This is a genomic window from Streptomyces sp. NPDC005263 (genome assembly GCF_042872365.1).
In the GTDB taxonomy this organism is placed as follows: Bacteria; Actinomycetota; Actinomycetes; order Streptomycetales; family Streptomycetaceae; genus Streptomyces.
The window spans coordinates 630,342-686,349 of the sequence record NZ_JBIAKJ010000004.1 but is presented as its reverse complement, the minus strand read 5'-3'; the positions used below and the strand labels follow the sequence as shown (position 1 = coordinate 686,349).

At 70.2% G+C, this 56,008-nt stretch carries 52 protein-coding genes and 4 pseudogenes (2 of these 56 only partly in view); 31 read left to right on the top strand and 25 right to left on the bottom strand.

Annotated elements, in window-relative coordinates:
• A protein-coding gene (locus tag ACFYRY_RS21635; protein ID WP_389147796.1) for a DUF3027 domain-containing protein crosses the window boundary here: on the top strand, positions 1-737 show its 3' portion. 190 nt of this gene lie to the left of the window's left edge; the window shows 737 of its 927 coding nt (coding positions 191-927); its start codon lies off the left edge, out of view; it ends in the stop codon at positions 735-737.
• Positions 738-1,038: 301 nt separating this feature from the next.
• Here ACFYRY_RS21635 and ACFYRY_RS21630 read toward each other — a convergent pair whose 3' ends face one another.
• The gene (locus ACFYRY_RS21630) at positions 1,039-1,818 is read right to left on the bottom strand and encodes an alpha/beta hydrolase (RefSeq protein ID WP_389147794.1); all 780 of its coding nucleotides are present in this window, start codon (positions 1,816-1,818) and stop codon (positions 1,039-1,041) included.
• A 251-nt stretch (positions 1,819-2,069) separates the two neighbouring features.
• On the opposite strand from ACFYRY_RS21630, the gene ACFYRY_RS21625 reads away from it, so the two are divergent.
• From ACFYRY_RS21625 to ACFYRY_RS21595, 7 genes are all read left to right on the top strand, one after another.
• On the top strand, positions 2,070-2,945 hold the full coding sequence (locus tag ACFYRY_RS21625) for a helix-turn-helix transcriptional regulator (protein ID WP_389147791.1): 876 nt from the start codon (positions 2,070-2,072) through the stop codon (positions 2,943-2,945).
• A 204-nt stretch (positions 2,946-3,149) separates the two neighbouring features.
• Entirely contained in the window at positions 3,150-4,028 is an 879-nt protein-coding gene (locus tag ACFYRY_RS21620) for a helix-turn-helix transcriptional regulator (RefSeq protein WP_389147788.1), read from the top strand.
• 151 nt (positions 4,029-4,179) lie between these two features.
• Positions 4,180-4,947, top strand: a complete 768-nt coding sequence (locus tag ACFYRY_RS21615) for an SDR family NAD(P)-dependent oxidoreductase (RefSeq protein WP_389147785.1) — start codon at positions 4,180-4,182, stop codon at positions 4,945-4,947.
• Positions 4,948-5,080: 133 nt separating this feature from the next.
• The gene (locus ACFYRY_RS21610) at positions 5,081-6,325 is read left to right on the top strand and encodes an MFS transporter (protein WP_389147782.1); all 1,245 of its coding nucleotides are present in this window, start codon (positions 5,081-5,083) and stop codon (positions 6,323-6,325) included.
• 43 nt (positions 6,326-6,368) lie between these two features.
• Entirely contained in the window at positions 6,369-7,367 is a 999-nt protein-coding gene (locus tag ACFYRY_RS21605) for an aldo/keto reductase family protein (RefSeq protein WP_389147780.1), read from the top strand.
• 249 nt (positions 7,368-7,616) lie between these two features.
• The gene (locus ACFYRY_RS21600; protein ID WP_389147777.1) at positions 7,617-7,796 is read left to right on the top strand and encodes a DUF397 domain-containing protein; all 180 of its coding nucleotides are present in this window, start codon (positions 7,617-7,619) and stop codon (positions 7,794-7,796) included.
• A gap of 76 nt (positions 7,797-7,872) precedes the next feature.
• Positions 7,873-11,007: a sacsin N-terminal ATP-binding-like domain-containing protein gene (locus ACFYRY_RS21595; RefSeq protein ID WP_389147774.1), complete on the top strand. Its 3,135-nt coding sequence runs from the start codon at positions 7,873-7,875 to the stop codon at positions 11,005-11,007.
• 154 nt (positions 11,008-11,161) lie between these two features.
• Here ACFYRY_RS21595 and ACFYRY_RS21590 read toward each other — a convergent pair whose 3' ends face one another.
• The 4 genes and pseudogenes from ACFYRY_RS21590 to ACFYRY_RS21575 form a co-directional block, all read right to left on the bottom strand.
• Positions 11,162-11,452 (bottom strand): hypothetical protein, encoded by a 291-nt coding sequence (locus tag ACFYRY_RS21590; RefSeq protein ID WP_389147771.1) that lies wholly within the window; start codon positions 11,450-11,452, stop codon positions 11,162-11,164.
• Positions 11,453-11,483: 31 nt separating this feature from the next.
• A complete protein-coding gene (locus ACFYRY_RS21585; RefSeq protein ID WP_389147768.1) occupies positions 11,484-12,785 on the bottom strand; it encodes an ATP-binding protein in 1,302 nt (433 codons plus the stop codon).
• A 733-nt stretch (positions 12,786-13,518) separates the two neighbouring features.
• Positions 13,519-13,926, bottom strand: coding sequence for a hypothetical protein (locus ACFYRY_RS21580; protein ID WP_389147766.1), 408 nt, complete (start codon positions 13,924-13,926; stop codon positions 13,519-13,521).
• 34 nt (positions 13,927-13,960) lie between these two features.
• Positions 13,961-14,273 (bottom strand): annotated as a pseudogene (locus ACFYRY_RS21575) (polymorphic toxin type 27 domain-containing protein).
• A 35-nt stretch (positions 14,274-14,308) separates the two neighbouring features.
• Here ACFYRY_RS21575 and ACFYRY_RS21570 point away from each other — a divergent pair.
• The 6 genes and pseudogenes from ACFYRY_RS21570 to ACFYRY_RS21545 all read left to right on the top strand — a co-directional run.
• A pseudogene (locus ACFYRY_RS21570) lies at positions 14,309-14,575 on the top strand (hypothetical protein); the annotation flags it as partial.
• A gap of 259 nt (positions 14,576-14,834) precedes the next feature.
• Positions 14,835-15,614, top strand: a complete 780-nt coding sequence (locus ACFYRY_RS21565) for a DUF5707 domain-containing protein (RefSeq protein WP_389147763.1) — start codon at positions 14,835-14,837, stop codon at positions 15,612-15,614.
• A 60-nt stretch (positions 15,615-15,674) separates the two neighbouring features.
• Positions 15,675-16,547 (top strand): calcium-binding protein, encoded by an 873-nt coding sequence (locus tag ACFYRY_RS21560; protein ID WP_389147761.1) that lies wholly within the window; start codon positions 15,675-15,677, stop codon positions 16,545-16,547.
• Positions 16,548-16,722: 175 nt separating this feature from the next.
• The gene (locus ACFYRY_RS21555; RefSeq protein ID WP_389147758.1) at positions 16,723-17,649 is read left to right on the top strand and encodes a hypothetical protein; all 927 of its coding nucleotides are present in this window, start codon (positions 16,723-16,725) and stop codon (positions 17,647-17,649) included.
• Between the two features lie 193 nt (positions 17,650-17,842).
• Positions 17,843-18,685 carry a hypothetical protein gene (locus ACFYRY_RS21550; RefSeq protein WP_389147756.1) on the top strand — a complete coding sequence of 281 codons (843 nt, stop codon included), beginning with the start codon at positions 17,843-17,845 and terminating at the stop codon, positions 18,683-18,685.
• Between the two features lie 186 nt (positions 18,686-18,871).
• Positions 18,872-19,683: pseudogene (locus ACFYRY_RS21545) on the top strand (IS5 family transposase).
• Here the strand turns inward: ACFYRY_RS21545 and ACFYRY_RS21540 are convergent.
• The 3 genes from ACFYRY_RS21540 to ACFYRY_RS21530 all read right to left on the bottom strand — a co-directional run bounded on the left by ACFYRY_RS21540 (position 19,680) and on the right by ACFYRY_RS21530 (position 22,900).
• A complete protein-coding gene (locus tag ACFYRY_RS21540; RefSeq protein ID WP_389147753.1) occupies positions 19,680-20,015 on the bottom strand; it encodes a hypothetical protein in 336 nt (111 codons plus the stop codon). The pseudogene ACFYRY_RS21545 and the gene ACFYRY_RS21540 overlap by 4 nt on opposite strands.
• Positions 20,016-20,076: 61 nt before the next feature.
• Positions 20,077-22,464, bottom strand: a complete 2,388-nt coding sequence (locus ACFYRY_RS21535; RefSeq protein ID WP_389147749.1) for a cation-translocating P-type ATPase — start codon at positions 22,462-22,464, stop codon at positions 20,077-20,079.
• 154 nt (positions 22,465-22,618) lie between these two features.
• Complete coding sequence (locus ACFYRY_RS21530; protein WP_389147746.1) at positions 22,619-22,900, bottom strand: DUF2530 domain-containing protein; 282 nt, start codon at positions 22,898-22,900, stop codon at positions 22,619-22,621.
• A gap of 168 nt (positions 22,901-23,068) precedes the next feature.
• Between ACFYRY_RS21530 and ACFYRY_RS21525 the strand changes: the two genes are divergently transcribed.
• Entirely contained in the window at positions 23,069-24,520 is a 1,452-nt protein-coding gene (locus ACFYRY_RS21525) for an NCS2 family permease (RefSeq protein ID WP_389147743.1), read from the top strand.
• Between the two features lie 48 nt (positions 24,521-24,568).
• Here the strand turns inward: ACFYRY_RS21525 and ACFYRY_RS21520 are convergent, their stop codons facing one another.
• Positions 24,569-24,751 (bottom strand): ribbon-helix-helix protein, CopG family, encoded by a 183-nt coding sequence (locus tag ACFYRY_RS21520; protein ID WP_356777854.1) that lies wholly within the window; start codon positions 24,749-24,751, stop codon positions 24,569-24,571.
• A 149-nt stretch (positions 24,752-24,900) separates the two neighbouring features.
• Here ACFYRY_RS21520 and ACFYRY_RS21515 point away from each other — a divergent pair, with 149 nt between their 5' ends.
• Positions 24,901-25,338 carry a MarR family transcriptional regulator gene (locus ACFYRY_RS21515; RefSeq protein ID WP_362449553.1) on the top strand — a complete coding sequence of 146 codons (438 nt, stop codon included), beginning with the start codon at positions 24,901-24,903 and terminating at the stop codon, positions 25,336-25,338.
• A gap of 27 nt (positions 25,339-25,365) precedes the next feature.
• The gene (locus tag ACFYRY_RS21510) at positions 25,366-26,787 is read left to right on the top strand and encodes an MFS transporter (protein ID WP_389147739.1); all 1,422 of its coding nucleotides are present in this window, start codon (positions 25,366-25,368) and stop codon (positions 26,785-26,787) included.
• Positions 26,788-26,799: 12 nt separating this feature from the next.
• Here ACFYRY_RS21510 and ACFYRY_RS21505 read toward each other — a convergent pair whose 3' ends face one another.
• Positions 26,800-27,387, bottom strand: a complete 588-nt coding sequence (locus tag ACFYRY_RS21505; RefSeq protein WP_389147736.1) for a Uma2 family endonuclease — start codon at positions 27,385-27,387, stop codon at positions 26,800-26,802.
• 112 nt (positions 27,388-27,499) lie between these two features.
• On the opposite strand from ACFYRY_RS21505, the pseudogene thpR reads away from it, so the two are divergent.
• A pseudogene (thpR, locus tag ACFYRY_RS21500) lies at positions 27,500-28,059 on the top strand (RNA 2',3'-cyclic phosphodiesterase).
• A 158-nt stretch (positions 28,060-28,217) separates the two neighbouring features.
• Here thpR and ACFYRY_RS21495 read toward each other — a convergent pair.
• Positions 28,218-29,210: an aldo/keto reductase gene (locus tag ACFYRY_RS21495; protein ID WP_389147734.1), complete on the bottom strand. Its 993-nt coding sequence runs from the start codon at positions 29,208-29,210 to the stop codon at positions 28,218-28,220.
• 569 nt (positions 29,211-29,779) lie between these two features.
• Positions 29,780-30,463 (bottom strand): GDSL-type esterase/lipase family protein, encoded by a 684-nt coding sequence (locus ACFYRY_RS21490; RefSeq protein WP_389147731.1) that lies wholly within the window; start codon positions 30,461-30,463, stop codon positions 29,780-29,782.
• Between the two features lie 98 nt (positions 30,464-30,561).
• Between ACFYRY_RS21490 and ACFYRY_RS21485 the strand changes: the two genes are divergently transcribed.
• The 4 genes from ACFYRY_RS21485 (at position 30,562) to ACFYRY_RS21470 (ending at position 34,646) form a co-directional block, all read left to right on the top strand.
• Positions 30,562-31,527: a WD40 repeat domain-containing protein gene (locus ACFYRY_RS21485; protein ID WP_389147728.1), complete on the top strand. Its 966-nt coding sequence runs from the start codon at positions 30,562-30,564 to the stop codon at positions 31,525-31,527.
• Between the two features lie 189 nt (positions 31,528-31,716).
• Positions 31,717-33,252 (top strand): cellulase family glycosylhydrolase, encoded by a 1,536-nt coding sequence (locus ACFYRY_RS21480; RefSeq protein WP_389147726.1) that lies wholly within the window; start codon positions 31,717-31,719, stop codon positions 33,250-33,252.
• A 182-nt stretch (positions 33,253-33,434) separates the two neighbouring features.
• Complete coding sequence (locus ACFYRY_RS21475; protein WP_389147723.1) at positions 33,435-34,337, top strand: hypothetical protein; 903 nt, start codon at positions 33,435-33,437, stop codon at positions 34,335-34,337.
• 69 nt (positions 34,338-34,406) lie between these two features.
• Positions 34,407-34,646, top strand: coding sequence for a hypothetical protein (locus ACFYRY_RS21470; protein WP_389147720.1), 240 nt, complete (start codon positions 34,407-34,409; stop codon positions 34,644-34,646).
• Between the two features lie 87 nt (positions 34,647-34,733).
• On the opposite strand, the gene ACFYRY_RS21465 is transcribed toward ACFYRY_RS21470, so the two are convergent.
• From ACFYRY_RS21465 to ACFYRY_RS21420, 10 genes are all read right to left on the bottom strand, one after another.
• The gene (locus ACFYRY_RS21465) at positions 34,734-35,240 is read right to left on the bottom strand and encodes a hypothetical protein (protein ID WP_389147718.1); all 507 of its coding nucleotides are present in this window, start codon (positions 35,238-35,240) and stop codon (positions 34,734-34,736) included.
• A gap of 176 nt (positions 35,241-35,416) precedes the next feature.
• Positions 35,417-36,439, bottom strand: a complete 1,023-nt coding sequence (locus ACFYRY_RS21460; RefSeq protein WP_389147715.1) for a TolB family protein — start codon at positions 36,437-36,439, stop codon at positions 35,417-35,419.
• Complete coding sequence (locus ACFYRY_RS21455; RefSeq protein ID WP_389147713.1) at positions 36,436-37,728, bottom strand: MFS transporter; 1,293 nt, start codon at positions 37,726-37,728, stop codon at positions 36,436-36,438. Before ACFYRY_RS21455 ends, ACFYRY_RS21460 begins: the two co-directional genes overlap by 4 nt.
• 5 nt (positions 37,729-37,733) lie before the next feature.
• Positions 37,734-38,624 (bottom strand): alkaline phosphatase family protein, encoded by an 891-nt coding sequence (locus ACFYRY_RS21450; RefSeq protein WP_389147711.1) that lies wholly within the window; start codon positions 38,622-38,624, stop codon positions 37,734-37,736.
• A gap of 262 nt (positions 38,625-38,886) precedes the next feature.
• Positions 38,887-40,005, bottom strand: coding sequence for a phosphoserine transaminase (gene serC, locus ACFYRY_RS21445; protein WP_389147708.1), 1,119 nt, complete (start codon positions 40,003-40,005; stop codon positions 38,887-38,889).
• A gap of 125 nt (positions 40,006-40,130) precedes the next feature.
• Complete coding sequence (locus ACFYRY_RS21440; RefSeq protein WP_389147706.1) at positions 40,131-41,339, bottom strand: cytochrome P450; 1,209 nt, start codon at positions 41,337-41,339, stop codon at positions 40,131-40,133.
• Positions 41,336-41,980 carry an ATP/GTP-binding protein gene (locus ACFYRY_RS21435; RefSeq protein ID WP_389147703.1) on the bottom strand — a complete coding sequence of 215 codons (645 nt, stop codon included), beginning with the start codon at positions 41,978-41,980 and terminating at the stop codon, positions 41,336-41,338. The genes ACFYRY_RS21440 and ACFYRY_RS21435 overlap by 4 nt, the downstream gene beginning before the upstream one ends.
• Positions 41,961-42,308 (bottom strand): DUF742 domain-containing protein, encoded by a 348-nt coding sequence (locus ACFYRY_RS21430; protein WP_389147701.1) that lies wholly within the window; start codon positions 42,306-42,308, stop codon positions 41,961-41,963. The genes ACFYRY_RS21435 and ACFYRY_RS21430 overlap by 20 nt, the downstream gene beginning before the upstream one ends.
• Positions 42,305-42,712: a roadblock/LC7 domain-containing protein gene (locus ACFYRY_RS21425; RefSeq protein ID WP_389147698.1), complete on the bottom strand. Its 408-nt coding sequence runs from the start codon at positions 42,710-42,712 to the stop codon at positions 42,305-42,307. Before ACFYRY_RS21425 ends, ACFYRY_RS21430 begins: the two co-directional genes overlap by 4 nt.
• Complete coding sequence (locus ACFYRY_RS21420) at positions 42,709-44,646, bottom strand: ATP-binding protein (RefSeq protein WP_389147695.1); 1,938 nt, start codon at positions 44,644-44,646, stop codon at positions 42,709-42,711. Before ACFYRY_RS21420 ends, ACFYRY_RS21425 begins: the two co-directional genes overlap by 4 nt.
• A gap of 313 nt (positions 44,647-44,959) precedes the next feature.
• Here ACFYRY_RS21420 and ACFYRY_RS21415 point away from each other — a divergent pair, with 313 nt between their 5' ends.
• The 9 genes from ACFYRY_RS21415 (at position 44,960) to ACFYRY_RS21375 (ending at position 53,571) form a co-directional block, all read left to right on the top strand.
• Positions 44,960-47,857, top strand: a complete 2,898-nt coding sequence (locus tag ACFYRY_RS21415) for an FAD-binding and (Fe-S)-binding domain-containing protein (protein ID WP_389147692.1) — start codon at positions 44,960-44,962, stop codon at positions 47,855-47,857.
• Positions 47,858-47,892: 35 nt separating this feature from the next.
• On the top strand, positions 47,893-48,657 hold the full coding sequence (locus ACFYRY_RS21410) for a metallophosphoesterase family protein (protein WP_389147689.1): 765 nt from the start codon (positions 47,893-47,895) through the stop codon (positions 48,655-48,657).
• A 183-nt stretch (positions 48,658-48,840) separates the two neighbouring features.
• Complete coding sequence (locus ACFYRY_RS21405; RefSeq protein ID WP_389147687.1) at positions 48,841-49,806, top strand: DMT family transporter; 966 nt, start codon at positions 48,841-48,843, stop codon at positions 49,804-49,806.
• Between the two features lie 191 nt (positions 49,807-49,997).
• Positions 49,998-50,537: an SAV_915 family protein gene (locus ACFYRY_RS21400; protein WP_389147684.1), complete on the top strand. Its 540-nt coding sequence runs from the start codon at positions 49,998-50,000 to the stop codon at positions 50,535-50,537.
• Positions 50,537-50,839, top strand: coding sequence for a DUF6317 family protein (locus ACFYRY_RS21395; RefSeq protein ID WP_389147681.1), 303 nt, complete (start codon positions 50,537-50,539; stop codon positions 50,837-50,839). Before ACFYRY_RS21400 ends, ACFYRY_RS21395 begins: the two co-directional genes overlap by 1 nt.
• Positions 50,839-52,128, top strand: coding sequence for a WXG100 family type VII secretion target (locus ACFYRY_RS21390; protein WP_389147679.1), 1,290 nt, complete (start codon positions 50,839-50,841; stop codon positions 52,126-52,128). The genes ACFYRY_RS21395 and ACFYRY_RS21390 overlap by 1 nt, the downstream gene beginning before the upstream one ends.
• A complete protein-coding gene (locus tag ACFYRY_RS21385) occupies positions 52,106-52,648 on the top strand; it encodes a hypothetical protein (protein WP_389147676.1) in 543 nt (180 codons plus the stop codon). The genes ACFYRY_RS21390 and ACFYRY_RS21385 overlap by 23 nt, the downstream gene beginning before the upstream one ends.
• A gap of 231 nt (positions 52,649-52,879) precedes the next feature.
• Positions 52,880-53,248 (top strand): type II toxin-antitoxin system RelE/ParE family toxin, encoded by a 369-nt coding sequence (locus ACFYRY_RS21380; protein ID WP_389147673.1) that lies wholly within the window; start codon positions 52,880-52,882, stop codon positions 53,246-53,248.
• The gene (locus ACFYRY_RS21375) at positions 53,248-53,571 is read left to right on the top strand and encodes a helix-turn-helix domain-containing protein (protein WP_389147671.1); all 324 of its coding nucleotides are present in this window, start codon (positions 53,248-53,250) and stop codon (positions 53,569-53,571) included. Before ACFYRY_RS21380 ends, ACFYRY_RS21375 begins: the two co-directional genes overlap by 1 nt.
• A 437-nt stretch (positions 53,572-54,008) precedes the next feature.
• On the opposite strand, the gene ACFYRY_RS21370 is transcribed toward ACFYRY_RS21375, so the two are convergent.
• The 3 genes from ACFYRY_RS21370 to ACFYRY_RS21360 form a co-directional block, all read right to left on the bottom strand.
• The gene (locus tag ACFYRY_RS21370) at positions 54,009-54,761 is read right to left on the bottom strand and encodes a class I SAM-dependent DNA methyltransferase (protein ID WP_389147668.1); all 753 of its coding nucleotides are present in this window, start codon (positions 54,759-54,761) and stop codon (positions 54,009-54,011) included.
• A 351-nt stretch (positions 54,762-55,112) separates the two neighbouring features.
• Complete coding sequence (locus ACFYRY_RS21365; protein WP_389147666.1) at positions 55,113-55,310, bottom strand: DUF6300 family protein; 198 nt, start codon at positions 55,308-55,310, stop codon at positions 55,113-55,115.
• A 272-nt stretch (positions 55,311-55,582) separates the two neighbouring features.
• Positions 55,583-56,008, bottom strand: the 3' portion of a protein-coding gene (locus ACFYRY_RS21360; protein WP_389147663.1) for a winged helix-turn-helix transcriptional regulator. The gene runs 132 nt beyond the window's last position; only the last 426 of its 558 coding nucleotides appear in the window; its start codon lies off the right edge, out of view; its stop codon occupies positions 55,583-55,585.

Genomic DNA, 56,008 nt, shown 5'->3' with positions numbered 1-56,008 from the left:
GCTGGGCCGTCACGGTCGCCCGCGCCTCCCGCGCGAAGATCGTCACGCTGGACGAGGTGGTCCTGCTGCCGGGGCCGGACGCCCTGCTGGCGCCGGAGTGGGTGCCGTGGAGCGAGCGTCTGCGGCCGGGCGACATGGGCCCCGGCGACCTGCTCCCGACGGACGCCGAGGACCTGCGTCTGGAGCCCGGCTACTCCGGCGACGACGAGCCGCTGCCCAACGGCCCCGTCTGGGAGGAACTCGCCGAGCTGGCGGAGGCGGAGGACGCGGAGGTCACCGGGAGCACCCCGGCCGGTCTTCCCGCCGTCCCCGCCCGCGGTTCCATCGCCGCGGTCGCCGAGGAACTCGGCATGCGGCGGGCCCGGGTGCTGTCCCGGTACGGCCTGCACATCGCGGCCGACCGCTGGGAGGAGGCGCACGGCGCCAAGACGCCGATGGCGCAGGCGGCGCCCGCGTCGTGCGTCAGCTGCGGGTTCCTCGTCCCGGTCGGAGGGTCCCTGGGGCAGGCCTTCGGAGTCTGCGCCAACGAGTTCTCCCCGGCCGACGGCCGCCTGGTGTCCCTGGCCTACGGCTGCGGAGGACACTCGGAGGCAGCGGTCATGCCGACACCGCCACGGCCCGCCCCGCCGGTGATCGACGAGACGACGGTGGACCCGTTCCCCCTGCGCCCGGCCTCGGACTCGGGTTCCGTGCCGGGGGTCTTCGACGAGGATGCGGCGGAGTTGGGGCACTCGTAGGCGCTGCGGCCGGCTCCGGACTCGGGGTCCGTGCCGGTCGCCTTCGCTACGGCCACGGCTACGGCTACGGCTGCGGGTCCGGCTCGTCCGGCTCGTCCGTGAAGATCTCTTCCCTGGACGGTGCGGTGATGGCTCGGTCGAACCATTGCCTCAGGGTGTCCAGATCGTCGCAGGACGCGATGCGCTCGCGGTCGGCGTCCGAGACGTCCAGGGGCTGGCGCCTGAGCGCGCTAGTTGGCGGCTGAGCGCGGTAGGTGGCCCGCAGGGTAGCGGCCAACCGCCGTTGGGGAGCGGAACGCGCTTACCAGGTGTGGCGGTCGAGCCAGGTGTTGATGCGCTCCGCGGTCTCGCGCCAGCCCGGCTCGAGGAGGACGTTGTGGGAGCGTCCTCGGACGAAGAGGTAGTCGGAGCCGAAGTGGGCGGCGCTGCGGCGGATGGCTTCGGCGGGGACGATCACGTCGTTCTCCGCTGCGATCACCAGCGAGGGTCCGTCGATGCGGGTGCGGTCCACTCGGAGCGAGGTCGACAGCGTTTCCTTGATGGCCATGGCCGACTCCCTGCACAGCAGAGCGTAGTAGCGGCGGGCGTCGTCTTCCGGGCTGCCCTCGAACACCGTCTGCCACGCGGTCTCGAAATCGGGGATGTCGGTCGGCTGCGTGAGGTCGATCGCGGTGTTGGGGTGGAGGCCCACTTCGGCGCTGATGGCAGGGGTGATGTGGACCTGCGCAAGGACGGGGTGCTTCTCTGCGTACTTCAGTCCGACCAGCGCACCCATGCTGTGAGTGATGAGAATCGGCGCGTGCCCGATGTGGTCGACCACGGTCTCCAGCTCTTCCACGGTGTCGGCCATGGAGCGGAGCGTGAACTGGTCTTCCGGCAGGTCCTGGGACCCGCGGTGGTTGAACCAGCTGAACGCGTAAGAGTCGTGGCCGGCGGCGGCGAAGTAGGGCAGGTAGTTCTCCCACGCCCAACTGCCCTGTAGACCGCCATGAACGAAGACGATGGGCGGACCGGACGGGCTGCCTTCCGATGGGACATGCTCGATGAAGACACCATCGATCGTCTTGTTTTCAACCTTCACTGTGATTCCTTCTCGCGGAGTGGGGGCAACGGCGGGGGGAGTGGGGTGCGGTGCCGTGAGCGGAGTTCTCCTGGTTCCGGGGAACCGGAAGAATTTATGGGTGCCCGAGGTCCGCCGAAGGGGCGCTACAGGCTCGAACCCATACGGGGCAATGAAGAGAAAACCGGCTTTAGTCCGCCGGTGGGAGTTCACGCTGTGAGGGGTACTGGCAGGGACCCCCACCCTGCACTTCGGCTTCCTACGCTGGAGCCATGGACAATCGGGCGGAAGTCAGCGCGTTCCTCAAGTCCCGCCGTGGCAAGCTCACCCCCGAGCAGGCGGGCCTGCCGGCGTACGGGCGGCGGCGGGTGCCCGGGCTGCGCCGCGTCGAGGTCGCGATGCTCGCCGGGGTGAGCGTCGAGTACTACACGCGCCTGGAGCGCGGCAACCTCGGCGGTGTCTCCGACAGCGTCCTGGACGCCCTGGCCAAGGCCCTGCGCCTGGACGACACCGAGCGCGACCACCTCCACGCCCTGGCCCGTGCGGCCAATGCCCGGCCGGCGCGCGTGCGCCGCCCGAAGAAGACGGCCGTGCGGCCCAGCGTGCTGCGCATCATCAACGGACTGCACGACCAGCCGGCCTACGTGCGCAACAACCGCATGGACATCCTGGCGGCCAACCCCCTGTCCCGGGCCCTGTACGGGGAGGTGCTGGAGCAGAAGCCGGCCAACACGTGCCGGTACGCCTTCCTCGACCCGCGGGCCACCCGCTTCTTCCCCGAGTGGGAGCGCGTGGCCCGTGACGCGGTGGGGGCGCTGCGGGTCGAGGTCGCCAACAGCCCCTACGACCGCGAGCTGTCCAACCTGATCGGCGAGCTGTCCACCCGCAGTGACGCCTTCCGCACCCTGTGGGGCGCGCACGACGTGCACGCCTTCACCGACGGCATCAAGCGATTCCACCATCCCGTCGTCGGCGAGATGGAACTGGTCCACGAGAGTCTGGACCTGCCCGGTGACGAGGGGCTGTCCATCACCATTCACAGCGCCGCTCCCGGCACCCCGGCCTCGGACGCCCTCCAGTTGCTGGCGGGCTGGGCCGCCAGCCAGGACCGGTCGACGGCCGTCACGCAGGACGACACCGAGAGCTGACCGCTTCCGGCTCGCCGCTCACCCCGATCCCCCTAGTCCACGATGACCGCCGTCACCCGGAGCCTTGCTGAGGGTCGCGGCTGCCTCAGCACGCCTCTGCCGTGCTTCCCCTGCCTGCCGTCGCGGCCCGGCCTGGGGGGTTCTCCCAGTACCCCTCACAGCCGAGACTCCCACCTTCATCCACCTCCTGCCTAGGTTGGACGTATGGACAAGCAGGCCGAAGTCAGCGCATTCCTCAAATCGCGCCGCGCCCGGATCACGCCCGAACAGGCAGGGCTGCCGTCCCACGGAAAGCGCCGGGTACCCGGCCTTCGCCGCGGCGAGGTCGCTCAGCTGGCCAGCATGAGCGTCGAGTACTACACACGCCTGGAACGCGGCAACCTCAGCGGCGTCTCCGAGAGTGTCCTGGACGCCCTGTGCGACGCCCTGCGGCTCGACGACACAGAGCGTGACCACCTGCACGCCCTGGCCCGCGCTGCCAACACCGGCCCCGCGCGTGTCCGACATCGCCCCAAGCGAACGGCTGTGCGGTCCAGCGTGCTGCGGATCATCGAGGGGCTGCACGACCAGCCGGCCTATGTGCGCAACAACCGCCTGGACATCCTCGCGGCCAACCCGCTGGCCCGTGCCCTGCACGCCCCGGTCTTCGAGTCCGAGTCGCCCAACACCTGCCGGTTCGTATTCCTCGACCCGCGCGCCCCGAGCCTCTACCTCGACTGGGAGCGGGTGGCCCGCAACGGGGTCGGTGTTCTACGCGTCGAGGCGGCCAAATACCCCTACGACCGGGAACTGCGCAGCCTGATCGGTGAGCTGTCCATGCGCAGCGACGCCTTCCGCGGAATGTGGGGCGAGCAGGACGTACACACCTACACCAAGGGCACCAAGAGGTTCCTGCACCCGGCGGTGGGCGAGCTGGCACTCACCCACGAAACGCTGGCCCTGCCCGGCGACGACGAACTGTCCATCGCCGTCTACAACGCCGAACCCGGCACCCCAGCCGCCGACGCACTGAAACTCCTGGCCAGCTGGGCCGCCACCCAGAACCAGGAAACGACCGCCGCGCCGGCCGACTCCGAACACTGACACCGGCGCGCCAGGGGCCACGGCCTTTGGCGACGAGGGCGCGCCCGCACATACCCCCCTGCTCCGGCGTCCGCTGCTCCGGCGTCCGCGCACTGTACGACCGACGCCCACCACCCCTGCCCTGTTCACCCCTTCTCAGAAACCCAAGGACATGACGATCAACTTCTCTTTCGACAACAAGGCTGCCCTCGTCACCGGTGCCGGCTCGGGCCTCGGCCTGGCCGCCGCCAAGGCGTTCGCAGAGGCGGGCGCCGCGGTCGCGCTCGCCGACCGTGACCTGGACGCCGTCCAGGCTGCGGCCGAGCAGCTGACGGCGGCCGGACACCGGGCGATCGCCCTCCGCTGCGACGTGGCCGACGAATCCGACGTGGCCCAGGCCGTCGACGAGACGGTGAAGGCGTTCGGCAGTCTGGACGTGGCCTACAACAACGCCGGCATCCAGGCCCCGGTCAGCGAGATGGCGGACGCCGACGGCGACGACTTCGACCGCGTGATCGCGGTCAACCTCCGCGGTGTCTGGAACTGCATGAAGCACGAGCTGCGCCAGATGCGCGAGCAGGGCGACGGAGCGATCGTCAACTGCTCCTCCACGGGCGGCGTCGTCGGTACCGGGGGACTGGGCGCCTACACCGCCTCCAAGCACGCCGTGATCGGCCTGACCCGCAGTGCCGCTCTGGAGTACGCCACCCGCGGCATCCGCGTCAACGCGATCTGCCCGGGCGTCACCGAGACCCCCATGGTCGCCAACGCGATCGCCGAGGCGCCCGAACACATGGCGGCAATCATCAACGAGATCCCCATGAAGCGCTCCGGCAGTGTCGAGGAGATCGCCTCCGCCGTGCTGTGGTTGTCCAGCCCGGGAGCCGCCTTCACCACAGGCCAGGCACTCGTCGTCGACGGCGGCTTCACCGTCAAGTAGTCACCAGCGGCGCGGTACCGCCGGGACACCGGCCGTACCGCCTGAGCCGCTGAGCGCGGCTTCCCGCGCTCACCCCGGGACCCGTTTCCGCAAGACCCGCACCTTGTTCTCGACATCCCCTGAGAGAGGAAGCATGACAACGCGAGGAGGAACCCTCCACGCCCCCGCAGACCACCGGGCCACTGAACACGAGCACCGGCCCGCCCGGCTTCCGCTCGTCGTGTACGTGCTGGCGCTCGGCACGTTCCTGATGGGCACGACCGAGTTCGTGGTGGCCGGTCTGCTGCCCGAGATCGCAAGTGACGTGCATGTCACCGTCGCGCGGGCCGGGCTGCTGATCACCGTCTTCGCCGTCGGAATGATCGTCGGCGCACCCCTGATGGCGATGCTGACGTTGCGCCTTCCCAAGCGGTGGACGCTGCTCCTCGCGCTGGGCATCTTCGCGGCCGGTCACGTCATCGTGGCCCTGGCCTCCGGCTTCGCGCTCATTCTGGCGGCCAGGTTTCTGACCGCTCTGGCGACCGGAGCGTTCTGGGCGGTGGGCAACGTGGTCGCCACCCGTGCCGCGGGACCCGCCGCCAGTTCCCGGGCCCTGGGCACCGTGGGCGCAGGGGCGATGCTCGCCAACGTCGTCGGTGTACCCCTGGGCGCCTTCGCCGGACAGCTGATGGGCTGGCGGGGCCCGTTCTGGGCGCTCGCCGTCCTGGGGGCCGCTGCCATGGTGTTCATCGCCCGGCAGGTTCCGCATGACACCCAGGACGACCAAGCGGTCTCGATCCGTTCCGAGCTGTCGGCTCTGCGCTCAGGACGCCTGTGGCTGGTCCTGGCAGCCTGCATGACCACGACCGGCGGCGTGATGTCGACCTACACCTACATCTTGCCGCTGCTGACCGACCGAGCCCATGTGGCGGGCGCACTGGTGCCGCTGGTCCTGGTCGGGTTCGGGGTCGGCGCCCTGGTGGGCTTCCTCGTGGGAGGCCGACTGGGGGACCGTCGTCCGTACCTGACGGCGATCACCGCCCCCGCGGTGACGACGGTCCTGCTCGCAGGGCTGTGCCTGCTGTCCGGGCAAGCCGCCCCCACGATCGCGCTGGTGGCCCTGCTGGGACTGTTCGGGCTCGGTGCCAATCCCGTACTCATCGCCCTGGGCGTCCGTTTCGCCGGCCGGGCCCCGACCCTGGGGTCGGCGCTGACCGTGTCGGCGTTCAACCTCGGCACCGCCATCGGCTCCTGGATCGCCGGTTTCGCCCTCGAATCCTCCCTCGGAGCTACGGGCCCGGCCGTCGTCGGCACCGTCATCGCCGCCCTGACCCTGATCCCCGCGATCACCATCGCAGTCACCCACCGGACCCGCCCGGGGCAGTCACCACGCACCTGACCACACCAACCACCAGCACCCCCCGGAGAAGCAAGGAGCATCCATGAGGTACCGCACACTCGGCAGCTCGGACCTGGAGGTCTCGGAGATCTCGCTCGGGTCCTGGCTCACCTACTCCGGCGGCATCGAGGCCGACAAGACCCGCGCCTGCACCGAGGCGGCGTTCGACGCGGGCATCAACTTCTTCGACACCGCCAATGTCTATGGCCAAGGAGCCGCGGAGACGGCCTGGGGCGAGATCCTCTCCACCCACCCCCGTGACTCCTACATTCTGGCCACCAAGGTCTGGGGCCGGATGTCCGACGACCCGGCCGACCAGGGCCTGTCGCCGGACCAGATCGCCAAGCAGATCGACGCCTCCCTCACTCGCCTGCAAACCGACCATGTCGACCTGTACCAGGCGCACCGCTTCGACCCCGCCGTGCCGATCGAGGACACGATCGAGGCGTTCCAGAAGGTGGTCGAGCAGGGCAAGGCCCGCTACATCGGCTTCAGCGAGTGGACCCCCGAGCAGATCCGGGCCGCGATCGACATCGCCGGCGCCGAGCTGTTCGTCTCCTCCCAGCCGCAGTACTCCATGCTGTGGCGGGCCCCCGAGGCCGAGGTCTTCGGTCTGTGCGCCGTGAACGGCATCTCCCAGATCGTCTGGTCCCCGCTTGCCCAGGGAGTCCTCACCGGCAAGTACAAGCCCGGACAGCCCGTGCCAGAGGGCAGCAGGTTCGCCTCCGCCGACATGGCCGTCTCCAAGGACCTGGTCTACAGCGACGCCGCCCTCGAAGCAGTCCAGCGTCTCGTCCTGATTGCCGAACAGGCGGGGATGAGCATGCCCACTCTCGCCCTCGCCTGGGTCCTGCGCCGCACCGAGGTCGCCTCCGCCATCACCGGCGCCTCTCGCCCCGAGCAAGTTCACGCCAATGCCGCCGCCTCCGGGGTGAACCTCTCCGACGACCTGCTGGCCGCCGCCGACGAGGCCCTCGGCGGCGTCCCGATCACCAGGCCAACCCTTGCTCCCAACGCCCAACCCGGTATCAAGCACCGCTGACCGACTGCCTGCCGGCCCCACCTGGGTCGGACCCTGAGGTCGGCACATGCACACGGGCAGTGAGCGGGAAAATTCCTCGGTGGTCAGGCCCTCGATCGGGATCGCTAGTCCCGGCCGGGGGCCGTCGCCTGTCTGCGGTCGTCTGGGGTCTGCGGTCGTCTGGGTGATGCCGCGCTGAGCGTAAGGCCGACAACCCGTCCCAAATCCAGCCGAGTTGGCAGCAGCAGCGAGGGCGACTCCTGCGTAGAGGTGGCCCTGGACTGGTCCAAGAGCAGCCACAGCAGCGGCCCGGACGGTGACTCCTGCGTCGAGATCGCCGCCACCCCCCACACCATCCACGTCCGCGACTCCAAGCACACCGACGGCCCCCGGCTCGCGCTCGCGCCACAGGCCTGGTCGGGCTTCGTGGTGTACGCCGCCAGGGGCTGACACCGGACGGTCCGCTTCCTGCTCCTCGGTCGATGGGCGGTACCTTCATCATCACGCCGATGAGGAGAGTGTGACCGTGAGCAAGTTCGTGCGGCCCGCAGCCGAGGGTGCCGATCCGTTCGGGACGGCCCGTCTTCGGCGCGGAGTACTCGACGCCTGGGCCACCAGCCCCGCCCGGTTCCGTGAGGACGCCAACGCCGAGGAGGACCTCGCCCTCGGTGGCTACCGGGACCGGCTCGTCGTGGAGCTCGCTCAGAACGCCGCCGACGCCGCGGCCCGGGCGGGTGTCCCGGGCAGGCTCCGGCTCACCCTCCGCGACGGTGTCCTGGTCGCCGCGAACACCGGCGCCGCCCTGGACGCGGCCGGTGTCGAGTCGCTGGCCACGCTCCGTGCCTCCGCCAAACGCGGCACCGACGAGTCCACCATCGGCCGCTTCGGCGTCGGCTTCGCCGCCGTTCTGTCCGTCACCGACGAGCCCGCGGTCGTGGGCCGGCACGGCGGTGTCCGCTGGTCCCTCGCCGAGGCCCGGGAGCTGGCCGCCGACGTCGCCCGGCACAGCCCGGGGCTGGGGGACGAGGTCCGCCGGCGGGACGGACACGTACCCCTGCTGCGGCTCCCGTTCCCCGCCGAGGGCGCCGCCCCCGACCCGTACGACACCGCCGTCATCCTGCCGCTGCGCGACCCGGCCGCCGCCGACCTCGCCGAACGCCTGCTGAACAGCGTGGACGACGCCCTGCTGCTGGCCCTGCCGGGGCTGGCGGAGGTCGTGATCGAGAGCGGCGACCACGCCCCGCGCACCCTGAGCCGTCACACCGACGGCGCCTTCACCGTCGTAGCGGACTCGCGGGACGGTACGACCCGGTGGCACACGGCCGCCGCGCACGGCCCGCTCACCCCCGACCTGCTCGCCGACCGCCCCGTGGAGGAGCGACTGCGGCCGCACTGGTCGGTCACCTGGGCCGTGCCCGTCGACGAGGACGGCGCCCCGGACCGCCCCCGCACCAGCCCCGTCGTACACGCCCCCACCCCCAGCGACGAGCCCCTCGGGGTGCCCGCCCTGCTCATCGCGTCCTTCCCGCTGGACACCACCCGCCGGCACGCGGCCCCCGGCCCGCTGACCGACTTCCTGGTGCAGCGCGCGGCGGACGCGTACGCCGGACTCCTCGCCGGCTGGCGGCCGGTGACCGCCGGCGTCATCGACCTGGTGCCCGGCCCGCTGGGCAAGGGGGAGCTGGACGGGGCGCTGCGGCAGGCGATCCTGGAGCGGCTGCCGCGTACCGCCTTCCTGCCGCCCGCCGCAGAGCGTTCGGCACAGGACTCCGACGACGACGCGCTGCCGGAGGCGCTGCGGCCCCGCGACGCCGAGGTGGTGGAGGGCGCGGGCGCCGAGACCGTGCGGGTCCTCGCCGAGGTGCTGCCCACCATCCTCCCCGCCGGGCTCGAACGACGCGTAGAGCTGCGGACGTTGGGTGTCGCCCGGGTCCCGCTGACGGACGCCGTGGACCGGCTGGCCGGGCTGGAGAAGGCCCCGGACTGGTGGCGGCGGCTCTACGACAGCCTGGCGGGCGTGGACCCTGACCGGCTGTCCGGGCTGCCCGTGCCGCTCGCCGACGGGAGGACGACGATCGGGCCCCGGCAGGTCCTGCTGCCCACCTCCGACGGCGCCCCCGTCGACCCCGAGATCCTGGCCCGGCTCGGCCTCAAGGTGGCCCACCCGGACGCCGCCCACCCGCTCCTGGAGAAGCTCGGCGCCCTGCCTGCGACGCCGCGCGCGGTGCTGACCACCCCGCAGGTCCGGGCCGCCGTAGCCGCCTCCCTCGACGACGACGGCGGGCTGGACTGGGAGCAGGCCGCACCCGACGCCGAGGAACTGGCCGACACGGTCCTCGCACTCGTACGGGAGGCGGGCCTGGAGCCCGGCGACGAACCCTGGCTCGGCGCCCTCGCGCTGCCCGACGAGGACGGCGAACTCGCTCCCGCGGGCGAGCTCGTACTGCCCGGCAGCCCCTTCCACCAGGTGATGCGCGAGGACGAACTCGCCACCGTGGAAGCGGAGTTGGCCGAGAAGTGGGGCGAGCAGCCGTTGGCCGCCTGCGGGGTGCTCGCCACCTTCGCCCTCGTCCGCGCCACCGACGTCGTCCTGGACCCCGACGAACTGGAGCCCCGCGAAGGGGACTTCGCCGAACCCGACGACCCCGGTCTGCTGGACGCCGTGGACGTGTGGTGCGAGGACATCCTCGACCGGTTCCCGGACACGCCCGTACCGCCGGTCGCCACGGAGCTGGTCGCCGTACGGGATCTGGATCTGGTGGACGAGGACAAGTGGCCCCAGGCGCTGGCCCTGCTGTCGCAGCCCCCGCTGCGTGACGCCCTCGTCCAGCCCGTGCGGATCCTGCTGCCCGACGGCACGCACGAGGTCGTACGGCCCTACACGGCCTGGTGGTTGCGCGGGAACCCCGTCCTCGACGGCCGTCGCCCCGCCGGTCTGCTGGCCGCCGGCGGTGACCCCCTCCTGCGCGGGCTCTACGACGAGGCCGACGCGACCGGCTTTGACGACGAACAGGTACTGCGGGCGCTGGGCGTCCGTACGTCGGTCGCCGCCCTGCTGGAGGAGCCCGGCGGCGCCGCCGAACTGCTGCACCGCCTCGCCGACCCGGACCGTGAGGTCACCGGCGCCCAACTGCACGCCCTCTACAGCGCCCTGGCGGACCTGGACCCCGAACAGGTCACCCTCCCGGACGAGTTGCGGGCCGTGATCGACGGACGGGTCGAGGTCGTGGACGCCGCCGACGCCGTGGTCGTCGACTCACCCGACCTGCTGCCCTTCACGGAGGGCGTCCCGCTCCTGCCCGTACGCCCGGCCCGGGCCGCCGAGTTGGCGGAACTGTTCCAGGTGCGACGCCTGAGCGAGTCCGTCACCGGCGAGGTCGACTCCAAGGGCACCGAGCACGAGGTCCCGGAGCCGGTACGGGTCCTCCTGGGCGCCCGCACCCCCTCGACCTACGTCGAACACGAGGAACTCGTCGTGTCCGGGATCGACTTGGACTGGCGCCTGACGACGGACGGCACTCTGCACGCGGCGACCCTGGAAGGCGTGGCCGCCGGCCTCGCCTGGGCGGCGGGCCAGTGGCCCCGGCGGTTCGAAGTGGCGGCACTGCTGGAGGACCCGTCACGGACGGGGGAGCTGGCGCGGGACCGCTGGTTCGACTGAGCCTGGCCGATTGAGCGGGACGGCCGCTTCGCCGGAAGGCCCTGGTTCCGGCGGAGCGACCTTCTTTCGCGGTCGCGGTTGATGCACTGCTCACAGTGTTGCGCTGCTTGTAGGCCTCCCCGGTCGAAGGCACCGGACGGTCGGAAAGGCGCGGCTATGTGCTGGCCACACCATCAACCGGGTCGATCGATGCCCACCATCCCATCACCCGGTCGGCCATGGCTTCCGGCCGCACGCCCAGAGGGTCGAGACCGAAGTGATCTTCCAGCTGGTGCCGCAGGAATTCACTGATCTCGGTCCGGCCGGCGCCGGAACCGAGCCGCTGGAGGAGAGGGGCGAGTATGCAGTCGTACTCGTCCCGCACGTCGTCAGCGACGCCCACCGGATCCCACTCGTTGAGCAGATGCCGCAGGTGGTCCTCGGTGGAGGTGTTCCAGGGGCTCATCGTCCCAGGCTGCCACCCGGAACGACCGCCGTCAGCCACCTGCTGATCCAAACGAAACTGCCTGGCCGGGCGTATCACCTGACCGTGGTCCGGCACCCGGTGGTCTCTCAGAGCGAAGTTGGTTCGCTGCGGTGTCGCTCGGCAGGGTGAGCACGGCGGTGGTGCCGCCGCCGGGGGTCTCTTCGAGGCGGAGGCTGCCGCCGTGGGCTGTGGCGATCCGATGGCAGGTGGCCAGCCCGATGCCGGAGCCTTCGATGCCGTTGTCCAGACGTGTGAACATGTCCATCACACGCTGCCGGTCCTGCGGCGGGATGCCGCGGCCGTTGTCGATGACGGCGATGTCCCAAGCGTGCGGGTGAGGTTCGGCGGTGAGGGCGATCTGGCATGGTCGTTCGGGTTTGCGGAATTTGAGGGCGTTGCTGACGAGGTTCTGCACCAGCACGCGCAGTTGGGTCGGGTCGGCGCTCAGGATGGGCAGTCTCTCGACTGTCACGCGCGCGCCGTGGGTGCGGATGGGGCTGTCGAGGTCCTCGATGACGGCGTGGACGAGGGCGTTCAGGTCGACGGTTTCGAGGTGGAGTTGTCCGCCCGCGCCGGCCAGGGCGAGCACGTCCTCGATCATGGTGCGCATGCGGTTGGCGGACCTGATGACCCGTTGGGCGCAGAACGAGGCGTCGGGGTCGCCGGCGATCGCCGGGATGTCGATGAGGTTGTCGGCGTGACCGAGGATGCCGGTCAGCGGGTTCCTCAGGTCGTGGCTGACCTGTCCGGCGAACTGCTGCAGGGCGGAGTTGGAGCGTTCGAGTTCCGCGCGTGCTTCGTCGGCGGCTTGCAGGGCTTGGTGCAGCAGCCTCTGGTGACGATGCAGGTCGAGGACGTCGACGACCATGCCGGCCAGCTTGTCCAGCGCGTCGCGTTGCGAGGCGGTGAGGCGGCGGACCTCGGTGTCGAAGACACAGAGGGTGCCCAGGACTGGTCCTTCGGGGGCCCGAAGCTGGGAGGCGGCGTAGAAGCGGATGTCGCCGAGGGCGCCGCTGACGTAGGGGTTGTCCGCGTAGCGAGGGTCCAGTCTGGCGTCCGGGACGAACACCGGCTCCGGCTCGACGATGGTGACCGCGCACATGGAGTCCCTTCGGGCGCACTGCGTCGGTTCGAAGCCGAGGGAGGCGATCAGGTTGGCGTGCTCGGCGGAGATGATGTTGATCACCGCGTGGGGGACCTGGCAGGTGTAGGCGGCGAGTTCGACGAGTGACGCCAGGTCCGGTGGAGCCGATGCCGCCAGGATGCCGTACCGCTCAAGGACACGCAGCCGCTCGGGCTCATCAGCTGTCACCGGGAACGATGCTGCGGCCACGGTGGTCGTCCCTTCCTGCCCGGTCGATGTCGAAAGATCGTTCCCCATGCGACGCCCGCAGCAACGGCGTCACCGTGCGGATCACCCGGGCCGACTAGAGACTCGGTCCCGGCATGGATGACGGCCGCTGTGCCGGGCCGCTGCTGAGCCCGAAGATGTGGAAGACGACTCGACGTCGTACGGGGCCCGACGGGCTCCCATGCCTCTCCGGCGGGGATCACCGGCCGGCCCTGGCCGACACCGACTCGCCCCGGACACTGAGCTGCCGCGGGCTGACGGGCTCGACGATGCGGTCGTCAGCGCCCGCTGCAAGAGCCGGATGTCCAGCAACGACGCGTGGTCGCGGCCGTCCGCGCCGCTCAGCTCCCGCACCGATGTGCAGTCGCGTATTTGTCACGATCACTGGTTTCACGATCGCGTAATTCCCCACCTGTGGCTGAGTCCGTGACAGGCGGCCCGAGAACCCGCCGGTCGTTGGGGATGACGACGCGGCTCTCTCTTCCCTATGGCCATGACGACAGTGAGTCCGCCGTCCCCACGGTCCATTCCATGATCTTAGGCGCGGGGAATTATGCGACTGTCGACAAAGGTCGCGTGGACCTGACGGCAGTCCCGCGCGATGTGCCGCAACGAGGCAGACCCCTTCACCAGCGAAGGGGTCTGCACGGCGCTGAGGGCGCCCCCTGTGGACGCCCTCAGCGTGTCATCCCCCTCAGCTGATGCTGCCGTACTCCACGGGGAAGTCCGGGGGCCAGGGCTGGTTGAAGTCGAACAGGGACGGGTCCTCGAACTCGCGGTCCGCCTCCCGCCAAGAAGGATCGCCGGAGACGACGAAGCTGTCCCCGTCCGGTTCGATCATCCAGGTGAAGGCCGCATCGTCCGCGGGGAGGCCATGGCGCTCCTTCAGCACTGCGAACTCCGCCTCCGATGCCCGGCGGACGTGGATGCCCTTCTCGTAGATGGGCTTGAGCAGCATCAGCTCCACATGACCGAAGTACACCTCGACGCGGGTGTCCGTTGCGTCGATCGCGGTGGCGTCGCTGCGCAGCAGCAGCTGCCGGTGCGACGCCGAGAAGCTGACCACCCGGAACAGACGTCCCTCTCGTACGAAATCCGGCATTCTCTGTTTTCTTCCTGTCCTGGGGGTTTGCGGGTCACTGGGCCCAGTCCGGCTTCGGCATGTCTTTGACGAGGCTCGGCACCTTGTCACCCGGCTTGGTGAAGTACCAGTCGACGGCGTCGAAGTTCCGGCGTCCAAGAAGCACCTTGAGACGCAACGTCGCCACTTCCCATGCGGTGCCGTTGTTGCTTCCTGGCGTGGCCACCGCTCGCCAGTCGCCACCCACACTTCCCGCGCTCGACGAGTTTGTTCAGGGCCTCCGCCGCAGTCTTCGCGTCTGGAACACCGTCCAGTGAAATGCTCAACTTCACCGACTCATCGTCCAGTGCCTTCTCGACGCCAGCCATCCAGATCGGACGCCCGTCACGCGTGAGGTCGACTCCAAGGCACCGAGCACGAGGTCCCGGAGCCGGTACGGGTCCTGCTGGGCGCCCGCACCCCCACGACCTACGTCTAGCACGAGGAACTCGTCGTGTCCGGAGTCGACTTGGAACGGCGTCTGACGGCGGACGGCACCCGGCACGCCGCCACCCTGGAGGGCGTGGCCGCCGGTCTCGCCTGGGCGGCGGGCCAGTGGCCGCGGCGGTTCGAGGTGGCGGTGCTGCTGGAAGCCCCGTCACGGACAGGGGAGTTGGCGCGGGATCGCTGGGTTCGATTGAGCCTGGGCGGACGGGCGGGGCGGCCGTTTCGGCAGAGAGGGTCAGGTAGGGCGGCACAGCAACCGGGGCGCGTGCGGGCGGCCTTGAAACCTCGCACACAAAACTCTCACCGTTCGTACAACCATTCCCACGCGTCATGGATCTGACCCCATGAGCCAACAGGCTCCACGATCACTTGGGCCCCGTACGAAACCACGAGCCGTGTGGAACGACGGGTGTCGGGGCCCCCTTTCTCCACGGGGAAGTTACATGCGCATGCGTGCCACCCTCGGCGTCGTCACCGGCGCCCTCGCCCTCTCCGCGATCGCCGTCCCGGCCGCTCAGGCCGACGACTCGTACGGCGACACGGCTGTCTCGGGCATCTCGGTGAACGCGGGCAAGGCCGTCGTCGTCGGTTCGACGGCGACGAAGACCGTCACGGTTTCGTTCACGGTCAAGGACGACTCGGGCGTCAAGAACGCCATGGCCCTGCTCTGGCACGGCTCGGACTTCGACAACGCCGACAGCGCCGCCGTCCCCAACACCAGCGACTCTTACGCCAAGTGCACCAAGGTCAACGCCACCACCTCGACCTGCAAGGCGACCTACGACCTCGAGCCGGGCTACAACGCCATCAACGCGGTCGCCGGCACCTGGAAGGTCTGGGTCATCGCCTCCGGTAAGGACGGCGACTTCGTCCAGAAGGACAACGCCAAGACCTTCCAGCTCCAGCGCCTGTCGAAGCTGACGGTCAACGCCTCCCCGGAGCCGGTGAAGAAGGGCAAGACCATCACCGTCACGGGCAAGCTGACCCGCGCCAACTGGGACGCCAACAAGTACGCCGGTTACACCGCGCAGCCGGTGAAGCTGCAGTTCCGCAAGGCCGGCGCCAGCACGTACACCACCGTCAAGACCATCAAGACGAACTCCACGGGCAACCTGAGCACCACCGTGACGGCGTCGGTCGACGGTTACTTCCGCTACAGCTTCGCGGGCACCTCGACGACCCCGGCGGTCAACGCCGCGGGTGACTACGTCGACGTCAACTAAGCACTCTCTCAGCCCTTCTCGTCCGTCTCTTCTCATTCGTCTTCTCTCATCGGGGAACGCATGCGTATACGTGCCACCGTGGCCGCCGTCTCCGGCGCCCTGGCCCTCTCCGCCCTCGCCGTCCCGGCCGCGCAGGCCGCCGGGCAGGGTGCGCCGAGCCTGGACCGGCCGAGCGTCGCGGAGCGTTTCGGCACCTCGTCCGCCAGGTCGGCGTTCGGAGTGGCCACCGCCGCGCCCACCGTCTCCAACGTGACGGTGAACGCCGGCAAGAACATCGTTCTCGGCACCACCGTCGCCAAGACGGTCAACGTGTCCCTGACCGCCAGCCACCCGAGCGGCATCGAGGACGCCTACATCGACCTCTGGCACGGCGCGAACCTGGACAACATCGACGGCTACCTCCCGCCGAGCGAGGACGCCGCGTCCTGCACGGCGACCAGCGCCACGACGTCGAAGTGCAAGCTCACCATCACGATCACGCCCGGCGCGGACGACGACGGGGAAGGCGAGCTGTACGCCAACTCGCTGGCCGGTACCTGGCATGTCACCGCGGCCGTCCTGTCCCAGGACGGCGAGATCTACTGGAACGACTTCTACAAGACCCAGAAGGTCCAGAGGCTTTCGAAGCTCACGGTCAACGCCTCCCCCGAGCCGGTGAAGAAGGGCAAGACCATCACCGTCACGGGCAAGCTGTCCCGGGCCAACTGGGAGGACCGCAAGTACCACGGCTACACCGGCCAGCCGGTCAAGCTCCAGTTCCGTAAGAAGAACTCCAACACCTACACCACCGTCAAGACCATCAAGACGAACTCCACGGGCAACCTGAGCACCACCGTGAAGGCGTCGGTCGACGGCTACTTCCGCTACAGCTTCGCGGGCACCTCGACGACCCCGGCGGTCAACGCCACGGGTGACTTCGTCGACGTGCGATAAACGATGTGAGGTAGGAGCGGAGAGGGCGCCGGCGGAGTTTCCGCCGGCGCCCTTCTCGTTCGCAGCGGTGGGCGCCGCGGTGAAACCTTTCCCATCCGCCGCGCATCTGACTACGTGACTCAACAGGCTCATGGGGACGACCACCCCGGAGCCCTTTTCCATGTGGGGGATCAGCATGCGCATACGTGCCACCGTGGCCGCCGTCTCCGGCGCCCTCGCTCTGTCCGCGTTCGCCGTCCCGGTCGCGCAGGCCGGCGACGGTTCTTCCGCCTCTTCCTACCGTGCGCACGCCGAGCAGGCGTTGTCGCACCTCACCTCGTCCGCGTCGTCCGCGTCGTCCGGGTCATCCGACTCGTCCGGCTCGGGCAGAACCGCGCTCCGTGCCCCTGCCCCGCCCACCCTCGATGTCAGCTTCTCGAACTTCAAGATCGCCAAGTCGGTCAAGGTCGGGACCAGTGGCAGTGTCTCCGTCACGGCCACCTACACGCTGACCCACGGCGCCGACGTCGACATCAACGCGGACGACTTCGCCAACGGCCCCCTCCTGTACAAGGGTTCGTCGATGGACAACGCCAGCAACATGCTGTTCGGTGAGTACCCGGCCACCTGCACCGCGACCTCGGCGACCACAGCCGACTGCAAGGGCGCGATCGAGATCGACCGGGACGAGGACTGGCTGACCAACGCCGACGCCGGAACCTGGTCGGGCGGCGGGCTGGCCATGAACTACAGCACCCGCGTCGACAAGGTGCAGGAGGGCCTGGGCAAGATCCTGGTCCAGCGGACCTCCCAGCAGACGGTCAACGCCTCACCCGAGCCGGTGAAGAAGGGCAAGACCATCACCGTCACGGGCAAGCTGTCCCGGGCCAACTGGGAGGACCGCAAGTACCACGGCTACACCGGCCAGCCGGTCAAGCTCCAGTTCCGCAAGGCGGGCTCCAGCACGTACAGCACCGTCAAGACCGTCAAGACGAACTCCACGGGCAACCTGAGCACCACCGTGAAGGCGTCGGTCGACGGTTACTTCCGTTACGCCTTCGCGGGCACCTCGACGACCCCGGCGGTCAACTCCGCGGGCGACTACGTCGACGTGACGTCGTAACCAGCGGCGACAGCGACAGGACGCCGGCCTCACGCCCTACTGAGGCCGGCGTTCCGCTTTCGTCATGCGGAAGCCAAACGTTGCCCATGCAACGGCCAAATCCAGTGGAGCGGCTACAACCCGCCCCGCCCCTCGTGGATCTGATCGCGTGAGTCAACAGACTCCTCGATCACTTCTCCCCCAGGGGAACGCAATGCGCACAAGAGCCACGCTGGCCGCCGTCTCCGCCCTGACCGGCGCCCTGGCCCTCACCGCCCTCACCGCTCCGGCGGCACAGGCGGTCGACTCCGGCACCCCGTACACGCTGGACGTCAGCTTCTCCAACTTCAAGATCGCCTCGGCGATCAAGGTCGGCACCACCAACGAGGTCTCCGCCAAGGTCACCTACACGCTGACCCACGGCTCGGACGTCGACATCACGGCGGACGACTTCTTCACCGACGCTTTCATCTACCGCGGCTCGTTCGACGACCCGACGAACGAGATCTACGACCACGACTTCTCCACCTGCACGACGACCTCGTCGACCACGGCCACCTGCACCGGCTCCGTCGACATCGACCCCGCCGAGGGCGACCTCACCAACGCGGACGCCGGTACCTGGCACGCCGCCGCCGAGGCGACCGCCTTCAACGGCCAGGACCCGTCGTCCAGCAGCATCGACTACAGCAAGGTCGGCTACAAGGACCAGGGCGCCCTCGCCACCACCCTGGTGCAGCGCTACTCCAAGCTCACCGTGAACGCCGGTCCCGAGCCGGTCTACAAGGGCAAGACCATCACCTCCACGGGCAAGCTGTCCCGCGCCAACTGGGAGGACGGCCAGTACCACGGCTACACCGTCCAGCCGGTCAAGCTCCAGTTCCGCAAGGCGGGCACCACCACGTACACCACGGTCAAGACCGTGACCTCGGACTCGTCCGGCAACGTGAAGGCCACCGCCACGGCCGCCTACGACGGCTACTGGCGCTTCAGCTTCGCGGGCACCTCGACCACCCCGGCGGTCAGCGCCACCGGCGACTACGTCGACGTCAAGTAGAACTCGCCCCTTATAGGGGCGCGGGGCTGTACAGACATGCGGCTCCGCCGCGTGTGCGCGACAAGCCACGATGCTCCCGCAGACGACACACAACGGGAGCATCGTCGGCCTTACAACGGCTAACACAATGAGGTGGATCAGTCCTGGTTGCCGTGTCCGGGGCGGGAGTTGAGCGTTCGGCCCGGTATGGGGATGTCGCCTTGGATCGTGTCGGATGAGCTGTGGGCTCACCTTGAGCCGCTGCTGCCCCAGCATGAGCGCAGGTTCCGGTATCCAGGCCGCAAGCCGTTGCCGGACCGGGAAGTACTGTGCGGGATCTTGTACGTGCTGCACACCGGGATCCAGTGGGAGTACCTGCCACAGGACCTCGGTTTCGGCTCGGGCATGACGTGCTGGCGACGGCTGCGGGACTGGAACGAGGCTGGAGTGTGGCAGCGGCTGCACGAGGTCCTGCTGGCCGAGCTGAACGCAGCCTCACGGCTGGACTGGTCCCGGTGCGTGGTCGACTCGTCCCACGTCAGGGCCCTAAAAGGGGGCAGCACACGGGCCCTTCGCCGGTCGACCGTGGGCGAGCCGGATCAAAACACCACCTCATCACCGACGGACACGGCACTCCGCTCGCGATCCTGCTGACCGGCGGCAATCGCAACGACGTCACCCAGCTCTTGCCGTTGCTCGACGCGATTGCGCCGGTCCGTGGCCGCGTTGGACGGCCACGGCGCAAACCCGACTCGCTGTTCGCGGACCGCGGCTACGACCACGACATCTACCGCGACCAGGTCCGCGCTCGCGGCATCGTGCCGGCCATCGCCCGCCGCGGAACCCGGCACGGCACTGGCCTAGGCATTTACCGGTGGGTGGTCGAGCGCACCTTCGCCTGGCTTCACGGCTTCCGACGCCTACGCATCCGCTGGGAACGACGAGCCGACATCCACGAAGCGTTCCTCAGACTTGCCTGCTGCCTCATCTCCCACCGGCAACTTGGGCTGCTGCGTTAGCTGTTGCTCTCCGAGGCGGCCCTGAACCCGCGATCTTGAATCACTGGGAAGGCTTCCTGCATGGTGGCAGCCCATTCATCGATCTCGTCATGGGACGTCCTGATGGCACTGATCAGCCATTCGAGCACGGCCAGCTTCGGCTCGCGGACGTTCAGGCTGAGTTCCTTCATCGGCACCTCTTGGTACGACATGCACAGCTGCCACCAGAACCTCATGAGGTAGCGGCACTCCTGCGGCTCGCGGTCGTCTGCAAGACGATCATGGATGACAGCCTGGACGCGTCGCCGCTGATCATCGTCACGAAAACCATTGCTGAGGTCCGTCAGGGTCACCGTCGGACACTAGCAACCAAACGCTGAGCAGGTCATTCTGTTAGGAGCTCTTAGCCCAGCGCTAAGCGACAACGCGGCGGTCGACCCACCTCCACGCGAGTTCCAGGACGGCCGCCGCCACCACCGAGATGCCGACCGCCAGCCACGGCATCGTCACCCCGACCAGCTTCAGCGCGAAGAAGTTCTGGAGTGACGGCACCACCAGCACCACCAGGAACGCGGCGCCCATCGCCGCGACCAGGGCGATCCGCCACCAGGTGTACGGGCGGGCGATGATCGCCAGCACCCACATGGAGATCAGGAAGAGCGTCAGCGTGGCGGCGCTGGTCTCCGCTTCCAACGCGCCGCTGCCGGTGTAGTAGTGACGGGCGATCAGATACGTCACGAAGGTCGCGATCGCCGCCACGACCCCGCCGGGGATCGAGTACCGCATGACCCGCCGGACGAAGTGGGGCCGGGCCCGCTCCTTGTTGGGCGCCAGGGCCAGGAAGAACGCCGGGACGCCGATGGTCAGGGTGGACAGCAGCGTGAGGTGACGTGGCAGGAAGGGGTACTCGACCTGCCAGCAGGCCACCAGGATCGCCAGCAGTACCGAGTAGACCGTCTTCACCAGGAACAGGGTCGCCACCCGCGTGATGTTGCCGATGACCCGACGGCCCTCCGCGACCACCGAGGGCAGCGTCGCGAAACTGTTGTTCAGCAGCACGATCTGCGCGACCGCCCGGGTGGCCTCCGACCCCGACCCCATGGCCACCCCGATGTCGGCGTCCTTCAGCGCGAGCACGTCGTTCACGCCGTCGCCGGTCATCGCGACCGTGTGCCCGCGTGACTGCAGCGCGCCCACCATCTCGCGCTTCTGCTGCGGGGTGACCCGCCCGAACACGGTGCCCTCGTCGAGCGCCTCCGCCATACCGTCCCGGTCGCCGGGGAGCCGGCGCGCGTCCACCGTGGCGCCGCTCAGCCCGAGCTTGGCGGCCACCGCGCCCACCGACACCGCGTTGTCCCCGGAGAAGACCTTCGCGCGGACGTCCTGCTCGGCGAAGTAGCCGAGCGTGTCGGCCGCGTCCGGCCGCAGCCGCTGTTCCAGTACGACGAGCGCGGCGGGCCGGGCACCGGCGGCCACCTCGGCATCGCCGAGGTCGCGGACGGCCCGGGCCAGCAGCAGCACCCTCAGGCCCTTCTCGTTGAGGCGCTCCGTCTCCGCGAGGTCGGGGTCGTCGTCGGGCAGCAGCACGTCCGGCGCGCCGAGCAGCCAGGTACTGGTCTCCCCGTTGCCCTCACGGAAGGAGGCGCCGCTGTACTTGCGGGCGGAGGAAAACGGCAGCGACTCGGTGCAGCGCCAGTCCTCGACGTCCGGGCAGGCGTCGATGATCGCCTGGAGCGAGGCGTTCGGCCGGGGATCGGACGCGCCGAGGGCGCCCAGCACCTGGCGTACGTACGACTCGTCGCCGCCCAGCGCCCGCACCTCGGTGACGTCCATGCCGCCCTCGGTCAGCGTGCCCGTCTTGTCGAGGCAGACCGTGTCGACGCGGGCGAGGCCCTCGATGGCCGGGAGTTCCTGCACCAGGCACTGTTTCCGGCCGAGCCGGATGACGCCGATGGCGAAGGCGACGGAGGTGAGCAGCACCAGCCCCTCCGGGACCATCGGCACGATCCCGCCGACGGTCCGCGCGATGGAGTCCTTGAGGTCGTTGTTCTTGACGAACAGCTGGCTGACGACCAGGCCGATCGCGGTCGGGACCATCATCCACGTCACGTACTTGAGGATCGTGGAGATACCGGAGCGCAGCTCGGAGTGGACGAGGGTGAACCGGGAGGCCTCCTCGGCCAGCTGGGCGGCGTAGGCCTCGCGCCCGACCTTGGTCGCCGTGAAGGCGCCCCCGCCGGCGACCACGAAGCTGCCCGACATGACCTGGTCGCCCGGCCGCTTCACCACCGGATCGGCCTCTCCCGTCAGCAACGACTCGTCGATCTCCAGCCCGTCCGCCTCGACGCACACCCCGTCCACGACGGCCTTGTCCCCGGGCCCGATCTCGATGAGGTCGTCCAGCACGATGTCACCGGTGGCGACCTGGGAGGCGACCCCGTCCCGCCGTACGGTCGGCCGGGACTCCCCGATCACGGCGAGCGAGTCCAGGGTCTTCTTCGCCCGCCACTCCTGGACGATGCCGATACCGGTGTTGGCGAGGATCACGTACCCGAACAGGCTGTCCTGGAATGGCGCGACGAACAGCATGACCAGCCAGAGCACACCGATGATCGCGTTGAACCGGGTCAAGACGTTCGCACGGACGATCTCGGAGAGGGACCGGCTGCTGCGCACCGGGACGTCGTTGACCTGGCCCCGAGCCACCCGCTCCGCGACCTCGGCGGTGCTCAGACCGGTCACCGCCGGGGCCGCCGTGGTGTGCGCAGGGTCCACCTCGGCGCCCGCGTCCATGTGCGTCATGCATCCGACGGTACGTGCGGATTTACGCGTTCACCCGCCGAGTGGGCGGAAGATCCGACTTGCGGAGGAGAGGGGCGGGGGCGAGTGATGCCCTGGTACTACGAGCCCACGCCCATGGACTCACGCTCACGCGCCTGCGCCCGTGGGTCGCCGGTCACTCCGCGGCGGTGACCGGTGAGTCCTCGTCGGCCGACCGCTTGATCGCCGCGTCCCGCCGGCGGACGTACCAGATGCCGATGAATCCCAGCCCGCCCCCGGCCAGGCAGGTCCACACCCACCAGGTGTGGCCGTGGTCCTCGAACCAGCCGTAGAAGGGGAGCTGCACCAGGAAGAGGACGAACCAGAGGATCGTGCCACCGACGATGGTGGGCACGATGGGGCCCTCCAGGGGCTCCGGAGCCTCGTGCTTGAGGGATCGCGTGGAAAACACGGACATGGGGACAGCTTACGGCCACCCTCTCCGCCCCTTCCCTACGCGGGTCTACGCGCGGAGATGGCGTTCCGTCGATCATATGTTCATACTGAAACGGTTTGTGTCCTGACACTTCTCTTCGTACGAAACACCAAAGGCGCTGGGGGAAAGCCGCTGGTGATGAGGTCCCGCATGCCCAGCCCGGCCCCCGCCAAGGTCCCCACGCCCCGTCAATCGGGCGGCGCGCCCGCGTACGGCGCCCTCGACCGTTACTTCAGGATCACCGAGCGGGGCAGCACCCTGCCCCGTGAGATCCGGGGCGGATTCGCCACCTTCTTCGCGATGGCCTACATCATCGTGCTGAACCCGATCATCCTCGGCAGCGCCAAGGACATGTACGGGCACCAGCTCGACAACGGCCAGCTGGTGACGGCGACGGCCGTGACCGCGGCGTTCACCACCCTGCTGATGGGTGTCGTCGGCAACGTGCCGATCGCGCTCGCCGCCGGTCTCGGGGTGAACTCGGTCGTCGCCCTCCAGCTCGCCCCCAGGATGTCCTGGCCGGACGCGATGGGCATGGTCGTGCTGGCCGGCCTCGTCGTGATGCTGCTGGTCGCCACGGGCCTGCGTGAGCGCGTCATGAACGCCGTGCCCTACGGCCTGCGCAAGGCCATCTCCATCGGCATCGGCCTGTTCATCATGCTGATCGGCCTCGTCGACTCGGGCTTCATCTCCCGCATCCCGGACGTCGCCCACACCACCGTCCCGCTCCAGCTCGGCGCCGACGGCCACCTCAACGGCTGGCCGGTCCTCGTCTTCGTCCTGGGCGCCCTGCTCACCCTCGCCCTCATCGTCCGCAAGGTCACCGGCGCGATCCTGATCTCGATCGTCACCATGACGGTCCTGGCCGTGATCATCAACGCGGTCGTGAAGGTGCCGTCCTGGGGGCTCACCACCCCCAAGTGGCCCGGCAACCCCGTCGCCACCCCCGACTTCGGTCTGCTCGGCAAGGTCAGCCTCTTCGGCGGCTTCGACAAGGTCGGGGTGCTGACCGGCGTCCTGTTCGTCTTCACCGTGCTGCTGTCGTGCTTCTTCGACGCGATGGGCACGATCATGGGCGTCAGCGACGAGGCCAGCCTGACCGACGCCCAGGGCCAGATGCCCGGCATCAACAAGGTCCTGTTCGTCGACGGCATCGCGGTCGCCGCGGGCGGCGCCAGCAGTTCCTCGGCCACCACCTGCTTCGTCGAGTCCACCGCCGGCGTCGGCGAGGGCGCCCGCACCGGCTTCGCGAACGTCGTCACCGGCGGCCTGTTCGCCGTGGCGCTGTTCCTGACCCCGGTCGCCACCATGGTCCCGTCCCAGGCGGCCACCCCGGCCCTGCTCGCGGTCGGCTTCCTGATCCTGGCCGGCTCGGTCAAGGAGATCGACTGGGCCGATCACACCATCGCCGTCCCGGCCTTCGTGACCATGGTGATGATGCCGTTCACCTACTCGATCACCAACGGCATCGGCATGGGCTTCATCACCTTCGTGGTGCTGCGCCTGGCGGCCGGCCGGGGCAAGGAGATCCCGGCCGCGATGTACGTCGTGTCGGCCGTGTTCGCCTTCTACTACCTGATGCCGGCCCTCGGCCTCACCTGATCCGGCGGGCCTCGCCTGATCCTTGGGGTCACGTGGCCCACCGGGCCCTCACGTGACCCCGTAGAACTTCTCCGTCTCCTCGACGGCCGCCTGGAACCGCTCGTCGAAGTCGTCGCGGACGAGCGTCCGGATCACATAGTCCTGGACGCTCATCCCCCTCTTCGCCGCATGGTGCCGGAGCCGTTCGAGCAGCTCCCCGTCGATCCGCAGGCTGAGCACGCTGGTCCCCATGACATGAGGGTCGCGGCAGATTTCCCACTGACGTTCACTTTCCGCCGCCGCGTCACTCGTAAGGGTGATGGTCGGGGTGAGTGGCCCGTGTCACGGCAATAGCCGTGCTCCCAGCTTGTTTAGCCAGAGTAATGAGTTACCCTAAAGAGATGCCGGACCTTACCCATGGCGACGACGCTGCCGCCGTGAACTCCCTTCGCTCCGCCGTGATGCGCCTGTCACGTCGACTCAAGCACCAGCGGGTCGACGAGTCGCTGAGCCCCACCGAGATGTCGGTGCTCGGCACCCTGTCCCTGTGCGGCAAGGCCACCCCGGGCGAACTCGCCCGCAAGGAGCACGTCCAGCCGCCGTCGATGACCCGGATCGTGGCGCTGCTCGAAGCAAAGGGGCTGGTCCGTCTGGAGCCGCATCCCGAGGACCGCCGCCAGAAAGTCGTCACGAAGACCGAGCAGGCCGAGGCCATGCTCGAAGAGAGCCGCCGCAAGCGGAACGCCTTCCTGGCCACCCTGGTCGACGGCCTCGACGAGGACGAGTGGGCGAAACTGCGCGCCGCCGCCCCCGTACTGGAGAAGCTCGCACACCGCTAGGCAGCGTTCACGAGGAGGCGAGCCCTTTTGAGTACGGGACCCGGAGCAGATTCCGTCCCCGCACCGACCACCCACGACACCCCGACCGCCCACGACTCCCCACTCGCTCCCGAGCCCCGGGCCACCCCCGGGCTCTCCCCGCAGGCGCCCGCCGGACGCTCCGCCCGCAAGTCCTCGATGTTCAGCTCGCTCAAGGTCCGCAACTACCGGCTCTTCTTCCTCGGCCAGGTGGTCTCCAACATCGGGACCTGGATGCAGCGCATCGCCCAGGACTGGCTGGTCCTCAGCCTCACCGGCTCCTCCACCGCCGTCGGCGTGACGACGGCCCTGCAATTCCTGCCGATGCTGCTGTTCGGCCTCTACGGCGGTGTCCTGGTCGACCGGCTGCGCAAGCGCCCCACGCTGCTCGTCACCCAGACGGCGATGGCCCTCACCGCGATCGCGCTGGCCCTCCTCACCCTCTCCGGCCACGTCCAGGTCTGGCACGTCTACCTCGCCGCCATCACCGTCGGCCTCGCCACGGTCGTCGACAACCCGGCCCGCCAGTCCTTCGTCTCCGAGCTGGTCGGCACCGGCCAACTGCAGAACGCGGTCAGCCTGAACTCCGCGAACTTCCAGTCGGCCCGCCTGGTCGGCCCCGCCGTCGCCGGCCTGATGATCACCGGGGTCGGCACCGGCTACGCGTTCCTCGCCAACGGCCTGTCCTTCGTCGCGCCCATCGCCGGCCTGCTGCTGATGCGCGCCCGTGACCTGCACGTCGTCGAGCGCGCCCCGCGCGCCAAGGGCCAGCTGCGGGAGGGCCTGCACTACGTCGCCGGGCGCCCCGACCTGATCTGGACCATCGTCCTGGTCGGGTTCATCGGCACCTTCGGCTTCAACTTCCCCGTCTACCTCTCGGCCTTCGCCGACGACGTCTTCCACGCGGGCGCCGGGTCCTACAGCCTCTTCAACACGCTGATGGCGATCGGCTCCCTCGCGGGCGCCCTGCTGGCGGCCCGGCGCGGCACCACCCGGATGCGGGTGCTGATCGCGGCGGCGGTGGCCTTCGGCGCGATGGAACTGGTGGCCGCGGCGGCCCCCTCGCTGTGGCTGTTCGCCCTGCTCATGGCCCCGATCGGGATGTTCGGCATGACCGTCAACGTCACCGCGAACACCAGCATCCAGATGACCACCGACCCGGCCATGCGGGGCCGGGTGATGGCCCTCTACATGATGGTCTTCCTCGGTGGCTCGCCCGTGGGCGCCCCGATCGCCGGCTGGGTCACGGACGCGTACGGCGTCCGGGTCGGCATGGCGGTGGGCGGCGCCATCGCGGCGGCCGCGGCCGTCACGATCGGCCTGGTCCTGGCCCGGGTGGGCAACCTGCGGCTGACAGTGGGCTGGAACGGCGGACATCCGCGAGTCGCCTTCGTACCACGGGAACGGGAGAAGCTGGCAGCGGCGGCGTAGGCCCTCCGGGCGTCAGTCGCGGGGGAAGTCGTCGGTCTCGAGGGTGAGGCCGACGACGGTGCCGGTGAGGTCCACGTCGTCTCCGAACGAGACCTTGGTCTCGATCGCGTAGTCGCCGTCCTTGGGGTGGAGGTAGAGACGGCACTTGCCCTGATACGGGTCGGCGATGAGGTATACGGGGACTTCGGCCAGCGCGTACGCGGTCTTCTTGGGGCCGTAGTCGTTGGCGGCCGTGCCCCGGGAGATGACCTCGGCGACGAACTCGACGTCCTCATGGCGCCAGCGTCCCTCGTCGTCCTTCACCGCCGACGCGCTGAGCAGGGCCACGTCCGGGCAGAAGCCGTTCTCGTGGCCGGGGAAGTCGATGCGTACGTCCGAAAAGACCTTGACGGCCATCCCGAACCTGTCCTCGACGGCCCGCACGATCCGGCGAATGATCTCCCAGTGGGTGTCACGCTGCGGCGTCATATGGACATTGCCCCCGACGATCTCGACCCTGAAGCCTTCGGGGACGGGCATCCGCTCAAGCCGCTCGAACCACTCGTCCAAGCGCTTGGTATTGGCGTCGGCCATGGCGATCCTGTCGTCTACGACGGTCATCGTGGCGCTCCTCCCCGGCTGCCCTGTGGACGAGTGCAGCCGCGCAGTACAACGATACGCACGGTGACCAGGACACGCCCGTGTGTGCGAGCCCGGCGGGCAGACTGGTCGCATGAGACTCTTCGCCGCCGTGCTGCCCCCCGAGGACGTGACCGGCGCACTCGGCGCCGAGGTGGCCGAGCTGCGGAAGCTGCCCGGCGCGGATGGCCTGCGCTGGACCGGTCGCCCCGGGTGGCACTACACCCTCGCCTTCTACGGCGAGGTGGACGACGACCTCGTACCGGAACTGTCGGCACGGCTGGCGCGGGCCGCGCACCGGACCGCGCCCTTCCCGCTGGCGGTGCGCGGCGGTGGGCAGTTCGGGCACGGGCGGGCGCGGAGGGTGATGTGCCCGCGCTGCGGCTGCTGGCGGACCGGGCCGAGTCGGCGGCGCGCAAGGCGGGCGTACCGATGGGGGAGCACCGCCGGTACAAGGCCCATCTCACGGTGGCCCGCAGCCGCGAGGAGGTGGACGTCCACCCCTTCCTGGAGGCACTGGAGGGGTTCACCAGCCGTACCTGGACGGTGGACGAGCTGACCCTGGTCCGCAGCAACCTGCCGACGTCCGGGGTGCCGGGGGAACAGCCCCGCTATGAGACGGTCGGCCGCTGGCCCCTGGAGGCGGCCGGTTAGGCTCGAAGACGTGGACCCGAAAACCCGGAACCGGATCATGGCCGGTGCGCTCGTGCTGATGTTCGTCGTGGTCGCGGTGGCGGCGGCGGTCGGGAGGTAGGACCCGACCGCCGCCGGCCGACAGACTCCCGAGGGCCGACAGCCCCGGGGGCTGTCGCCTACCAGGCGAAGGCCTCCGGAGACGGCCCCGGACCTGGGAAGATCTCGTCCAGGCCGGTCAGTACTTCCTCGCTCAGCTCCAGCTCGACCGCGCGCACGGCGGAGTCGAGCTGCTCGGCGGTGCGCGGGCCGACGATCGGACCCGTCACGCCGGGGCGGGTGAGCAGCCAGGCCAGCGCGGCCTCACCCGGCTCGACCCCGTGCTTCTCGAGCAGGTCCTCATAGGCCTGGATCTGTGCCCGTGCGGTGGGGTCGGCGAGGGTGTCCGCGGCCCGCCCGCCAGCCCGGCGCCCGCCCTGGACCTCCTTCTTGATGACCCCGCCCAGCAGCCCGCCGTGCAGCGGCGACCAGGGGATGACCCCGAGGCCGTACTCCTGCGCGGCCGGGATGACCTCCATCTCGGCGCGGCGCTCGGCCAGGTTGTACAGGCACTGCTCGCTGACCAGACCGATGGTGCCGCCGCGCCGGGCGGCGATCTCGTTGGCCTGGGCGATCTTGTAGCCGGGGAAGTTGGACGACCCGACGTAGAGGATCTTCCCCTGCTGGATGAGGACGTCGATCGCCTGCCAGATCTCCTCGAAGGGAGTCGAGCGGTCGATGTGGTGGAACTGGTAGACGTCGATGTAGTCGGTCTGCAGCCGCTTCAGGCTGGCGTCCACGGCGCGCCGGATGTTCACGGCGGACAGCTTGTCGTGGTTCGGCCAGGAGGGGCCGTCACCGGCCATGTTGCCGTAGACCTTGGTGGCGAGTACGACCTTGTCGCGGCGGCCCTCGCCCTTGGCGAACCAGCTACCGATGATCTCCTCGGTGCGGCCCTTGTTCTCGCCCCAGCCGTAGACGTTGGCCGTGTCGAAGTAGTTGATCCCCGCGTCCAGCGCCGCGTCCATGATCGCGTGGCTGTCCGCTTCGTCGGTCTGCGGACCGAAGTTCATGGTGCCGAGGACGAGTCGGCTGACCTTGAGTCCCGTGCGTCCGAGCTGCGTGTACTCCATGGTTCCCAAGCCAACGACTTGGAGTGCGCTCTACGCAAGCAGGCTTGACTGCCTCAGTCCCGGGGGAACTCGGCGGTCTTGAGGACGAGGTCCACGACGGTGCCGGTGAGCGGCGACGAACTCGACGCCCTGGTGTCGAAGGAGGCCCTTGCCGTCCTTGTCGGCGCCGTCGGCCAAGAGCGTCACGTCTGAGGCGAAACCGTTGAGGTCGCCCGGGTAGTCGATACGGACGTCGTGCAACAGGCGCTTGAGCGGGTACTTGGCGCGCAGCTGCTCGAGGATATCGATGGTGATGTTCCAAGAGGTGTCCCTCTGCGGCCACAGGAAGATGCTCCCCCCCCCCGACGATCTCGCTCTTGTAGCCCTCAGGGGTGGGACTCTCTTCAAGCCACTCGAACAGCGCGTCGAGGTATGGCCCGCCCGCACTGGCGCTGTTCTCGTTCCCCTCGGCCATCTCGATCCTGTCTTCAGGGACGGTCGTCGTGGCGCTTCTCCCCGGCTGTGACCGGGGCGAGTGCGGCCGTAGGGTAAAACGATCTGCGCGGTGACCAGGGCACGCCCCGATTCGGTCAATCACATTCGGCCGGATACGGCCCCGCCACATCCCACGCCTGATACATCGCGTCCGCGAACGCCGCCGCGATCTTGTGCTCGCCGCTCTCGTTCGGGTGCGTGCCGTCGTAGGTGTCGGTGTGGATGTCGTACGACGGCGGGAGCGACGCCAGCAGCAGGGGCGAGCGGGCCCCGTCCAGGTCGGCCACGGTCTTCGCCAGCAGGTCGTTGAAGATCCCCACCTGTGTCGCGAAGCCCGCGTCCGTCCGGGCCCGGATGTTGGGGATCACCGGCAGCAGGACGACGCGTATGAGCGGGTTGGCCTCCCGCGCGCCCGCCACGAAGGCCCGGACGTTCTGGGCCGTCTGCTCGGCGTTCGTGTAGAAGCCCAGGTCGATCAGGCCGAGCGAGACGAGGAGGACGTCCGCCCCGGTCTCCCGTACCGCCCCGCCGATCAACGGGGCCATGTGCAGCCAGCCCTCGCCCCAGCCGGCCAGGTGGCCGCGCGGGAAGTCCGGGTCGGCGTACGCGTACGAGGTGGGGGCGTCCGTCACCTTGTCGTGGAGCGCCTCACGCGGGCCGACCAGGGCGAACGGGCCGTCGTGGGTGGCGTGCAGGTGGCGCCACATCCAGTAGCGCCAGGTGTGTTCGCCCGCGCTTCCGATCGTCATGGAGTCGCCGACCGGCATGATCCTGAGCATCCGATCATGATGGACGATCTCCTCGACGGGTGGGGTGCGCGAGCGTGTGAGGCCCGCCACGCGCCCGTACGCCTGGGTCGGGATGGCAGGCTTGGGCCATGCGTCGCTCCCTTGCGTTCCTTGCCGCGGGCTTCCTCGTCGGTGTGCTCGCCATGCCGGCCGCCGCCGCGGACGGAGACGAGGGGTTCACGATTTCGGACCCCCGTATCACCGAGTCCAGCGGACTCGCCGCCTCCCGGCAGCATCCCGGGATCTACTGGACCCACAACGACCAGGACACCGGCGCCTACCTGTACGCCGTCGACAGCGCCACCGGGAAGACGGTCGCCAGGATCACCATGACCGGCGTGGGCACCCCTAGGGACGTCGAGGCGATCGCGATGGGCCCCGACAACGAGCTCTGGGTCGGTGACATCGGGGACAACGACGGGGTGACCTGGCCCTACGTCTGGATCTACAAGCTGCCCGAGCCGAAGGTCCTCAAGGACCAGTCCGTCAAGGGCACCCAGTACGTGGTGAAGTACAGCAACGGCTCCCGCGACGCCGAGTCCCTCCTGGTCCACCCCAAGACCGGCCGCGTCTACATCATCGACAAGCAGGAGGACGGCGGGCATCTCTACGAGGGCCCCGCCACCCTGTCCCCCTCGGGCACGAACCTCTTCAAGCCGGTCAAGCCCATCGACCTGTGGGCCACCGACGCCGCGTTCTCGCCGGACGGCCAACGGCTCGTCGTACGCGGGTACTTCGGCGGTCTCTGGTACGACTGGAACGACGGCGCCCTCAAGCGCGGCGGCCGGATCAGCGTGCCCCTCGGACAGGGGGAGTCCGTCTCCTACTCGGTCGACGGCAAGAAGATCCTGCTCGGCATGGAGGGCGCCGACAGTCAGGTGGAGGCGCAGGACGCGCCCGGCGGCTCCGGTGCCAAGTCGCCCTCGGAGGACGGGAGTTCCGGCGCGTCCGGGGGTGGCGGCGTCGTCACGAGCGGCAACGTCAAGGTCGGCGCGCTCGCGGTGGTCGCGGTCGTTGCCCTCTTCGGACTGCGGAGGCTGTTCCGCCGTTCCTGAGCGGCCTTTCCTGATCCGCCGTTCCTGAGTTCGCGTCACGCTCGCTGACGAACATCTGTGGACCGCGCCGCGCACAAGGTGACGTCCCCTCTATTGACGTGTCCATGTGACCTGACTTCCATGGGAGGTGCGGGAGTGGGAGCGCTCCCACCCGTTCCGGGCCCGCGCCTCCCGAGAGGAAGCAGCGACATGTTCCGCAGCTTGCGAAGAGCGCTGTGCGCGGCGGCGGCCGCGCTCCTGTTGCCACTGGGGGCCGGCGCGCAAACGGCCCACGCGGCCCAGCCCGGTACCGTGCGAGCGGCCGAGGCCGGCGCCGGGTACTGGCACACCAGTGGCCGTCAGATCCTGGACGCGGCCGGGCAGCCGGTTCGGGTGGCCGGGATCAACTGGTTCGGGTTCGAGACCGGCAACCACGTCGTCCACGGGCTCTGGTCACGGGACTACAAGAGCATGATCGACCAGATGAAGTCGCTGGGGTACAACACCCTCCGCATCCCGTACAGCGACGACATCTTCAAGAGCTCCACCGTCCCCGACAGCATCGACTTCTCCGGCGGCAAGAACGCCGGCCTGCAAGGGCTCAGCTCGCTGGGTGTGCTGGACAAGATCGTCGCCTACGCGGGTCAGGACGGCCTCAAGGTCATCCTGGACCGGCACCGCCCGGACTCCGGCGGCCAGTCCGCGCTCTGGTACACGGCGGCGGTGCCCGAGTCGACGTGGATCACCAACCTCAAGTCCCTGGCGACCCGGTACAAGGGCAACCCCACCGTCGTCGGCATCGACCTGCACAACGAGCCCCACGATCCCGCCTGTTGGGGCTGCGGCGACACGACGAAGGACTGGCGGCTGGCCGCGCAACGCGCCGGGAACGCGGTGCTGTCCGTCAACCCCGCGCTGCTGATCTTTGTCGAGGGCGTGCAGACCTTCAACGGTGTCTCCGGCTGGTGGGGCGGCAACCTGATGGGTGTCGCCCAGTACCCGGTGCAACTCGACGTGGCGAACCGGGTCGTGTACTCCGCCCACGACTACGCCACCAGCGTCGCCCAGCAGAGCTGGTTCAGCGACCCGGCCTTCCCGAACAACATGCCGGGGATCTGGGACAAGTACTGGGGGTACATCTTCAAGCAGAACATCGCGCCCGTGTGGGTCGGCGAGTTCGGGACCACCCTTCAGTCGGCGGTGGACCAGAAGTGGCTGGCCGCGCTGGTGAGTTACCTGCGGCCCACGTCGACGTACGGGGCCGACTCCTTCCACTGGACGTTCTGGTCGTGGAACCCCGACTCCGGTGACACGGGCGGGATCCTGAAGGACGACTGGTCGACGGTGGACACCGTGAAGGACGGGTACCTGGCGAGCGTCAAGGCGCCCGGGTTCCCGGTCGGCGGGAGTGATCCGGGTGGTCCCGGTGGTCCGGGAGGGGGCACGGCCGCCTGCACCGCCGCGTACACGGTCAGCAGCGACTGGGGCGGCGGCTTCAACGCCGAGGTCAAGGTGACCAACTCGGGCACCACCGCGCTCAAGTCCTGGAAGGTGACCTGGACCTGGCCCGGCTCGCAGAAGGTCACCAGCATGTGGAACGCGTCGTACACCCAGTCCGGCGCGAGCGTGACCGCCGTCAACGCCGATCACAACGGGGCGGTCCCGGTGGGCGGTTCGGCGAGCTTCGGGTTCGGGGGCGCACCCGGCGGCGGGGGCGTGCCGAGTGTGAGCTGCACGGCGACGTGAGCGGAGGGGCGTCCGGTGGGTGCCGGGCGCCCTTGACCGTGTGGCGGGCGGGGGTGTCGGTGCCGCCGCCGGACAGCGGAAAGACTCTCAACCGACATAGGTCGGCGGTGTGTTCATCCGTCCGGGTGATCATGCGGCCGTATGACCATGGATCGTGTGTTCACCCGGTTACGTTCCGTTGCATGGTCAGCTCACCACACGACGCGATGCACAGGATTTTCCGGGAGGACCCGGGGCTGTTGGCCCGCATCCTGCCCCGGGCGGGCATCTCGTTCCCCGAGTACACCTCGATCGATCTCCTGGACACCGATCTCACCGAGATCAAGCCCATGGAGCGTCGAGTGGACAGCATCTTCCGGGTCCACGTGCCCGACGACGAAGGCGGCTTCCTGCTCGCCGTTGAGTCGCAGGGCAAGCCGGACCCGGACAAGCGCAACAGCTGGACGTACTACTTGGCGCACATGCACGCCAAGTACAGGCTGCCGCCCTTCCTCGTGGTGCTCTGCAGGGACAAGGCGACGGCCGCGTGGGCGGCGGAGCCCATCCGGATCGGGCGTCGCTTCCACACCAGCATGCTCGTGTTCCCGTTGGTGCTCGGTCCCGGGAACCTGTCCGTGATCACCGATGCGGACGAGGCCGCGGAGGACGTTCCCCTTGCTGTGTTCTCCGCGTTCGCTCACGCCAAGGACCCGGGTCTGCCTGCGATACTGGAGGCGCTGGCGGCAGCGCTGGCAGGCCGGGATGAAGGCAGTGATGACTGGGCGGAATACGTCGAGATCGGTCTGGGCGATGGCCCGGCCCGTGACCTTTGGAGGCAACTGATGGCCACCTACACCCCGAACTTCCCCGGCAGCGGCACGATCGTGGAAGAGGCATGGCTCGCGGGTCGTGCCAAGGGCGAGGCCGAGGGCCGTGCCAAGGGCGAGGCCGAGGCCATCCTCCAGATCCTTGGCACGCGCGGCATCGAGGTTTCCGGCGGGGTCCGGGACCGGGTCCTGGGCTGTTCCGATCTGGACGTGCTGGGAGGCTGGCTCGGCCGCTCCCTTAGCGTGTCGAGTGCCGAGGAATTGTTCGCCGAGGAGTAGGACCTACGAAGGGCGCCCCCGGCGGGCATCTCATTCCCCGGGTACAGCTCGATCGATCGGAGGTAACTGATGGCCACCTACACCCCGAACTTCCCCGGCAGCGGCACGATCGTGGAAGAGGCCTGGCTCGCGGGTCGTGCCGAGAGCCGTGCCGAGGCCATCCTCCATATCCTCGGCTCGCGCGCCATCGAGATCTCCGACGCAGTCCGGGACCGGGTCCTGGGCTGTTCCGATCTGGACGTGCTGGGAGGCTGGCTCGGCCGCTCCCTCAGTGTGACGAGTGCCGAGGAACTGTTCGCCGAGGAGTAGGACCTACGAAGGCGCGGTGAACGCCTCACACGGTGGAGGGCGCTCGGTGTCCGCGCGCCGGGTGCCCACGCCCGTCGTACGCAAGGGTCAAGGGCGTCGGGTGGCGGCGACGGGTCCCCGGATCGGCACGATCGCGTGGCCGCGGCGCGGCTTGGGGGCGTCGAGCATGCTGACGCCGTTGTAGGCGCGGCCGCGGACGTAGAGCACGGGTGCGGCCACGAACATCACGAAGATCGCGATGATGCTGACGGGGAACAGGGCCGGGCTGGACTCGCCCTCCGGCAGGGTCTTGCCGCCTTGGTGGACGGCGTAGACGAGCGAGGCGACGAAAATGACCGCGCACAGGGCGGCGAGGATGAGGTGCGCGGCCGAGGCGCGGCGGGTGCGGCCCTCGTCGCGTACCTCGGCCAGCAGGGAGGCCTCGCAGACGGAGCAGGTCAGCTCCACGCTCTGTTTGCCCGTCGCCGGCCGGCGCACACGGTAGTCGGTGTCACGCCACTTGATGGTCCGCGTTCTGGTGACGACACCGGTCGTTCTGTCGCTGAGTATGTGCCGCACCGCGACCTGCACGGTGCCCGATATCGGTCTGGCCATCGCCCCGCCGTCCCCTTCGTCGCATCGCCCGAGGCGGGCGCATGGGAGCAACAGTGTCGGGGGCGCGAGGGAGGGGTTCAACGGGACACCGAAGGCTTTGCCTTGATCTTGCCCAGGGCGTAAACACGTTGGTACGGCGGGTTGTTGCTCCTGCCCGCTCGGTCCCGGACTGTCCGTCACCCCAGATAGGCAGGCGCGACCGCGGAGGGCATCAGGCGGCGGGCCGTGCCCGTTCCGTCGGCGGGGACGGTCCACAGGTCCGAGCCGTAGTCGCCGGGGAGGGCGTAGACGAGGGTGGAGTCGTCGGACCAGAGGGCCTGGTCGTCGATGTTGCGTTGCTCGGCCGTCGCGGTCTCCTTCATGGTGTGGAGGTCCAGGACGTAGAGGCGCCAGGGAGCGTCGGGGGAGGCCCCGTGGACGCGTTTCTTGTAGGCGAGCCGGGTGCCGTCGGGGGAGAGGGAGGGGCACTCGACGTTGCGGTGCAGCGTGGTGAGGGTGCGTGCGGCCACGTCCCCGCGGACCAGGTACGTCTTCCCGCCGGTCGCCAGCGTGGCGTAGAAGCTGTTGTCGTCGGCGAAGGTGACACCCCAGACGTTGGTGTCCGCGGCGTGGTAGGGACGGCCGTCCTTGGTGATGTGGAAGGTCTCCAGGTTGTCGTCGATCGCCCAGGTGCGGGTGTCGACGATGGCGGTGCGGGTGGAGAAGTCGGTGCCGGCGTACGAGTCGCCGCTGACGAAGACCGTCCAGGCGACCATGTGGCCGGAGGGCGAGACCCGGGCCCGGGTGGGGATGCCCGCCGCCGGGAAGTGGTGCACCTCGTGGAGGTGGGAGTCGAGGACCACCGCGCGGTAGCTGTCCGACAGCGCGCCGTGCACGGCCCGCAGACAGACGGCGGTTCCGGCGGCCGCGTGAAAACGCAGGCACTTGACGCCCGACGCGGTGCGCGGCCCGCGCGGATCGTCGGCGGGCACGGAGGCTATCTCGTCGCGGTGCGGGCCCCAGGCCAGGTTGCGGACCAGCAGCCGTCGGCCGGTCGACGGACGCAGCGAGACGGTACCGGCCCGCACGGTCGGGCCGTTCGCCTGCTGCTGGTCACGCAGGTCGGACCGGTGGGCGGCGTGCAGCACGGCCCCGGTACCGACCGCCCCGAGCAGCAGAACGGCGACCAGCAGGAACGTCAGACGGGCGGTTCTGGTCACGAGGACACCTCATAGGCCTCATAGGCCTCATGGCCCTCATCGGCGGTACGGAGAAGGAATGAGGCCACTACGGCGCTGACGGCCAGTGCGGCGGCGGTGACGGCGAGGGCGGTCCGCCCGCCCCACAGGCTCCAGGCCGCGCCGAAGGCGAGCGAGCAGCCGAACCGGGCCAGCGCCTGGCCGGTGCCCACCAGTGCCTGCCCGGCGCCCTGGTGGCGTGCCGGGACGGCTCCCGCGGTGGCGGCCGCGAGGACACCGTCGGTGGCCGCGTAGAAGGTGCCGTGCAGGACGAGGACGGCGAGCACGGCCGGGACGCCGTGCCAGGGGGCGAGCACCAGGCCGTAGCCGAGCAGCAGGACGCCGTGGCCGGCCAGGAAGAGCCGGCGGCGGTCGACGCGGTCGGCGAGCGCGCCGAGCGGGACGGCCAGCAGCAGGAAGACGGCGGCCGTGCCCAGCGGCAGCAGCGGGAACAGGTGGGCGGACAGGTCCCCCTCGCGTTGCAGGAGGAGGTAGAGGAAGGAGTCGCTGACGGTGGTGAGACCGAGGAGCGCCGCGCACACGGTGAGGCGGCGCAGCCCGGGCCGGCGCAGCAGGGCGAGGGAGTCGCGCAGGGCCGGGGGCCGCTCGGGCAGGGTCACGGCGCCCGCGGGGGTGATGCGGCGGGGCACGAACAGCAGCAGGACCAGGACACCGAGTGCGGCCACGCAGCCGCTGACCGCGAAGACCGCGTCGTAGCCGTCGACGGTGGCCCGCAGTACGGCGAACGCGACGAGCGGGCCGAGCAGCGCGCCGGTGGTGTCCATGGCGCGGTGCACCCCGAACGCCCGCCCCCGGTACGCGGGTTCGGTGGACAGCGAGATCATCGCGTCCCGGGGAGCGGTACGCAGCCCCTTGCCGGTGCGGTCGACCGCGAGGACGGCGCTGAGCACGGGGAGGGTGTGGGCGAGCAGCAGCAGCGGCTTGCACACCGCCGACAGGCCGTAGCCGAGGCCCGCCACCACCTTGTGCCGACGTCCGCCCCGGTCGGCGAGATGACCTCCGGCCAGCCGTACCAGGGCCCCGACGCCGTTGTTGATGCCGTCGAGGACACCGAAACCGAGCGGGGACAGGCCAAGCGCGGTGACCACGTACAGCGGCAGGACGGCCGTGACCATCTCCGAGGAGACGTCCGTGATGAGGCTGACCGCGCCCAGGGCCAGCACGGTGTGGGGCACGGCGGCCGACCGCCGCCCCGGACGGGGGTCCGGGGCGACGGGGGCCTTCGTACCGCGGGAGTCCGCGAGGTACACCGGCGTCAGTTCCAGATGCCGGTGATGTCGGCCGCCGAGGCGGCGTTGCCCGCGTGCGCGGTCAGACCGGCCAGGTCCTCCACGGTGCGCAGCACGTTGTAGTGGTTGTACGTGGTGGCGCTGGAACTGCCGGGGGTGACGTGCTGCCCGTACAGGACGGTGGGGATGCGGTTGCCGGAGAGCTTGTTGTCCTCGTCGAAGGTGACGGCGAGGACGCTGTTGTGGGTCTTGGCCCAGGTGGCGTAGGCGCCCAGGTTGTTCTTGATCCAGGTGTCACCCGTGGAGACCGAGCAGTCGTGCATGTCACTGCACAGGTTCGGGGTGACGAAGGAGACCTTCGGCAGGGTCGTGTAGTCGGTCGGGAACTGCGTCATCGTCTTCGCGGTGCTGGTGGGCACGTTGGAGAAACCGAACCACGGGTTGTGCTTCTGCGCGTAGTTGCCGCTGCTGCAGGTCGTCGAACCCTGGCTGGGCAGCGACTCGTTGTAGCTCGCCCAGGTCTTCCCGGCGGCGATCAGCTCGGCGGCCAGGTTCGGCGCGGAGATGGACCCGACGCTGACACAACTGTCGTCGGTGCGGCCCTGGTTGGAGCCGGAGAACAGCATGTAGTAGTTCGGCTCGCTGGGGTGGGTGAGGCCGTACGACTGGGTGAGGTTGGCGCCACCCGCCTTGAGGGTGTTGTTGAGGTAAGGGGCGCTGGAGCTGCCGATCACCTGCGAGTAGGCGTGGTTCTCCATCACGACGACCACGACGTGGTCGGGCGTGGGGAGGGCGGCGGCCTGAGCGGTGGTGCCGGTGACGGTCCACAGACCGATGGAGGCGGCGGTGAGGGCGACGGCTCCGGCGAGCGAGGCGAGGGGGCGTCTGCTGGGCTTGGCGGCCTTGACGGCGGTCATACCTGTCCTCCGGACAGCAGTGACGGACGTACGGGGGGTGGCAGCGCCGTAACTGTAGGTGCCCGCCCGGGGCCCCGGCCGCGCGTCGCGAGGGAAGATCAGGCGAACGCTGGGCCCTGCCGGGCAAAGCCCGCGTCAAGGGCTCCCCATGCCGGTAAAGCCCCCGTCAAGCGGTGCCGCCGCATCGTCGCCCCACCCCACCGTACGACGACGAGGGGCGCCCGTACCGGCCGGGCGCCCCTCGTCGTCGTACGAGCTGTTGCTACAGCTTCTCGATCACGTAGTCGACGCACTTCGTCAGCGCCTCGACGTCCGCCGGGTCGATCGCCGGGAACATCGCGACGCGGAGCTGGTTGCGGCCGAGCTTGCGGTACGGCTCGGTGTCGACGACGCCGTTGGCGCGCAGGACCTTGGCGACGGCGGCGGCGTCGATCTCGTCGGAGAAGTCGATCGTGCCGATGACCTGGGAGCGCTTGGCCGGGTCGGTGACGAACGGGGTCGCGTACTTGGACTCCTCCGCCCAGCCGTAGAGGCGGGTCGAGGAGTCCTTCGTGCGGCCCGTGGACCAGGCGAGGCCGCCCTGGCCGTTGATCCACTCCAGCTGGTCGTTCAGCAGGAACAGGGTCGCGAGGGCCGGGGTGTTGTACGTCTGGTTCTTGCGGGAGTTGTCGATCGCCGTCGGGAGCGAGAAGAACTCCGGGACGTGGCGGCCGGAGGCGTGGATCCGCTCGGCGCGCTCGATCGCGGCCGGGGAGAACACGCCGATCCACAGGCCGCCGTCGGAGGCGAAGGACTTCTGCGGGGCGAAGTAGTAGACGTCGGTCTCGGCGATGTCGACGGGGAGGCCGCCGGCGCCGGAGGTGGCGTCCACCAGGACCAGGGAGCCCGCGTCGGCGCCCGCCACCCGCTTGATGGGGGCGGCGACACCGGTGGAGGTCTCGTTGTGCGTGTACGCGTACACGTCGACGCCCGCCTCGGCCCGCGGGTCGGGGTGGGTGCCGGGGTCGGCGGAGATGACCGTGGGCTCGGCGAGCCAGGGGGCGAGCTTGGAGGCCTTGGCGAACTTGGAGCTGAACTCGCCGAAGGTCAGGTGCTGGGACTTGTTCTCGATCAGGCCGTGCGTCGCGACGTCCCAGAAGGCGGTGGAGCCGCCGTTGCCGAGGACGACCTCATAGCCCTCGGGGAGCTGGAACAGCTCGCTGATGCCTTCGCGCACCTTGCCGACCAGGTTCTTGACCGGAGCCTGGCGGTGAGAGGTACCCAGGAGGGACGTACCGGTGGCGGCCAGCGCGTCCAGCGCCTCCACCCGGACCTTGGAGGGACCCGCGCCGAATCGTCCGTCGGCGGGCTTGATGTCAGCAGGAATCTGGATCTCAGCCACGTGCCGGAGCGTATCTCTTCATGAAACCGGACGGAAACGCGTCCGTCCGATGAGACGCATCGCACGACTCGCGGACCGGGTGAAAATCCAGTCCCACGGTCATGGAGAACGGGTCGGGCGGGAGGTCAGAGCGTGGGCACGGGGGTGAAGCGGACCGGCAGCTCGGTCAGTCCTCTCAGCCACGGTGAGGGCCGTCGGGTGAGGGACTCGGCGGGCACCGCCAGGTCGATGTCCGGCAGCCGGTCCAGTACGACCTCGATGCCGGTCCGCGCGATGACCTCGGCGATCTCCTGTGCCGGGAACGGGCAACGGTGCTCACCGTGGCCGAAGGAGAAGTGCGCGTTGTTGCCGCCGGTGAGCGCGGACCCGTCGGTGCGGACCTGCGGGTCGGAGTTGGCGCCCTGGAGGCCGAGCAACAGCAGATCGCCGGCGCGGATGCGGCGCCCGCCGAGGTGGGTGTCGCGCGATGCCCAGCGCCCGGCGATGTTCTGCGAGGGGGTGTCCTCCCACAGCACCTCGTTCATGGCCTCGGCGACGCTGTTGCGGCCACCGAAGAGGGAGGCGGCGAAACGGTCGTCGGTCAGCATCAGCCGCAGCGAGTTGCCGATCCAGTCGGCGGTGGGCTGGTGGCCCGCCGCCAGCATCACCACGAGGTCCTGGCCGATCTCCTCGTCGGTGAAGCCGGAGCGGTCGGCGAGCATCCGGGACAGGACGTCGTCGGCGGGGTTCACCTTCCGGTCGGCCAGCAGCTCGGACATGGAGGTGACCAGGTGGGTCTGGCCCGCGATCGCCCGCTCCCGGCCGTCGATCATGTCGTTGAGGGCGGTGACCAGGCCCGGACCCTGCTCGTCGGAGAAGCCGTAGAGACGGGCGAGGACCCGCACCGGCAGCAGCATCGCGTAGTCGGCGATGAGGTCCGTCTCGCCCTTGGCGCACACCGCGTCGATCAGTTCGTCGGCGAACCGCTCGGCGTGGCCGCGCAGGTCGGAGGCGTCGACCTCCTCCAGCGCGTCGCTGATCATGGCGGCGCGTTCGCGGTGGCGTTCGCCGACGGTGTAGAGGATCGACGGCTGCTTGCGGCCGATCATCGGCAGCAGCGGCCAGTCGTCGGGGATGGTGTCCCACAGGTTCCACAGGTCCGAGTCCCGGCTGAACAGCACCGGGTCGCCGGTGACCTGGTGCAGCTCCCGGTAGCCGAGGACCAGCCAGGCGGGCACGTCGCCGTCGAGCAGCACCGGCGTCACGGGGCCGTGCTCGCGTCGCAGCTCCCGGTACAGGCGGGTGGGTTCGGACTGGAACCGGGGCCCGCTGAGCGGGACGGCGTCGGTGGTCACGCGAACTCCTGTCGGGGCGGGGCGGCTTGGGCGGCCTGGCCGGCGTACGGGTGCTTGCCGGTGTACCGGTCCTTGAGGTGCTGGACCAGCGTGATGAGGACCTGCTTGCTGGACGCGCGGGAGCGGGCGTCGCAGTCGAGCAGCGGCACGTGCGGATCGAGGTCGAGGGCCTCGCGGACGTCCGCCTGGGCGAAGGCGGGGCCGCCGAAGTCGTTGCAGGCGACGATGAACGGCGTGCCGTGGTGTTCGAGGCGGTCGATGGCGTACCAGGAGTCGTCGATACGGCGGGTGTCGACGAGGACGACCGCGCCGAGCGTGCCGGAGAACAGCCGGTCCCACAGGAACCAGAACCGTTCCTGGCCGGGCGCGCCGAACAGGTAGAGCACATTGCGGGCGTCGAGCGTGATGCGGCCGAAGTCGAAGGCGACGGTGGTCGCGGTCTTGCCGCTCACCTCGCTGATGTCGTCGACCGCTTCGCCCGCCCGGGTCATCGTCTCCTCGGTGTTGAGCGGACGTATCTCGCTCACCGAGCGGACCAGGGTCGTCTTGCCGACGCCGAAGCCGCCGACGACCACGATCTTCAGGCCGTTGTCGGCGGAGGCACCCAGCGGGGTGCGCGCGTCAGAGGTTACGGAGTCCAACGAGCACCTGCTCCAGGAGATCGGGTTGGGGTACGGCCGCCGCGTACGGGTGGCGGGCACTGACCCGGCCCGCCGCGAGGAGGTCGGAGAGCAGGACCTTGGTGATGCTCACCGGCAGCCGCAGTTCGGCGGCCACCTCGACGACCGCGGTGGGGCGTTCGGCCATCCTGAGGATCGCCACGTGCTCCGACTGCATGCCGGGCCGGGGGTCGCTCTCGGCGACGACCAGGGTCACCAGGTCGAACGGGCTGTCGGGCCCGGGCCGGGTGCGCCCCGCGGTGAGGGTGTAGAGGCGGTCCGGGGCGTCGTCCCTGCCGGGTCGGCTCATGGCGTACGCGGCTGCGCGGTCAGGTGTTCGCCGAGCTGCTCCACCAGCTCGCTCATGTTGTGGCCGACGAGTCCGACGTCCGCGTCATCGGTGGTGACCACTGCGAGGTGCGCGCCCTGTCCGGCCTCGACGATGAACAGGACGCCCCCGTAGAACTCCGTCATCGCCGACCGCACACCTCCGCTGCCGTCGCCGAACTCGATGGACGCCCCGTGCGACAGCGACTGGATGCCGGCGGCTATCGCGGCGAGCTGGTCGGCCTGGTCGACGGTGAGCTCCGGTGTACGGCACAGCTTCAGGCCGTCGCGGGACAGCACGAGGGCGTGCCGTGCGCCCGGGGTCCGCTCCAGAAGGCCTTCGATGAGCCAGGTGAGCTTCTCGTCGGCGGTGGTCGTGCCGGTCATGAGGTGGGGTCGCCTTCCGGGTGCGCGTGCTGGTGGGACGGGATGTCGGCGGTCTCCTCGGCCGCTTCGGGTACCGCGGTGGTGGCGGTACGCGGGCCGCCTTCCCGGTCCGGGGCGGCCGGGTCGGGGAGCGCGCCGGTCCGGTCCGGGGCGGCCGGGTCCGGGAGCATGCCTTCCCGGCTGGGGTCGGCAGGGTCCTGGAGATCGGCCTGGTCCGGTGCCGCGGCGCGTACCGCCTGACGGAAGTTGTCGAAGCGGGTCGCCCGGGTACTGGCGTCGTCGGCGGCGGGACCGGGGCGCGGCTCGGTGACACGGGCCGCGCTGAGCCGACGCTCGGCCTCGGCCAGGGTCCGGCCACGGCTGCGCTTGGGCAGTCCCGCGGGCCGCTCGTCCGCCGTGTGATCCGCGGCCTCGTGGACGGGCAGGGGGTCGGGGGCCGGGGAGTGGTGCGGCGGTGCGGGGTCGGTGTCCGCGGAGTCGGGGAGTGGTACGGCGTCGGGGTCCGGGGAGTCCTGCTGGGCTGCCGGATCGGGGGCCGGGCCGGTCGTGGAGTCGGCCGGGGCGGGGGTCGCCTCGGGGCGGGGCTCCTCGGCGGGGGGACTCGGCGGCGAGGCGGGCGGCTCGGCGGGGGTGCTCGGCGAGGTGGCGGACGGCTGCCCGGCGGGCGGCTCGGCTGCGGCCGGGCTGGTGAGTATGTCCTGCGGAATGAGCATCAGGACGCCCGTCCCGCCACGCGCGGACGGCCGGAAGGACACCCTCAGGCCGTACTTGCGGGCCAGCCGCCCGACCACCGCGAGACCGAGCCGGGTGCCGGTGAGACCGCCGATCCCGGTGGACTGGCCGGAGATCGCCTCCTCGGCGCGGCGCAGCTGCACCTCGCCCATGACGAGTCCGCTGTCCTCGACGGACACGATCACTCCGGCCGGCACCTCCTCCACGTAGACGTGGACCTCGGCGGACGGCGGCGAGAAGTTGGCGGCGTTGTCCAGGAGTTCGGCGAGCGCGTGCATCACGCCCTCGGCGGCGTGGCCGGCGACCGCTGCCTCGCTGGACGAGTGGACACGCACCCGCCGATAGCCGCTGATGCGGCCCATCGCGCCCCGCATGATCGACTCCATGACGATGGGGCGCGCCCAACGGCGGCCGGAGCGGGCGCCGGTGAGGACCGCGACGGAGTCGGCGAGCCGGCCCGCCTGCGCGGTGCGGTGGTCGAGGTGGAGGAGATCGGCGAGGACGTCCTCGTCGCCGTGCCGTTCCTCCATCGCCCGCAGGTCGGCCAGCATGCCGGTGGAGAGGGCCTGCATCCGGCCGGCCGCGTTGGCGGTGGCGGAGATGGCCGCGGCACGCTCGCCGGTGGCCCGGCGGAGTTGGGCGGTGAGCCGGGAGTTCTCGCCGGCCAGGCGGTCGCGTTCCTCGACGAGTTGGGTGCGCTCCTGGGCGAAGGACTCGGTGAGGCGGTCGCGTTCCTCGGCGAAGGACTCGGTGAGCTGGACGCGTTCCTCGGCGAAGGACTCGGTGAGCTGGACGCGTTCGTTGCTGAAGGAGTCGGTGATCCGGGTGCGTTCCCAGTCGGACTCGGCCCTCAGCCGGGTGCGTTCCCGGGCGAGTTCGACGGTCAGGCGGTCGTGCTCCCGGCGGGACTCCTCGGCCAGCCGGGCCCGTTCCTGGAGCAGCCGTCCCGCGTCCAGGGTGACGGCCTCCAGCCGGTCGCGGGTGAGCCGGGCCGTCTGGAGGCCGTGAGCGGCCAGAGTGACGGCCGCGCACAGCAGCAGGGCGGCGGTGGTGGCGCCCCAGGCGAGCGGGGTGCGCACCGACGAGGGTGCCTCGGCGACCGCACCGGCGACGGCGAGCGCGGACAGGACGGCGGCGAGCAGCAGAACCGGCGCGACGGTGCGGAAGGCGGGCCGGTCGCCGGGCAGGGTGGGCGCGGTCATGAAGGGGATCCTCGGTCCGGTCCTCGGTCGGGTCCTCGGGCGGTCGCCGTCGTGCCGCGGGCGGCCCTCGTCGGGTCCTTTACGGGTGGTTGAGTGGTGGTTCAGGGCAGCGCGAACAGCGCCACTGTGTGTGCAGGGTGGCTCAACTGGCGGTCACTATAGGAGACTTTCCGACCGAATCGGGAATGTCTTGTTCCGTTTATGACAATGTGACCTCGGTCCGAGCGCGGCCCGGCATCCCCCTGTGGACAAGCGGCCTCGCCGTCTGTGGACAAGTGGCCTCGTCGTCGTAGGCCGGATGCACTCTGGACGCATGAGGGATCTCGAGGCAGAGCTGCGGAGGGCGGTCCGGGGTGAGGTCGGGTTCGACGTCACGTCCCGGGCGCTGGTCACCATGGACGCGTCCAACTACCGGCGGGTGCCGCTCGGGGTGGTCGCCCCCCGGGACGCCGACGACGTGGCGGCCGTCCTGGCGGTGTGCCGGGCGCAGGGCGTGCCGGTGGTGCCGCGCGGCGGGGGCACGTCGATCGCCGGGCAGGCGACGGGCACGGGCGTGGTGCTGGACTTCACCCGGCACATGAACCGCCTGCTGTCCCTCGACCCGGAGGCCGGCCTCGCGGTCGTGCAGCCGGGCCTGGTCCTCGACCGCCTCCAGGAGGCCGCCGCCCCGCACGGACTGCGCTTCGGCCCCGACCCGTCCACCCACAGCCGCTGCACGCTCGGCGGGATGATCGGCAACAACTCGTGCGGCTCGCACTCGGTCGCGTGGGGGACGACCGCGGACAGCGTGCGTGACCTGTCGGTGCTCACCGCGCGCGGCGAGCGGCTGCGGCTCGGGCAGGGGTGGCAGGGGGCGCCGGAGGGCCTGCGGGACCTGGTGGACGGCGAACTGTCCCGGCTGCGCACCGGCTTCCCCGACCTGCCCCGCCGCATCTCCGGGTACGCGCTGGACGCGCTGCTGCCCGAGAACCACGCCGACGTCGCCCGCTCCTTCTGCGGCTCGGAGGGCACCCTCGGCGTCCTCACGGAGGCCGTCGTACGGCTGGTGCGGGCGCCCCGCGCGCGGGCGCTGGCCGTGCTCGGGTACGCCGACGAGAGCGCGGCGGCGGAGGCGGCGTCCGGTCTGCTGCCGCACCGGCCGCTCACCGTGGAGGGCATGGCCGCCGACCTCGTGCCCTCGGCGGCCGACCTGCCGCGCGGCGGGGCCTGGCTGTTCGTGGAGACCGGCGGCGACACGGAGGCTCAGGCACGGGCGGGTGCCGAGCGGATCGTGCGGGCGGCGGACGTCGTCGACGCGCTGGTGGTCACGGACCCGGCCGCTCAGCGGGCGCTGTGGCGCATCCGGGAGGACGCGAGCGGCACGGCCACCAGGACACCGGACGGCGCCGAGGCCTGGCCCGGCTGGGAGGACTGCGCGGTCCCACCCGCCCGGCTGGGCGCCTACCTGCGAGACTTCCGGGCGCTGCTGCGGACACACGGGCTGCGCGGCACCCCGTACGGCCACTTCGGGGACGGCTGCATCCACGTCCGCATCGACTTCGACCTGCTCACCGACGCGGGAGTGGCCCGTTTCCGGAGCTTCTCCCAGGACCTGGCCGAGCTGGTCGTCGCCCACGGCGGTTCACTGTCCGGCGAACACGGCGACGGGCAGGCGCGGGCGGAGCTGCTGCCTCGGATGTACGGCGAGGAGACGGTCGCGCTGTTCGAGCGCGCGAAGGCCGTCTGGGACCCGGACGACCTGCTCAACCCCGGCATGCTGGTCCGCCCGGCACCCCTCGACACCAACCTCCGCTTCTCCGTCCTCCCGCGCGAACCGGTGGACGTGGCCTTCGGCTACCCCTCCGACGGCGGCGACTTCTCGGCCGCGGTGCGCCGCTGCGTGGGGGTCGCGAAATGCCGTACGGAGTCCGTGTCGGGTTCCGCCGTCATGTGCCCGTCCTTCCGCGCGACCGGCGAGGAGGCGCACTCCACGCGCGGGCGGGCCCGGCTGCTGCACGAGATGCTCGCGGGGGAGCTGGTCACCGACGGCTGGCGCTCGCCGGAGGTCCGGGACGCGCTGGACCTGTGCCTGTCCTGCAAGGGCTGCCGCTCCGACTGCCCGGTCGAGGTCGACATGGCCACCTACAAGGCGGAGTTCCTGCACCACCACTACGCCGGGCGCCGCCGCCCGGCCGCCCACTACAGCATGGGGTGGCTGCCGGTGTGGCTGCGCGCGGTGGCCCGCACCCGGACGGCTCCGGTGGTCAACGCCCTGGCCGCCGTACGGCCCCTCGCGTGGCTGGTGAAGCGGCTCGGCGGGATCGCGCCCGAGCGGGAGATCCCCCGGGTGGCGGGGGAGACGTTCAGCGGCTGGTGGCGCGGGCGGGCGCCCGCGCGGCCCTCCGGCGACGGCGATCTGGTCGTCCTCTGGCCGGACACCTTCACCGAGCACCTGTCGCCGTCGGTGGGCCGGGCGGCCGTACGGGTACTGGAGGCGGCGGGGCTGCGGGTGGCGCTGCCGCCGACCCTGCGGATGCGGGTGCGCCCGGTGGGGGACGGTACGTCCAGGGCGGCGATCTCCCTGCTGAGCGTGCGGCAGAGCCGGGTCTGCTGTGGTCTGACCTACGTATCCACCGGTCAACTCGACCGCGCCCGTACGGTGTTGCGCCGCACCCTCGACCTGATGGCCCCGGTGCTGGAGACGGACGCCCCCGTGGTCGTCCTGGAACCCAGCTGCGCGGCCGCGCTCCGCACGGACCTGCCGGAGCTGCTGCACGACGATCCGCGCGCGGCCCGCCTGGCCGCGAGGGTCCTCACCTTCGCGGAGGCGCTGGAACGCCTGGCCCCCGACTGGACGCCACCCCGCGTCGACCGCCCGGTGGCCGGCCAGACCCACTGCCACCAACACGCCGTCCTCGGCGACACCGCCGACCGGAGGCTGCGTCAAGCCGCTCGGCTCTCCGGCGAACTGAGCGGCGGTTGCTGCGGCCTCGCGGGTAACTTCGGCTTCGAGAAAGGCCACTTCGAGGTGTCGAAGGCCAGCGCGGAGGACCAGCTCCTGCCCGCGGTACGAGCAGCCGAGGACGGCACGGCGATCCTCGCCGACGGCTTCTCCTGCCGCACCCAGCTGGAACAGCTGGCGGGGGTGCGGGGGAGGCATCTGGCGGAGGTGCTGGCGGATGGGTTGACGGAGGGGGCGGCGGACGGGACCGGCCGCCCGTCCACCGAGTGAGGCGAGTCCATGAAACCGAATGAGGGGGCTAGTCCATGGCGCTGAACCGCGTCGCAGTTCTGTCCGACATCCACGGCGTGTTGCCCGCCCTGGAGGCCGTGCTCGCCGAGCCTGAGGTGGCCGGCGCCGAGCGGATCGTGCTCACCGGGGACATCACGGCGGGCCCGCAGCCGTCCGAGGTGATCGACCTGCTGCGGGCGCAGGGCGAGCGGGTGTCGTGGGTCTCGGGTAACGCGGACCGTGAGCTGGTCGAGTACCGCCGGGGAGAGCGGGATGACATCCCCGACCCGATCGGCCCGTACGCCGCGGGCCGGCTCCGCGCGGAACAGGTCGACTTCCTCGCCGGGCTGCCCGAGTCGCTGGTGCTGGAGGTCGATGGTCACGGCAAGGTCCTGTTCTGCCATGCCACACCCCGTGACGACGAGGAGGTCGTCCTCGTCGACTCCCGCCTCGACCGCTGGGCGGAGGTGTTCGCCGGTCTGCCCGACGACATCCGCACGGTGGTCTGCGGCCATACCCACATGCCCTTCGTCCGCCTCGCCCACGGCCGCCTGGTCGTCAACCCCGGCAGCGTCGGCATGCCGTACGGCCGCCCGGGCGCCCACTGGTGCCTGCTCGGCCCGGGCACCGACCTGCGCGTGACGCCGTACGACATCCCGGCGGCCCGGGCCCGGCTGGCGGCGGACTGCGACTACCCGGACATCGCCGCATGGGCCGACGAGTACCTCGACGCCCGTGCCACGGACGCCGACGCGCTGGCGGTGTTCGGGCCCAGGGATGGTCGGATCGCGGGGAGGTGAGGTGCCCTGGACGGGGCCTGGCCGGGGCCCTGACCACATGCTGGGACAGCTGCATAAACGGTTCACACACCTGACGTAGTCCACTACCCTGGACTGCGTCGTACAGTGAGATGGACGATCTCCAGTGTATTCGGCCGACTCAGTCCCCGGCCCATTCCGCAGCCCAGTCCCCTGGAAGGTCCCGTGAGCACCCCCAGCGCCGCCACCCCCGCCACTCCGTCCCCGGCCGGCGCGGCCCCCGCGGTCGCCCCGGCGGGCGCACCGGTCGGTGGTCCGGGCCGCGGCGGTTCCCTCGGTCCGGTGGGGCTGGTGCTCGCCGGAGGGGTCTCGGTGCAGTTCGGTGCCGCTCTCGCGGTGACCCTGATGCCGCGGGCCGGCGCGTTCGGCGTGGTCACCCTGCGGCTGCTCGCGGCGGCTGTCGTGCTCCTGGTGGTCTGCCGCCCCCGGCTGCGCGGCCACTCCCGTACGGACTGGGGCACGGTCGTCGTCTTCGGGCTCACCATGGCCGCGATGAACGGCCTGTTCTACCAGGCCGTCGACCGCATCCCCCTCGGCCCCGCCGTCACCCTGGAGGTGCTCGGCCCCCTCACGCTCTCCGTCCTCGCCTCCCGGCGCGCGATCAACGCGCTGTGGGCCGCGCTCGCCCTGGCCGGTGTCTTCCTCCTCGGCGGCGGAGGCTTCGGCAGCCTCGACCCGGTGGGCATCGCCTTCGCCCTGAGTGCGGGCGCCATGTGGGCGGCGTACATCGTCTTCAGCGCACGTACGGGCCGCCGCTTCCCGCAGGCCGACGGGCTCGCCCTCGCCATGGGGGTCGCGGCGCTGGCGTTCCTCCCGGTCGGTGTCGCCGGGGCGGGCGCGAAGCTCCTCGACCCGACGACGGTCGCCCTGGGCTCGGCGGTCGCCGTCCTCTCGTCCGTCCTGCCGTACACCCTCGAACTCCTCGCCCTGAGGCGCCTGCCCGCCTCCACCTTCGCGATCCTCATGAGCCTGGAACCGGCCCTCGCCGCCACCGCCGGCTTCCTGATCCTCAACCAGACCCTGGCGCTCCCCGAGGCCGCCGCGATCGCTTTGGTCATCGTGGCGAGCATGGGCGCGGTGCGGACGCAGGTGGGTCGCGGCCGGGGGCGGAAGACGGTCCCGGAGGCCTGAGAACGGCGGTGGTCAACGGCCGCGGTGGTCATCGGGTGGTCAAGCACGCATCAGCCCGTGGCCAAACGGTCGTATGGGTTCCGCATGCCCCACCCTCTTCGCCCTGACATGGCGATATTTGCCCGTTTGCCTGCTGGCTACGGTGGTCCCGCCACCCGGCCACTGGGAACCACGGGGAAGAGGAGACGGTGGTGGACACACCGATCCGTTCGCGCCTTCTCGACTACGACGAGTCCGTGCCGGGGCAGCCGTCCGCGGGTCCGGCCCAGGCGGCGGCACCGGGGCCTGAGCCCCGCAGATCACGTCTCCTCGACTACGTCGACCACATCGACCACGCCGATTACGCCGACCCCTCTGTGACGGATGTGACGGAGCAGCCACCGGGCCCGAAGCCGGGTGTCCCCGCCTACCACACACCCGTGTTCGTGCCCGCCCATCCCCGCTACGCCGACACCACGGAACCCTCCGGCACCCCCGCCCGCGTGCCCTTCATCGCCTACGAACTCTTCGAGCACCCCCCGGACAGGACCGTGGCGTTCGCCTTCACCACCCTGGCCGGGCTGGTGGCGGCGCTCGGCGAGGCACAGCCGTGGGTCGCCACCTCCATCGGCCCGCTGGCCGAGGCGCTGGGCGCGCACGGTGCCGGCGTGCTGCTCGACCCGCGGATCGCCCCGGGCCCCCACAACTGGCAACCGGCCGACCTGGCCGCCTACGCACGGGAGACGCGCTGATGGCGGTCGACTTCAAGGCGGTCCTGAGCGACCTCACGTCGATGTCGAGGACCTTCCACGACGAGGCCGTCAACTACCGCAAGCTGCACGCCGACGTGGCCCCGCCCATCGCCGACGGCGGAGACGCCGGGCTCGACAGCGCGATCAAGGAGGTCGCGGACCTCGTCATCGCCCTGCACACCGGCTTCGCCGACCGGCTGGACGACCACGGCGACAAGGTGGCCCACGCCCGCGACTCCTTCCAGCGGCACGACATCGACGTACACGGGCTATTCGAGGACCTGATGGTGGGTGACGGCTGATGGCGGACAGCTGGGTCGGCGGTGACATCGGCGGGCTGCGCACGATGGCCGAGACGTACCGCAACGCCAAGGAAAAACTGGACGGGGTCGTGCGGCCGCTCGGCCGGGCCGTCGACGGACTGGTGGACGACGCGACCTGGAAGGGCGAGGCCGCCGAGTCCTTCCGCGCCGCCTGGAGCGAGGACGCGCTCGCGGCGGGCGCGTTCGCGAGTCTCGTGCACAGCGCGGGCGACATCCTCTCCGACCTCGTCGACGCCCTGTCCACCTGCGAGACGGCCCTGCAGAACGCGGAACACACGGCCACCCGCGCCGGGGTCGGCATGGCGGACAAGGGTGTGCCCCTGACCATCGTCACCGCGAACCCCCCGAGCGCGGACGACCAGAAGACCATCTCCGCGCTGCACGATTACGACACGGTGCGCCGGCAGATCCTGCACACCGCCCAGCACGCGCGACTGGTGGCGGCGGAGAAGCTGCGGGGCCTGTACGCGCAGGTGACCGCACCGGTGTCGACGGGCGACAAGGTCACCGTCGCGGACTACCTGCGGGGCCTGTACGCCTATGACGCCGAGGACGCGCGGGCGGGCGGCAACGACGCCCGGGCGAAGCTCGACGACGCCAAGGCGCAGGAGCAGGCCGCCAAGAAGGAGCTCCGCGCGGAACGCAAGGCGTACCAGAAAGCGGGCCGCAGACTGCCCAAGGACCTTCCGGCGAAGGGCGCCTACGCCGACGCGGCCACCAAGGTCGACTCCCTGGAGGAGGCCCTGGCCCGCGCCGACCACGGCAGCACCGCGCTGCCGTACGACCGGGCCCTGAACGTCAAGCTGGCCGACGCGGCGGACGCGCTGCGCGCGGGCAAGAGCCTGGAGAAACTCCCGGACTTCCTCAAGGAGGTCCCGGTCCTGGACGTCGCCGCGGCCGGTGCCTGCGGGCTGCTGGAAGCCTCGGACGACCACGACAAGGGCTGGTCCTGGCAGAAGTCCGTCACCGTGGACGGAGGCGCCAACGTCGCCGGGCTGGTGGCCGGTACCGCCATCACGGCGGGACTGGTGGCCGCCGCGCCCTTCGACGTACCCGTGGCCGTGGTGGCCGGGGTCGGGGGCGCGGTGGTGATCGGGGCGACCGGCATCATCGACCACTCGTTCCACGAGCACTGGAGCGAGGACATCCACGACCACGGCGTGGTCGGCGGGGTGCTCACCGGATCGGGCCACGTTCTCTCGGAGACCGGGGACGACTTCGTACGACTGAAGGATGACGTCTGGCATGGCATCAAGAGCATCTTCTGACGTTCCCGCCCCCGCCCCCCACACCCCGCCCCCGATCCCGGCCCTGCCGGGCCTCGGTACCACCTGGTACCGACGGGGCCCCCGCTACTGGCTGCGCCGCGCCCTCGGTGCGGTCCTCTGGTTCGCCGTGCTGGCCTTCTTCTGCTACATCGCCCTCGTCCTCTACGGCAGCTTCCGGGGCGACCTGCCGCCGACCGTGCGCACCGTGTGGGACTGGGCGCAGGCGGTGGCCTCCTGCGGGGCGGTGGTGTGGGGCTGGCAGGTGCAGCGCCGGGACCACCACGAGAAGCTCCAGGATCCGCCGACCCCCGACCAGGCCCGCCGCGACAAACGCGACGAGACCCGCCGCTCGGTGGGCCTGACCCTCGCCGCCAGGTTCCTCTTCGTGATCGCGGCACCCGTCATGCCGGCCTGCGCCGCCTGGTGCGCCGGCTGGGCCGTCGCGGCGTTCACGGTGCGGGAGTATCCGAGCGAGGTGGGTGCCAGGCGCTGGGTGCGGGAGCATCCGGCGGGGGCGTGACGTCGTCCGGACGGATACGTCTGGGGCGTGAAGTGACACTCTTGGTACCTAGGCGCGACGGTGCTCCCCGAGTCGGAAGCGACCCGCCGTTGGGCGCAAGCAGTCAGGATCGACTTCCCCTTCCGTTCCGGCGAGATACCCGTAGCGGTACGCGTGTGGCAGGGGGAGGTGCAGGCCGCGGGGCCGGTGAAGGCTTGCGCTATGCAATTGGAGGTATATACCGTTGATTGCATGGCCGAGCGGTGGCAGATCGAAATCGAACCCGAGGTGCGGGATTGGCTGGAGTTGCTTCCGTTCCGCCTCTACCGACGGGTGGAGGACAAGACGGACCGTCTCTTGGACGAGCCGACGACGCTTGGTGAGCCGTACTCGCGTCACCTGGGCGGCAAGCTGCGTGAGCTGCGCTTCGAATTGGACGGCGAGGCTGTGCGCATCCCGTACTGGCTCGCCCCCGGACAGCGGATCGTTCTGTTGACGGTGTTCCGTAAGACGAGGATGCGTGAGGCGGCGGAAGTCGAGCGTGCGCATCAGGCCCAGAAGGTCTGCGAGGTCGAGCATGGCCGGGCCGAGCACACCTACGATCGGCGCAAGGAGAGTTGATGAATCACAGCACGTGGAGGACGCGCCGGGCCCGGCAGCTTGCGGGTGAGGCGGTCGAGTACGACCAGGAGTACGTCGACGCGCGGCTGGCCGGCGATCTCGGGCAGGCGGTCTACGACCGTCGGATCGAACTCGGACTGTCCCAGGCCGAACTGGCCGAACGGGCCGGGATGACGCAGCCCCAGGTGTCCCGGACGGAGGGCGGAGACACCGTGCCCACTCTTCCGCTGCTGCGACGCCTGGCAAAGGCCCTGGACGGCACCCTGAACCTGGCCATCGACGAGGGTGACTCCCACGTCACCTTCACCCCCCACGCCGCATGAAAATCGAGTTCCGCTCGGTCCGTCGAGGACATCGTCGGCGCACGCCGCCGGCTGCGTGAGCGCCCGGCCGGAGCGTGCCTCGCGCAGATCTCGTCCGCACCGAAGGAGGCGCGTGAGTATCTGGCCACCGCCGCGGGCGTCTACCGTGACGCCGCCACGGCGGTACACACGGAGTGACCGGGGGCTGGGAGTACCTCCCGGACGAGGAGAGCGTGGCGGCCGGAGCTCCGCGCGCGTTTCTCGACGAGGTGGAGAAGAAGGCCGACGAACTCGTCCGTGCCGATGAAGCCCTCTGCCTGCACGGCCGGGATACCAGGGGATGGATGAAGGGGCGAAGCACGCTTTCGTTCTCGGCGGGTTCTTCGTCTACATGATCACGCCGCGCTCTGAATTCGTCTCCATCTGGCAGGTGACAGCCGATCCCCTTCCGTGAAGCTTCAGCACTTCTCCCAGACCGAGACGTGCTGTTCGCTCTCGCTCGTGAAGGGGTTCCTGGTCCAGCCGTCCCAGCGGTCGCGCAGCCGGAGCCCGGCCAGCTGGGCCATGAGGTCGAGTTCCGCTGGCCACACGTACCGGAAGGGGACGGACCAGAAGGAGCCGCGGCCGTCCACGACCTCGACGTAGTTCGAACTCATCGCCTGGGTCGCCACGTCGTACACGTCGAACGACCACTTCGTCGCACTCGTGTGGAACGGCCGGACGTTCTGCCCGGGTGGAAGCCGACGCAGGTCGGGGACTCCGACTTCGACGACGAAGGTTCCGCCGGGTTCCAGATGGTCGGCGACATTGCGGAAGCAGGCGACCTGTTCGGCCTGTGACGTCAGATTCATGATCGTGTTGAAGACCAGGTACGCCACGGAGAAGGTGCCGTCGACCTTCGTCGTCGCGAAGTCGCCGATCGTCACGCCGATGGCGTCACCGCCGGGTTTGGCCCGCAGCCGGTTCACCATCGCCCGCGACATGTCGACGCCGTGCACCGCGACACCGCGCCGCGCCAACGGCAGGGCGATACGTCCGGTCCCGATGGCCAGCTCCAAGGCCCGCCCGCCGTCGGCCAATCCGGCGAGGACGTCGACCGCCGGGTCCACGACATCGGACGCGAACATTCCCGCAGAAGACTCGTCGTATTTCTCGGCGATCGGCTCGTCGAAGTAGCCATCAGGATCGGCGTAGCTCTCGGCGTCATCCATCGGGCGACCGTACTGCGGGCGTCGGCAGCGCCGCATGCCCTTTTGCCAGCAGCCCGAGGCGGTCGGTACCCCAATGGGCTGTCGGCGCCAGGACGTCCGCCCCGACGTACCTACCGGCCCGCGCGCACCCACGCCAACCGTGCACGGGGCCGCCCCTCGCTCACCGGGCCGGGCACTCCACAGACCAGTGCCACAACCGTGCAGGCCTCCCGCCGGTGCTCCGGACACTCCCGCCACGGGTCGTCGTGGCCAGGGCGGCGAGGTGCCCGCTTTCGCGGGTTACAGCTCGCTGCGTTGCCACTGTCTGTGTTCGACGTCGTGTGCGGCCTCGTCGGCCGTACGGTGACGCACCTACTCGACCCAGGCCACGGCGAGTTCGCCGAAGACCTGCATGTTGCCAGGGGAGGTCCCGTCGTTCTCGGTTAACAGGGCCAGCAGCTCGGCGGCGGCCGGGCTGTCCTGGTCGCAGGTGGCGCACAGCACGGCTTCCTTGAAGCCGTGCACCTTCGCACCGCGCCCGTTCTCGATGGTGCTCGGAAACTGCGCCATAACCTGAAGATTGCGCATCGCATCATTTCCGCGGACGACCGCATGGTCCTGGCCGGCGCCATGGCCATGGACGAACAGCAGGCCAAGGCACCCGCCTCACCAAACCGTTCGGCGAGAAGATCGAGATCCCCGCGGCGTTGACTGCACACTCGACACCGCTGGTTTCCAGGCACCCGAGGCCCCCGAAGCGTGACACGCAGGCGTGTGCCGTCGGCAGACGGGCTCCCGCATGGCTGACGGCTCCGCGGCCGTCGTGACCCCGAGGGGGCAGGTCAGGTTCGGCGGGCCTCGGCGTCCCGTCTGGCGGCTGCGCTCCTGGCCTCGCGTTCCTGTGCGAAGGCCGTGCTGAGTTCAGCCGTCACTTCGTTCATGGTGAAGGGTTCGCCGCACCCTTCACACACGGTGCCGCTCAGACCCACCTCGCGACCGCATGTCTTGTGAATGTGGTGGACGGCGACCTCTTCCCCGGGCTCCTTGCACCATGTCTCGCCCCATGCCCGCAGGGCGAGCAGCACCGAGGCGAAGGCTTCGCCCTTGTCGGTGAGGTGGTACTCGTAGCGGCGGGGCCTCTCGCTGTACGCACGGCGTTCGAGCATGCCGTCGGCCTCCAGCCGCTTGAGGCGGTTGGTCAGCATCTGCGGCGAAGTCAGGGTCTGGACCTGCAATGTGTCGAAGCGGCGGTTGCCCATTGCCAGCTC

Excerpts from the sequence above, each read along its gene's own strand:
- ACFYRY_RS21625 (WP_389147791.1), top strand. The coding sequence starts at position 2,070 with ATGGACAATCGGGCGGAAGTCAGCGCGTTCCTCAAGTCCCGCCGTGGC.
- ACFYRY_RS21620 (WP_389147788.1), top strand. The coding sequence starts at position 3,150 with ATGGACAAGCAGGCCGAAGTCAGCGCATTCCTCAAATCGCGCCGCGCC.
- ACFYRY_RS21615 (WP_389147785.1), top strand. The coding sequence starts at position 4,180 with ATGACGATCAACTTCTCTTTCGACAACAAGGCTGCCCTCGTCACCGGT.
- ACFYRY_RS21610 (WP_389147782.1), top strand. The coding sequence starts at position 5,081 with ATGACAACGCGAGGAGGAACCCTCCACGCCCCCGCAGACCACCGGGCC.
- ACFYRY_RS21605 (WP_389147780.1), top strand. The coding sequence starts at position 6,369 with ATGAGGTACCGCACACTCGGCAGCTCGGACCTGGAGGTCTCGGAGATC.
- ACFYRY_RS21590 (WP_389147771.1), bottom strand. The coding sequence starts at position 11,452 with ATGAGCCCCTGGAACACCTCCACCGAGGACCACCTGCGGCATCTGCTC.
- ACFYRY_RS21580 (WP_389147766.1), bottom strand. The coding sequence starts at position 13,926 with ATGCCGGATTTCGTACGAGAGGGACGTCTGTTCCGGGTGGTCAGCTTC.
- ACFYRY_RS21565 (WP_389147763.1), top strand. The coding sequence starts at position 14,835 with ATGCGCATGCGTGCCACCCTCGGCGTCGTCACCGGCGCCCTCGCCCTC.
- ACFYRY_RS21560 (WP_389147761.1), top strand. The coding sequence starts at position 15,675 with ATGCGTATACGTGCCACCGTGGCCGCCGTCTCCGGCGCCCTGGCCCTC.
- ACFYRY_RS21555 (WP_389147758.1), top strand. The coding sequence starts at position 16,723 with ATGCGCATACGTGCCACCGTGGCCGCCGTCTCCGGCGCCCTCGCTCTG.
- ACFYRY_RS21550 (WP_389147756.1), top strand. The coding sequence starts at position 17,843 with ATGCGCACAAGAGCCACGCTGGCCGCCGTCTCCGCCCTGACCGGCGCC.
- ACFYRY_RS21535 (WP_389147749.1), bottom strand. The coding sequence starts at position 22,464 with ATGACGCACATGGACGCGGGCGCCGAGGTGGACCCTGCGCACACCACG.
- ACFYRY_RS21530 (WP_389147746.1), bottom strand. The coding sequence starts at position 22,900 with ATGTCCGTGTTTTCCACGCGATCCCTCAAGCACGAGGCTCCGGAGCCC.
- ACFYRY_RS21525 (WP_389147743.1), top strand. The coding sequence starts at position 23,069 with ATGCCCAGCCCGGCCCCCGCCAAGGTCCCCACGCCCCGTCAATCGGGC.
- ACFYRY_RS21520 (WP_356777854.1), bottom strand. The coding sequence starts at position 24,751 with ATGGGGACCAGCGTGCTCAGCCTGCGGATCGACGGGGAGCTGCTCGAA.
- ACFYRY_RS21515 (WP_362449553.1), top strand. The coding sequence starts at position 24,901 with ATGCCGGACCTTACCCATGGCGACGACGCTGCCGCCGTGAACTCCCTT.
- ACFYRY_RS21505 (WP_389147736.1), bottom strand. The coding sequence starts at position 27,387 with ATGACCGTCGTAGACGACAGGATCGCCATGGCCGACGCCAATACCAAG.
- ACFYRY_RS21495 (WP_389147734.1), bottom strand. The coding sequence starts at position 29,210 with ATGGAGTACACGCAGCTCGGACGCACGGGACTCAAGGTCAGCCGACTC.
- ACFYRY_RS21490 (WP_389147731.1), bottom strand. The coding sequence starts at position 30,463 with ATGCTCAGGATCATGCCGGTCGGCGACTCCATGACGATCGGAAGCGCG.
- ACFYRY_RS21485 (WP_389147728.1), top strand. The coding sequence starts at position 30,562 with ATGCGTCGCTCCCTTGCGTTCCTTGCCGCGGGCTTCCTCGTCGGTGTG.
- ACFYRY_RS21480 (WP_389147726.1), top strand. The coding sequence starts at position 31,717 with ATGTTCCGCAGCTTGCGAAGAGCGCTGTGCGCGGCGGCGGCCGCGCTC.
- ACFYRY_RS21475 (WP_389147723.1), top strand. The coding sequence starts at position 33,435 with ATGGTCAGCTCACCACACGACGCGATGCACAGGATTTTCCGGGAGGAC.
- ACFYRY_RS21470 (WP_389147720.1), top strand. The coding sequence starts at position 34,407 with ATGGCCACCTACACCCCGAACTTCCCCGGCAGCGGCACGATCGTGGAA.
- ACFYRY_RS21465 (WP_389147718.1), bottom strand. The coding sequence starts at position 35,240 with ATGGCCAGACCGATATCGGGCACCGTGCAGGTCGCGGTGCGGCACATA.
- ACFYRY_RS21450 (WP_389147711.1), bottom strand. The coding sequence starts at position 38,624 with ATGACCGCCGTCAAGGCCGCCAAGCCCAGCAGACGCCCCCTCGCCTCG.
- ACFYRY_RS21430 (WP_389147701.1), bottom strand. The coding sequence starts at position 42,308 with ATGAGCCGACCCGGCAGGGACGACGCCCCGGACCGCCTCTACACCCTC.
- ACFYRY_RS21425 (WP_389147698.1), bottom strand. The coding sequence starts at position 42,712 with ATGACCGGCACGACCACCGCCGACGAGAAGCTCACCTGGCTCATCGAA.
- ACFYRY_RS21420 (WP_389147695.1), bottom strand. The coding sequence starts at position 44,646 with ATGACCGCGCCCACCCTGCCCGGCGACCGGCCCGCCTTCCGCACCGTC.
- ACFYRY_RS21415 (WP_389147692.1), top strand. The coding sequence starts at position 44,960 with ATGAGGGATCTCGAGGCAGAGCTGCGGAGGGCGGTCCGGGGTGAGGTC.
- ACFYRY_RS21410 (WP_389147689.1), top strand. The coding sequence starts at position 47,893 with ATGGCGCTGAACCGCGTCGCAGTTCTGTCCGACATCCACGGCGTGTTG.
- ACFYRY_RS21395 (WP_389147681.1), top strand. The coding sequence starts at position 50,537 with ATGGCGGTCGACTTCAAGGCGGTCCTGAGCGACCTCACGTCGATGTCG.
- ACFYRY_RS21390 (WP_389147679.1), top strand. The coding sequence starts at position 50,839 with ATGGCGGACAGCTGGGTCGGCGGTGACATCGGCGGGCTGCGCACGATG.
- ACFYRY_RS21385 (WP_389147676.1), top strand. The coding sequence starts at position 52,106 with ATGGCATCAAGAGCATCTTCTGACGTTCCCGCCCCCGCCCCCCACACC.
- ACFYRY_RS21380 (WP_389147673.1), top strand. The coding sequence starts at position 52,880 with ATGGCCGAGCGGTGGCAGATCGAAATCGAACCCGAGGTGCGGGATTGG.
- ACFYRY_RS21375 (WP_389147671.1), top strand. The coding sequence starts at position 53,248 with ATGAATCACAGCACGTGGAGGACGCGCCGGGCCCGGCAGCTTGCGGGT.
- ACFYRY_RS21370 (WP_389147668.1), bottom strand. The coding sequence starts at position 54,761 with ATGGATGACGCCGAGAGCTACGCCGATCCTGATGGCTACTTCGACGAG.
- ACFYRY_RS21365 (WP_389147666.1), bottom strand. The coding sequence starts at position 55,310 with ATGGCGCAGTTTCCGAGCACCATCGAGAACGGGCGCGGTGCGAAGGTG.